The sequence below is a fragment of the Ensifer sp. MJa1 genome, assembly GCF_037026475.1.
Lineage (GTDB): Bacteria > Pseudomonadota > Alphaproteobacteria > Rhizobiales > Rhizobiaceae > Ensifer.
In genome coordinates this window covers 56,297-110,398 of sequence record NZ_JAKUMO010000001.1, presented here as the reverse complement: position 1 = coordinate 110,398, position 54,102 = coordinate 56,297, and the positions used below count along the sequence as shown (strand labels likewise).

Genomic DNA, 54,102 nt, shown 5'->3' with positions numbered 1-54,102 from the left:
TCGCACAACCTGTGCTCGGTCGGGAAAACAAAGAGAGCGATTTTGCATAACCTCGTCCTTTACAGCGACCAGCTTTTCCCTGAATGCGCGGCGATCGACCGGAGGCTCGCCGATATTCTTGAGGCACGCGGGACCGGCAAGAGGCTCGCCTATGTTGCTTCCGGCCCGGAACCGGACCGCAGCTTCTTCCTCGCCGCCCGCTCCTACTACGGCCGATACGGCCTCGACCTCACCCTCTTCTTCGATCTCGACGAACCGCAGCCCCCGCAAGCCATCGCCGCACTCTTCGCGTCAGACGCCATCCACCTCTCCGGCGGTCATACCGGCGGCTTTCTCGAACGGCTGAAACGCAGCCGCATGCTCCGCCCGCTGCGCGACTGGGCGCTTGCCGGCGGCATGCTGATCGGCGTCAGCGCCGGCGCCATTCTCATGGGGCCGACGATTGCAACCGACGCCCCCTTCATCGGCCTCAAACCCGAAGAGATCACGGATGGCGATGCGCTCGATCTCACGCCCTTCGAGTTCTTCCCGCATCTCAGCGATGACGAAAGCTACCTCCTCACACTTCTCAACTACAGCACGCATGCGGCACGGCCGATCGTCGCCTGCAACGACAGCGACGGTGTCGTGGTGAGCGGCAGAAGGATTGAGTGCTTTGGCAACCCGCTGTGGATCTTCAACGGCGCCGTGTGGACACCGAACGAGATCATACTCGACGGCTTTTCGATAGCGTGGGTTCGGTGAAAACTCCGGCATGCGTGTACCCCCATGTACAAGGCTCGAGATGCCACCGATGCTGGCAACAACTGGAGAGTGAGATTCGCGATGCAAAAAACCCTTTCGGCCTTGTGGAAGCTCTTTGCCGCGTTCCTGTGCGTTGCGACGCCCACCGGTATTGTCCTGATGCTGTCGGCTGAAGACGGGGTCGACTTCCTGGATGTCATCGGCGCGATCCTGTCGGTCCCAGGCGCCATCGGCGTCGTGTGCTACGCTTTCGACAAGACCATGCTACCGGCGGGTTTCTGGCCGCCATTCACCAAAATCCTCGGCCTGTGGACGGCTCTCTGCGTCGTCATTGCAGTCTGGGAGGCAATTGCAATCGCCTTGAACGCGGGGCACTGGAGCGAGTTGATCGCCCTCCTCTTCTTTGTGCCGCTCACTCTCGCCATCACCTACTTCGTGTGGATCGGGGTTCGGCGCTACACGGAGCGCCTGACGGCAAGGCCGGCGACGCCTGCCTGATCGGACGCGTCGCGCCGCTTGCAGCCGTGTGAAAAGGCGCACCGGTCGACACGGCTGGAAGTTACCCTTGCCCGTAGCCGGTCAAAGGAAAAACATGCGGCAATTCAAAGAGCTACGAGGGCCTTTGTGCGCCTGACACCGCGCGCGGCGCGGTCGTTTCCATGAGCATATGCTCGGAGCATCCTCTCTGCCTGGCGTGATTCTGCCAGAATGCAGGATGCTCTACGCCCTGCTCCCAAGCGGCAAACCGGCTCTGCTGGCAGAGTGGAAGCCGGGGCCGATGGGGTCCTTGCGCCATTGACCGCCCTTTGCGGCGTCAACGTCGGCCCGCCGCCCATGGCGCGCTTCCTCGCGCGTGATGCCGAGGTCGACGAGACGTTCGGCATCAAGTTCGCGAAGGTGCCGCATTTGCCAGAACCGCGAATGCGGCGAGGCGACAAGGAAGAGACCGAGTTCCCGGATCATGTCGAACACCCATGTTCTGTTTCCAACCATGACCACAGTTTGCGCCTCGACATTTCATAAAAGAAGATTAGCTTTCGCATTCAAAGCATAAGAGAAACTTTGGTAATGGGCGCCCTCAATCTCGACTATCTCAAGACCTTCGCACTGGTTGCCGAACTCGGCAGTTTCTCGGCCGCCGCCGAACGCCTGGGCCTCACCCAGCCTGCAGTAAGCCTGCAGGTGCGGGCGCTGGAAAAGCAGCTTGGCGTGCGTCTGGTCGAGCGGGTCGGCCGCACGGCGCGGCCGAGTGCCGCCGGAGTGGAATTGCTTGAACACGCCGGCCGCATCGAGGCGGCGACGAGCCTCGCGGTCGAAGCGGTCGCGCGCCATGCGAGAGGCGTGCTCGGCCGCGTGCGCATCGGTACCGGCGCCACGCCTTGCGCCTTCCTGCTGCCGCCGCTGCTCGCCGATCTCAAGCGCCGCTTTCCCGATCTCGACATCACCGTGACGACGGGCAACAGCGCCGACGTCGTGCGCGCGGTCGATGACAACCTTCTTGATATCGGCCTCGTCACGCTTCCCGTGACCGGCCGCATCTTCGATGTCGCGCCGCTTTTCGACGAACGCTTCGTCGCGATCGCCCCTCTGGGAACCGAACTGCCCGAGACGGTGACCGCAAGTACGCTGGCGAAGTATCCGATGATCTTCTACGAACCCGGCGCCAACACCCGGCGCATCACCGATGAGTGGCTGCAATCGGGCGGCACCGACGTCAAGCCGCTCATGTCGTTCGGCAGCGTCGATGCGATCAAGGAAATGGTCGCCGCCGGCCTTGGCGCGGCCCTGGTGCCTGACATTGCGCTGCGCACGGGAGACCGTGAACGGCTTGAGGTGCGGCAGGTGTCGCCACCCTTCTCCCGTCGCTCTGCCCTCGTGCTTCGCCGCGACAAGCGGCTCGATCGCGCGCTGCGCGAGACGCTCGCCGCCTTGAGGACGCTGGCGAACCTGGATGTAGATTAGAGGAGCCAACACCTGGAAGGACGCAGGTGGGCTCCCCGCAAGCGTTAGAGATGCCGCACTTCGGCCGGGGCCTCACCCCAGTTGTCGTCAAGCCCGTCGCGACAGGTCACGGGTGCAGCCATCAGCTCATCGATGTCGACATCGTCGAGGCAGGTCACGTTGATGTTGTAGTAGGTATGGTTGCTCATGTTCGGCGCGTCGATGCGCTCGAACGGCCGCACGCCGCAATGGCTGCAGAAAAAATGATGCGCGACCGCGTTGCGACCGCGATAGTCCGTCAGCGCCTCTTCGCCGGCGACCAGCCGGAAGGCTTCGGGCCTTATCGCCACGCACCAGAGTCGCATCTTCACGCAGATCGTGCAATTGCATTTTTCCGTGCCGGCGCTGATGTCGAGATCCGCCTCGATGCGCACCGCGCCGCAATGGCAGCTCCCCTTGTATGTCCTCAGCATCCCTTCCTCCCGCCCTTCGTCGCGCCGGACTATGCCAGCGGCACCACCGATTGAAAATCGGCAACGTGCAACCAGCGATCGGAAATCGGGTGGGCGCTCCCCCCTGCCGGCAGTAGTCAGGGCGCCTCAACCAATGAGGAGTGAACCCATGCCCATGTTGCAAGATAAGATCGCCATCGTCACCGGCGCCTCGTCCGGCATCGGCCGCGCGATCGCCGAACTGTTCGCCGCCGAAGGTGCGAAAATCGTTCTCAACGCCCGCAGCGAATCACCGCTCAAAGCGGTCGTCGAGGCGATCCGGGCTGAGGGTGGCGAAGCGATTGCCGTCAACGGCGATGTCACCGAGGAACAAACGCATATCCGGCTGGTGGAAACCGCTGTCAGCCGGTTCGGCGGGCTCGACATTGCCGTCAACAATGCCGGCGCTGTCCACGCCATGAAGCCGATTGCCGAAATCACCGCTGCCGAATGGCAGCAATCGCTTGCCACCAACCTCACCTCCGCCTTCCTTGGCGCGCGCCACCAGATCCCGGCCATGCTTGCCCGCGGCGTCGGGTCGCTGGTCTTCACCTCCACCTTCGTCGGCACCAGCGTCGGCATTCCCGGCATGGCTGCCTATGGCGCCCCCAAGGCTGGACTGATGGGGCTGGTCAAGGGCATTACCGCCGACTACGGCGCCATGGGCATCCGCGCCAACGCGCTCCTTCCGGGCGGCGTCGACACGCCGGCAGCCGGCAGCAAGGAAAACAAGGAATGGGCCGCAGGCCTGCACGCGATGAAGCGCATCGCCCAGCCGGAAGAAATCGCCCAGGCCGCCCTCTTCCTGTCGGGCCCGATGGCAAGCTTCGTGTCGGGTGCGGCCCTCTTTGCCGATGGCGGCAATGCCGCGGTGAAGTGACGATGGCCGAAGCGCCGGGGCCAAGGACCCCGGCGCGAACTGCAAGCGCCGCAACAGCCGTCATCTCTGGTCGTCGCCGTGCCTTCCGGCAACCGCCTCACACCGGTATCTCCGTCGTCTCCTTGCCAGTGCGGATCACGAATGCGGTGTAATAGCGCGCGACGTTGCTCTCGTCCTTGAAGAGCCGCTCGGTCAATGCATCGAGCTCGTCCATGTCCTTCAGCCGCAGCATCAAAATTGCGTCGGCCTCGCCACTGACGCTGTAAGCCTGGACCACCGCCGGCTCCTTGGCCGCCATGTCGAGAAAGCGGCGCACATATTGTTCGCCGTGGCGCTCGAGTTCGATGGTGATGATCGCCTTCATGGTTCGGCCGGCCTTGGTTGGATTGAGCACGGCAACGATCCGGTCGATGACGCCCGCCTCATGAAGCCGCCTGATGCGGCGCAGGCAGCTGGACGGCGATAGGCCGACTTCGGCGGCAAGCTCGGCATTGGTGCGCGAGGCGTCCGCCTGCAAAAGCTTCAGCAGTTTTCTGTCGATCTTGTCCACGCGCACCTCCATTGCAGCACTCTGCAATTTTATTGCACAGAAGTGGATATTTTGACCACAACTGCGAAGGGCCTCGCGCTAGTCCTTGGACAACAAACCCAAGGAGAGACCGCCATGACCGTTCTGATCATCCTCTACCGCAAGACGCTCGCCACCCTCGAAGTCTATCTCGACCTGGTGCGCATCATCGTTCCCGTCACCATCGTCACCCATGTGCTGCAGGAGCTCGGCGTGATCCGCGCGGTGGCACCCGCCTTCGAGCCAGTGATGACGTTGATCGGCCTGCCGCCCGAGCTTGCCTTTGCCTGGCTCACCGGCCTGCTGGTCGGCATCTGGGGCGCGGTCGTCGTCGTCTTCGCGCTGGTGCCGGTCTCCGAGCTTTCGACCGCCGACATGACGGTGTTTTCGGCGCTGATGCTCGTCGCCCACGCCATCCCGATCGAGCAACGCATCATCCAGAAGGCGGGTCCGAGTTTCCTCGTCACGGCCGCGATCAGGATCGGCGGTGGCCTGGTCTTTGCCGCCCTCATGCATCAGGCCTTCGCCTTCACCGGGTGGCTTGCCACGCCGCTCGCCCCCGCCTGGATCCCGGTCAACGAGGGCTCCGGCTGGCTCGCCTTCGCCTTCAGCACGCTGAAGACACTTTTGACCATGCTCGTCGTGCTGCTCGCCTTGAGCTGGACGATCGAGATCCTGAAGCTCGTCGGCATCCTTGGCTGGCTGAACCGGGGCATGGCACCGCTGTTTCGCCTGGCCGGCGTCAAGACCGAAACCGTGCCCTTTGCCGCCGTCGGCGTACTCTTGGGGATCTCTTACGGCGGCGCGCTTTTGATCCGTGAAGCACGTGAGGCCAATGTCGAGCCGCGCCAGGTCTTCCTTGCCTGCGTCTTCATGGGCTTCGGCCACAGCCTCATCGAGGACACGCTGGTCGTCGTTGCGCTCGGTGCGGATTTCACCAGCGTCTTTTTCGGCCGGCTGGTCTTTGCCATCGCTGCGACAGCCATTGTCGCCCGGGTGGTAGTCTCGGCGCCGGACGCCGTGTTCTTCCGCTCCTTCTTCCGCAAGGATGGTAGCGAACCTGCGCTGTCTGAGGCGTAATGGCAGAGGGTCGCCGCGGTTTACTCCGCGGCGACTTCGGCGAGCGCCACCGGCACCCGCCCGAAGGCGGCGCGGTAGGCGGCGGGTGTGGTTGAAAGCTGCTGGCGGAAATGGTGGCGCAGCGTCTGGGTCGAGCCGAAGCCGGAGGCTTCCGCCACCTGCTCCATGCCGAATGCTGTTTCCTCCAGCAATTGCCGGGCGCGCGACAGCCGCTCGGTCAAGAGCCAGCGCGCCGGCGTCGTGCCGGTTGCCGCCTCGAAGCGGCGCAGGAAGGTGCGCTCGCTCATGCCGGCGGCCCTGGCGAGAGCCGCGATCGAGAAATCCTCGCCCAGCCGTTCGCGCATCCGGTCGAGCAAGGGTCCGAGCCTTGCGCTCTCGTGCACGTCGGGCACCGCCCGCTCGATGAACTGCGCCTGCCCACCATCGCGATGTGGCGGCACGACGAGCCGGCGGGCGACGCGGTTGGCTGCCTCGCTGCCGAAATCGCGGCGGATCAGATGCAGGCAAAGGTCGATGCCGGCGGCACTGCCGGCCGAGGTCAGCACCTGCCCGCCATCGACGTACAGCACATCCGGCACGACCTCGATGTCAGGGTAAAGCGCCCCAAGCTTGTCGGTATAGCGCCAATGGGTCGTCGCCCGCCGCCCTGAAAGCAGCCCTGCTGCCGCCAGCACGAAGACGCCGGAGCAGATGGAAAGCACCCGTGCACCGCGCTGATGCGCCTGCCGCAGCGCCTGGCACACCGCCTCGGGCACCGGTTGGTCGGCGCCGCGCCAGCCGGGCACGATGATCGTGCCGGCTTCTCCCAAAAGCTCGATGCCGCCGTCGGCAACAATCCGCACGCCCCCGGTTGCCCTGAGCTCCCCCGGGTCCACCGAGGCAACGGCGAACCGGTACCAGCCCTCGCCCATTTCCGGGCGCGGCAGGCCGAACATCTCGACGGCGACGCCGAATTCGAAGGTGCAGAGCCCGTCATAGGCAAGCGCCACGACGAGCGGATTTGGGAGCGGTTGAGCAGCGGGAAACGACTTTGGCATGATCTTGAGCATATATGGCAATATTGCCAACTGCCAGCCCTGATCGCGGGCTGCTACACATCTCCTCGCCAACACGCCAAACCCGAGGAGAGCCCGATGAGCTACGTCACCGAAACCCCAGCCGCCTCACCCGAGATCGCCGTTGCCCATTTCGCCAGGCGCTTGAGCGTCGAGACCGATTGCGCCGATGTCGCCCATGCGCTGAAGAGCGGCGAACAGGATTTCGTGCTCCTGCACGTGGTCGGCTCGGACGCGGCCTATGCCCGCCGCCACGTCCCGGGCGCGATCCACTTGCCGCACCGCCAGATCAGCGCCGAGCGCATGGCCGAATGGGCCGAAGGTACCCTGTTCGTCGTCTACTGCGCCGGTCCGCATTGCAACGGCGCCGACCAGGCGGCGCTCAAGCTTGCCCGCCTCGGCCGGCCGGTGAAGCTCATGATCGGCGGCATCACCGGCTGGGAAGATGAAGGCTTCGCCTTCGCCACTGGTGCTGCTCCGGGCGAAGCACAGGCCTTGCTCGCCGCATAAAGACGGCGCTAGCGTGCACGCGGGGCCGGCCCCTGCCGGCCCTTTGTAACCCGCTTCTAACCGGTAACCCCTTTGCACGAGATCTCGAGATGCCCGCATCACCCCTGACGGTCCGCCCCTTCGAACGTCGCGACGTGACCGAGGTGCTGAGGCTGATGCGCGGCCTCGCAGTCTTCGAAGGTTACATAGAGAAATTTTCCGTGACCGAAACGGACCTCATAAATCATGGTCTCGGCGAGGCCCCGCGCTTCGGCGTTCTGGTCGCCGATCTCGACGGTCGCGTGGTCGGCATCGCCGTGCACTATGTCATTCCCTGGACCTATGACCTGAAGCCGACGCTCGTGCTGAAGGAACTTTTCGTTGACGAAACAGCCCGTTCGTCAGGGGCAGGCGCCGCCTTGGTCGCGGCGCTGAAGCGTCATGCCGAGAAGATCGGGGCACCGCGCATCAACTGGACGGTGCTTGCAACCAACGAAGCAGCCAAGCGTTTTTACCGCCGCGAAGGCGGCAATCATGATGCAATTTGGGAGCCCTGGACAATGCCGGTCGGATGACCGCAAAAGCTCAAGGTCACCTCACGCTACGGCACCCAATCCAGGCCTACCCCCCGCAAGCAACGCTCTACTCCCCGCGGGCAGGGTGGCTCGCACCCGCTCCTAACCCCAATTGACTACACAAATCCCTCTTAAATTTAATTGATTTCGAACTCCGCTTTTGCCAGAATGTTACCTGTAATTGCACATCGCACACATGCAATCCCCGGAAGAGTAAGTGTGTTCGCGTTTTTATTGCCGTGCAGTTGCTTTATTTATTTGGTTGCGCGCTTGAGCTTCCGTTCCCCGCGGAGACTCAATTCATTAAGCAAGAAATAGAAATGAAAAGGCCCTGACCGGTTCGGTTCAGGGCCTTTTCTTTCCTGTCTTCACGCCATGCCCGGCGCCCGCTTAGTGCCCGCCAAGCACCAGCGTCTGCACCGGCAGCATCAGCGCCTGTATGCGCAGGATGGCGGCGTGGACGAGACCGACGGCATCGACCCCGTGCAGATAGGCCCATTCCAGCGTGCTGATGCCGGGCCTGTCCAGTTGGTCGTGGTTGCTGGTATAGGCATTGGCGATGCAACTGCTGCCGGGCGGAACATCGTCGAGCACGCCGGGGTAAAGCGGCTCCATAAAGACAGTCAGGGTGCCGGGCTGGGAGATCTGCGTGACGTCGACCAACTGGTCGCTCGCCCGCACCTGGCCCGAGGCAATTACCTCCTGTACCTCGGTGACGACGAGCGGGATGATGGTGAAGGGTTTGCCGACGCAGGTCGCCTCGCCGATCATGCCCACCTTCATCACCTGCGCCTCGATCTGCCCGAAGCCGGCCACCAGCCGTGCGCGGCCCGCATCTTCCGGCACCAGAACGCCGGCCGGCCTGAGCAGCGGGTTGACAACTTCGCCGACCCTGAGCGTGAACTGCTGCACCGTGCCGGAGACACCGGCGCGAACCGTGGTCTTGTCGATGTCGATCTCGGCCTGTTTCAGGGCCGCTTCGGCGCTGGCCTTCTGCGAAGGCAGAAGCGACTGCAGCTTGGTCTCCAGCGTCTGCTTGTTGGACTGGGCAGCCGTCAGCGCCCCCTTGCGCCCTTCGAGCGCCACCTGCCGGCGTTCGATCTCGCGACGGGCAACGACATTGGGGTTGAGCCGGTTCAGCTCGACCTGCGTATCGTATTCGTCCTGCGCCTGCTGGACGGCGGCCTGCGCCTGGACGATCGCGCCGTCCGCGGCAACGAGCTCGGTGCGGGAGACGGCCATCTCGGCATCGACCTCGGCAATCTGCCGGCGGGCGACCTCGGCGGCCGCTTCCTCCTCGCTGCTGTCAAGTTTGAACAGCGGGTCGCCAGCCTTCACCTTCTCAAAGACGGTGGCATAAATCTCCGAAACCCGCCCGCCGGACTCCGGCAGGATCGCCACGGTGCGGAACGCCGCCGTGACATTCTTCGTCGACGGGTGGAAATAGAAGATCAGCGTGATCAGCGAGAGCGTCAACACGATGCAGGCGGTAATGCCCCAGCGCAGTTCGAACCAGACCGAATAGATCGTGATCTCGCGTCCAATCCGCTTTCCCTGGCCGTAACGACGGAAGAGATAGTCAGGCAGGATGGTCAGCATCGAGCAAAGGATAAACTCGAACATGGCTTATGCCTTCCCTTCCGTCGACGAATGAGCGGGTGACGCGTGGCCGGGTAATGCCCGCGGCAACGGGTGCGGCAGCGGCTCGATCTCTGCCGGCTCCGCCTCCCTCGTCTCCGCACCGCCAGGCTGATCCACCACCTTGCCGGCAATTTTCTCCAGCGATCCGGCGATCGACGAAAGCGGCGAGGAGAAATCCGGCAGGTCGATCAGCGCCAGAAGCAAGGCTGCGCCCCACAGAATGTTGTTGTGGGTAAGCAGCGACAGGAGCGCCAGAACCGCCACCAGCTCAAGCTGGATCTTGTTGGTCTTGTGCGCCATGACCTCCGGCAAGGAGTGCAGCCGCAGATAGAGCGTACCGAGCGCGAAGATCGCCACGATCAGGAAGATGGCAACGGCAGTGAGCAGCCAGTCGGACTGCCCCGGAGCAGTGATAAAGCCAGGCAGATGATGGACGGCAGCGGGATGGATAGCTTCGGACATTAAGCCTCCGCAATACGGACTGGACCATAGGAATCACACATTAGCACACCCCCAAAAAACGAAAACAAATCCTTGCACGTCAACCGCAACTTGACCTTGCGGGAACGCGCGCCTTATCAAATCAACGCGCTAGCGCCTTGAAGTGGCTGTGGTTTCGAGCAGGATCTCAACCGGAGTGCTGTTCCTGCGGTAACGGCAGCCGATGCCCACTCGCCCTATCGCGCGCGACAGGCCCGCCGCTTGCCGCCTATTGCTTTCAAAGGAGGCCGCCATGGCCCAGAACATCTATGACAAACCGGAATTCTTCGAGGGCTACAGCCAGCTCGGACGTTCCGTCCACGGCCTTGCCGGTGCTGCCGAATGGCCGGCGATTCGCGCCCTCCTGCCAAACCTTGATGGACAGCGTGTGGTTGATCTCGGTTGCGGCTTCGGCTGGTTTGCGCGCTATGCCCGCGACGCCGGTGCCGCCCATGTGCTCGGGCTCGATCTGTCGGAAAAGATGATCGCCCGCGCCAGGGCCGATACATCAGATCCGGCGATCGACTATCAGATCGCCGATCTCGACCAGTTGGAACTGCCTGCGGCAAGCTTCGACTTCGCCTATAGCTCGCTCGCCTTCCACTATGTCGAGGACTTCGCCCGGCTCGTCGGCACCATTCACCGGGCGCTCGTGCCCGGCGCCCATTTCGTCTTCACCATCGAGCACCCGATCTACATGGCCTCGCACAATCCCGGCTGGCGGATCACCGATGGCGAACGCACCTGGCCGGTTGACCACTATTCAGCCGAAGGCCCGCGCACGACGGACTGGCTCGCCAAGGGCGTGATCAAGCACCACCGCACCATCGGCACGACGCTGAACACGCTGATGGCAACAGGCTTCACGATCCGCCACGTCGAGGAATGGTGCCCGACGGAAGCGCAGATCGCCGAGGCCCCGGCGCTTGCAGAAGAAGTCGACCGCCCGATGATCCTGATCGTCAAGGTGCAGAGGTAGCTCAAGCGGCTCATGTACCAACTGGTGTTCACGCTGCCTAACAATCCATGAGTGAGCTTTTGGGGCAAGCGGGAACCCCAACCTCCGTCATCCTCGCCCTTGTGGCGGGGAAGTGAGCGACCCCACGTCCGTCGGGTCGAAAGGGCGTTTCGTTGCTGCCGTCGCTCTTGCTGATCAGAGTTTTGGATAACCGAGCTGACGGAAGCTCATGCATGCGCCGGCATGATCTACTCACCCCTTTTCCTTCAGCGTCTCCTTCTGGGTGATCAGCCGGGCGCTGTGCTGGCCGCTGAGATAAGTCCAGAACCAGCTCCAGGCGACAGCAAAGCGGCTGCGGGTGCCGATCAGGAAGTAGATGTGGGCGATGCCCCAGATCCACCAGGCAAGCGCGCCCTTGAGCTTGAAGCGGCCGAAATCGATGATGGCGGCGCGCCGGCCGATGGTGGCAAGGCTGCCCTGGTGGCGGTAGCGGAAGTCTTCGGGCGGCAGCTTACCGGCAAGCCGGGCGCGGATCACCTTGGCGACATAGGCGCCCTGCTGCTTGGCGGCGGGCGCTATGCCCGGCACCGGCTTGCCACCGTCATAGGTAACCGCAGCCGTGTCGCCGATGACAAAGACATCAGGGTGACCGGGCGCCGTCAGATCGGCGTTGACGACCGCCCGGCCGGCGCGGTCGGCGGTAATGTCGAGCCAGCTTGCGGCGGGCGACGCCTGCACGCCGGCCGCCCAGACGAGCGTGCGGCTGGCGACGAATTCATCGCCGATCATGACGCCCTCTTGCGTGCACGATGTCACCGGCGTGCCGGTGCGGACCTCGACGCCGAGGCGCTCGAGCTCCTTGACCGCATAGGCCGAGAGATCCTCGCTGAAGGCGGCAAGAATGCGTGGTCCCGCCTCCACCAGGATCACCCGCGCCTGCCGCGTGTCGATGCGGCGGAATTCGTCGGGAAGTGTCTGATGCGCCATTTCCGCGATGATGCCGGCAAGCTCCACGCCGGTCGGGCCGGCGCCGATGACGGTAAAGGTCAGGAGCGCATCGCGCGCGGCCGGATCGTCTTCCAGCTCGGCCTGCTCGAACGCGAGCAGCACCCGGCGGCGGATCGTCGTCGCATCTTCAAGTGTCTTCAGGCCGGGGGCAAACGGCTCCCATTCGTCATGGCCGAAATAGGCATGCGTGGCGCCCGTCGCCAGCACCAGCGTGTCATAGGTGATGCGGCTGCCGTCCTTCAGTGCCACGGTCTTGCCGGCCTCATCGACATCCGTCACCTCGCCAAGCAGCGTCGTCACCTCGGGCCGGTCGCGCCAGAGACTGCGGATCGGCCAGGCGATCTCAGAGGTCGCGATCAGCGTCGTTGCGACCTGGTAGAGCAAGGGCTGGAAGAGATGGTGATTGCGCCGGTCGATGAGGGTGATGCGAACCGGGGCGCCCGCCAGTTCCTTGACGAGCTGCAAGCCGCCGAAACCGCCGCCGACGACCACAACGTGATGCCTGTCCTGCATGCTTTTCTCCAGTCGGATCCCCAACTGGCCTTCCGTTTGGACATGTCACAACATTGGCGTTGTACCGGCCAAGAACAAGCGCAGGCACCTCATGCCTCCCTTGCAAAAAGTCAAGAACGGCCCGCCGGGGCGGCGGCAAGGCATGGTTTCCGTCAGCGTTCGCCGGGTGTGAGATGCCGGATACGCGCCACATGTGCCCGGATCTCTTCCGCGCTGAAGGGCGAATGGCGGCGCACATCGCTTGGCCGGTCAAAACCGAGACCCAGGCGCTTTTCCGGTCGCCACGATCGCATCGGCCGGATGGGTCGCGGTGCGAAGCCGCCGCCGCAGGTCGGGCAGACATTGTGAAGCACGGTTTCCACGCAACTGGCGCAATAGGTGCACTCATAGCTGCAGATGCGCGCATCCGCCGATTGGGGCGGCAGGTCACAGTCGCACAGTTCGCAATTGGGTCTGAGTTCAAGCATGGTCGGCTCCTGTGGGCTGCGAGAAAGCTGCGTCCTTGCTCCCACGAAAGGCCGATGGCATAAATGACAATATGCCCTCGTTTTACGCCAAAGCACCGAAACGTCCGCGAACCATCGCGATCGTGCTCTTCGACCGGACGAAACTGATCGACGTGACCGGCCCCTTGCAGGTCTTCAACGACGCCCGCTCGCTCGCGGGATCGCCGGCCTACGCCATCGCGCTCATCTCCGAGACCGGCGGCCCCGTCGTCACCGACACCGGCGTCGCGCTGGAAACACTTCCGTTCTCCCAGTGCATGTCTGCCCCGCCCGACACCCTGCTGGTTTCTGGCGGGCAAAGCGCGCTGCAGGCGGCGACATCCGGGGCGCTCCTGGACTTTCTCGCCGGCATGGCCGGACAATGCCGGCGGCTCGGCTCGATCTGCCTCGGCGCCTTCATCCTGGCCCGCGGCGGGCATCTCGATGGCCGGCGGGCAACCACCCATTGGGAAGATTGCGCGCAGTTGCGCGCGGAATTTCCGGCGATCGACGTCCGCGAGGATTCGATCTTCGAGGAGGATGGCGGCATCTGGACCTCGGCCGGCGTCACGGCCGGCATCGACATGGCGCTTGCCATGGTCGAAGAGGATCTCGGCCGCGACGAGGCGCTCAGGCTCGCCCGCTCGCTCGTGCTCTATGTCAAGCGGACCGGTGGCCAGCGCCAGTTCAGCGCCGCGCTCGATCAGCAGATCAGAAGCAGGGGCGACCGCTTCGACGCACTGGTCACGGCCATTCGCTCCAATCTTGCCGCGGACCTCTCCGTGCCTCGACTGGCGGACATGGCGCATATGAGCGAGCGAAATTTCTCCCGTCTCTTTACCGAGACGATGGGCGCAAGCCCGGCACAGTTCATCGAGGAGATGCGCGTCGATGCGGCCTGCGATGCCTTTCAGCGTGGCGACGTCTCGGTTTCCGGCGCACCTCTCCTCTTCGGTTTCGGCAATCCCGAGCGCATGCGCCGCGCCTTTCAACGGCGGAAAGGCATCTCGCCCTCTGACTATGAGGCCCGCTTTGGTCCCCGCCCGCCGATGACGACCAGCTGACGGGCGTCCGCCGCCTGGCGGAGCTGAACTCCCGGACAACTTTACTCCGGGCGATGGCGCAAGATGACCAAACACCTCGTCACCATCAACCACGCGAACCATAGGACAAGGGCACCAACTACGATACCGATCCCCCAGAAGATCGGTCCGCCCCGCATAACGACATAGGTGTACCCGCCGACAAAGGGCCGCAAGGCGACAGGCAGCGTCATGACGTCGGCCGCAGAAACCTTATAGAGTCTCCAGTGCAATACCCCGGAAACGGCAAGTGCGATTAAAAAACGAAACAATATCAATACCTCAGGCCCCGATGCACGCTATTGATGGGCACACACTGTTCAAACTTCCTTACGCCACCACTGCGGGGTGCCCTGCCGGACTGGAAGGTTCGATGAGGCAACGACAGACCTTGCGGCAGGCCCGCCTCACACCGCGTAATCGACCGGCACCGCCGTGCCGCTCTTCAGGATCTCCATCGAGATCGAGGCGGAGACGTCGAAAAGCTCGACCTTGCGCACGATCTGCTTGTAAACCACGTCGTAGTGCTCGACGCGCGGCAGCACGACCTTGACGATATAGTCGTAGTTGCCGGTCAGCCGGTGCGCCTCGACGATCTCGGGGATATCGCTGATCGCCCGGCGGAAGGTCTCGATCCACTCGTCGGAATGATGCGCGGTCTTGATCAGCGCAAAGACCGTGGTCGGCACGCCCATGCGCTCGCGGTCGAGCACGACGATGCGGCGGGCAATATAACCGGCCTCCTCCAGCCGCTGGATGCGGCGCGAGCAGGCCGAAAGCGAGAGGTTCACCCGCTCGGCCAGTTCGCCGACCGCCACGCTGCCATCCTGCTGCAGCAGCGCCAACAGCTTCCTGTCCCTATCGTCAAGCACGCCGATCCCTCCCACCCAACGTTATACTCACGCGAAACATTTGCACATTCTTCCATATTTGTACAAATCATTCGCGCCAAGCGCCGTTTTCGCCACCAACAAAGCGAACCATTCCGGGAGCCGAGGCTGCATAGTTCTTGCCATCGAACAACGGCCGCGGCGGACGCGGCAACAGCGGGCAGAAGAGGAATGGTTATGCGCAAGATCGGTCTTATCGGCGGCATGAGCTTTGAAAGCTCGGCAGTCTATTATCGCATGGTCAACGAGGCCGTTCGCGAACACCTCGGTGCGCTGCATTCGGCCGAGGTGCTGCTGCATTCCGTCGACTTCCAGTCGATCGTCGACCTGCAGAAGGCCGGCCGCTGGGAGGATGCCGCCAAGCGGCTTTCCGATGTCGCCCGCGGCCTCTAAGCCGCCGGCGCCGACTGCGTGCTGATCTGTACCAACACCATGCACCTGATAGCAGACGCCGTTCAGGCGGCCATCAACGTGCCCCTCATCAACATCATCGACGAGACCGCCGCGCGCCTCAAGGCCGCCGGCAGCCGCAAGCCGCTGCTGCTTGCCACCCGCTACACCATGGAGCACGGCTTTTATGCCGAGCGCATGAAGAGCCATGGCATCGACATCATGGTACCGGATGCCGACGGTCGCACGCTCGTCCACAACGTCATCTTCGACGAATTGTGCGCCGGCAAGGTCCTGCGCTCCTCCCGCCGGGCGCTGATCGACCTCATCGACAAGGCCGAGGCCGAAGGCGCCGACGCCGTCATCCTCGGCTGCACCGAGATCTGCCTGACCCTCGACCCGCGCGCGCTGCCGCTCAGGGGCTTCGATTCCACTGCGATCCACGCCGACGCTGCGGTCGAGTTTGCGCTGGAGGGGTGCAGCCTGGCACGGGCGGCGTAAGCCCCCGCTGTCCGTTACCCGAACCGGGCAATCCGCTGACAGTGGGGCGTTTCACGCGCATTGGACTGTCCTGACACCGGCGCTATAGTCTTGCGACCACGCGCATCACTCAGCCGATCGAGGTGTCAGGAAACAATGCCATCAACCTTCGTCGCCAAGGGTGCGCAGGCTTATGAGGCCAGCATGGGGCGCTGGAGCCGAAGGCTCGCCACGCCATTCCTCGATTTTTCGGGCGTGCCACCCCGCGGTCGCGTGCTGGACGCAGGATGCGGAACCGGCAGCCTGACGCTGGCGCTGGCCGCCCTCCCGCAACTCGAAGCGATCGAGGCGCTGGACTTCGAGCAATCCTTCGTGGAGGCCCTGCGCTCCCGCACCACCGATGCGAGGATCAGCGTTCGGCAGGGCGATGTCTGTGCCCTGCCCTACGAAGACTGGGTGTTCGACGGCGCCTATTCACTCCTGGTCCTGCATTTTGTGTCCGATGCAGACCGGGCCGTGCGCGAAATGCGACGCGTTCTGCGGCCGGGGGCGATCGGCGCGGCGGCGGTTTGGTCCCACGATGGCATGCCGAGCTGGCGCCTGTTCTGGGAAACGGTCCTCGCAGTTGAGCCGGAAGCGGCCGGCAATGGCGTGCCATCCGGCAGGCGGCCACTGACAGCGGACGGCGAGTTGCGTGAGGTTTTCGAGCGTGCCGGCTTCACGGGCGTGACCGAAACGATGCTGACGATCACCATGGATTACGCCAACTTCGACGACTTCTGGCGTCCGAAGGTCTACGGGCAAGGAACCTTCGCTGCCTTCTTTGACGCCTTGCCCCAGGCGCGGCGCGATCGCCTTTGCGACGCGTTGCGAGCGGCCTATCTGCGCGGCAGCCACGACGACGGTCCTCGTGGCTTTGCGAGCCTTGCCTGGGCGGTTCGCGGCACCAATGACGCTTGATGGGTTGCCTGCCTTGCTGACGGTGCGAACGACAGCGCAACGCCATCGGCAAGTCATTCCGTTCGCGAAAGCGGCCGCAGAAAGATGCGCTCGTAGCTGATGAATGGCGGATCGTTCGCATAACGCGCATTCGCCGCAATACCATCCGGATCCACGGCCACTTCACGGCGATAGCTGAGATAGGTCGCCTCATCCGGAAAGGTGAAGAGCGCAACGGCGATGTCGCCACCGCCATCTTCCGCCAGCCCCGGAAAGCTGGAAGCAACGCCTTCAGGCTTGTCACGCGGCAGAAAATAGCCGTGATGCACCCCGCCGTGGCGCTCGACGAGCGTCACCCAGGTTTGGGCATAGGCTTCGAACTCCGCCATGCGGTCTGGCTCGATCCGGTAGCGTATTTCGCAGGTAACGGGACCATTTCGCATTCAGCTCTTGTCTCCTTGCCACGCAGATCTCGGCCCGCGCAAGCCGATGCAATTGCCCCAGGGATCGCGGACCTGGCACATCCACAACCCCTCCTGGACCGCCATCGGCCCGCGATAGAGCAAGGCACCGAGCGCTTCGAAATGCGCAAGCGATCGATCGAGGTCCTCGACCGACCAGTAGACAACCGAACCTGCCGCACCGCTTGCCACCTTTGCGTCGGCGCGCACGATTTCGAGATCGACCGTACCGACCTTGAGATAGGCAAAATCGAATTCCTCGAGCCGCACACGCTCGCCCGAGGGGAAAGCGCGCGCGTACCAGGCAAGCCCCGCTTCCACATCCGCGACATGCACCAGAATTGCCGTCACGCCGTTGGTCATCTCACGCTCCACGTTTCCCGCTGGCAACCCTGCCATCGGCAACCTCCTTACAGGATTCGCCTGATGTTCCGGCCGAAAACCGCCCCTGGCCGGCACGGCTCAAAACAACTCGCACCTGTCTTGAAAATTGCACAATTTCCCCTCATGCGTGTACGACAAGTCAGCTCGTCATCGCCTTCCAGGAATCGACCCATGCAATTGCCGCATCGCATGCTTGCCAACGTCATGTCCCTTTGCCTTTGCGCGCCGTTGCTTGCCGCCTGCGGCCCGACCTACGACACCGATGATCCGGATTATGCCTATTTCGCCGGCCTGTTCGATGCTGCGCGAAAGGCGGAGCAGGTGGCAGACATGGAGCGCCTCAACGGCGGCGACTGGAAGACGGCCTGCATCTTCGGTGGCTATGTGCATCCGATCGAAGAAATGGAGAAGCTCGGCGCGACCGTTGCCGAAACCGACCGTCAACGCATGCAGGATGCGAAGGACAGTGGTTTCAGGCTGTTCGAAGTCGAGGAATTCGAGATGATGGTTGCCTATATCGACCAGGCCAACAGGGCGCATTTCATCCACTTCGAAGGCGGCATCGGCTCGGATGGGCAACACTACCAGAGCTGCGTCACCCGGCCGGAAACCAGGATTACCCTGGACGGCTCCGCAACCACGGGATGAGATTGGCTATCCCTCATGCCGGTTCTTCGGCGTCTGCCGTCAGAGCCCCGCTCGGCTGAGACCGGCCGCAGACACGCACCGCGTGCCAGTCGCATTCGGCAAGGCCCGCCGAAGCAAAGGGATCGACGAGCGTGCCCGAGACGATCGAGGCGAGCAGCGCCTGCATCGGCGGCATGCGCGCGACCGTTGCGACCAGCCGGTCGCGCAGCCAGGCAAGGACTGCCGAGTCCGACTGATAGAAGGGCGTGAAGATGAGCGACAGAAGCTGGAAGAGCTGGACGTGGCTGCGTCGCGCCCTTGCATAGGCGACGAGCGCCGCATCGAGATCCGCGGCCGTGTCCAGCGCATGTGCCAGCGCTGCCGCGTCGATGAGCGCCATGTTCGCCCCCTGCCCGAGCTGCGGGCTGGTCGAATGGGCGGCGTCGCCGATAAAGGCGATGCGGCCTGAAACCGGCGGACGCATCGTGCGGTGCGCGTAGCGCGCCAGCGCCAGTTGCTCCCAGTCGTCGATTTGCGCGAGCAGCGGTCCGCATTCCGGCCAATAGTCGAGGAGCACGCCCTTCCAGCGGCCAAGCCCCGCCCGGCGCACCTCGTCGGCATCGGCCGTCTTGAGGCTCCAGAAGAAGGCGACGCGATCTTTTTCGCCCGCCCTCGCCTTGCCGGCCGGCAGGATGCCGATCATCACCTTGGCCCGGTCGTAGCGCTGCACCAGGGCATTGCCGTCATGCGGCACGCCATCACTGTCGAGCGTCGCCCAGAAGGCGCCATAGGCCAGTTCGCGCGTCTTTGGCGCCACGGCAGAGCCGGCGGAGAGGGCTGACCGCGCCCCGCTGGCATCGATCACCAGGTCGTAGGCGCCCGCCTCATGCCCCTCGGCATCGTAAAGCACGGCCTTGCCACCCGCCATTGCGACAGTGGAAAGCGTAACGCCGGTGCGAATGGGCAAGCCCGCCGCGACCACGGCGTCATGGAGCGTGTTGAACAGCGCCGCCCGCTGCACCCCGAGACCGAAACGACCGCCGGCAAGCGCATCGTAGCGTACGTCAAGCACCGTGCGGCCGGATCTGGCATCGGCGCCATAGAGCCGGTCGATCCGGCTGCCGAGCGCAAGCATCGGCTGCAACAGGCCAAGGGTGCTCAGCACCGAAAGGCCGGTCGGCTGCAGCATCAGCCCGGAACCAACCGGCGAAGCCTCATCGAAGCGCTCGAGGATCTCCACCCGATGGCCCCGCGGTGACAGCATCAGCGCCACCGCCAAGCCCGCCGGACCGGCGCCTGCTATGCCTATATTGAGTGTTTTCATGGCCCCTCGACATGGCGCGCAATCGACGCACCGGCTTATCGTATGTTGGCAAACTATAGGGAAAATCAAAGTGCTAGGGCAAGCTTCAGGCACCGGGACATGGCGTCGCGTAGGAGGCGCTTACGTGGCGTGATGTAAATGTCCTAGCGGTACACGACCGCCCCTCATCCGCCTGTCAGCACCTTCTCCCCGCAAGCGGGGCGAAGGAACGTCGCGGCTCCCGCTCGCCAAAGCCTGACCCCAATCACCATGTGCTTTGATCTGAAAGGGTGCCACGGCCAGCGAGAGAGTGGCGGACCTCGTCCCCTCTCCCCGCCCGCGGCGAGAGAGTTAGTCCTCGGGTTGAACCCGAGGAGAGCGGTAAACCACGACCAGTCGAGCGTGCACCACACGACCGAGTAGCCGAACAGGTACACGGCCACCTCCGAAGAGATCCGTGGGCGGTGTTACGCCTCCGCGTCGTAAACCTCGCGCGCCGCCCGAATGGCCTGGTGGTTTTCCACCGACCAGTCGACGAAATGCTTGAGCAGGCCGAGCAGCGAACGGCCAAGCTCGGTGAGGCTGTATTCCACGCTTGGCGGCTGCGTCGGAAAGACAGTGCGGTGGAGGTAGCCATCGCGCTGGAGGTCGCGCAGCGTCTGGGTCAGCATGCGCTGGGAAATGTCCGGGATCAGGCGGCGAAGCTGCGAGAAGCGCAACGGGCCGTCGGCGAGCGACAGGATCATCAGCGAGTTCCACTTGCCGCCGATATTGTCCATGACGTCGCGCACCGGGCAATTCTCCATATCCATGGGAATGCCGCAGACCATTGCGACGCGCTTGCCCTTCACCTCACCGGTCAGCTTGTTCATCGTCGGTACCCTTTTTGTAACCTCAGCAGAAAAAACTGCCTCCTTTACAGCCCTATAGCGATTACGAGATAAGAGCAAGTCTCAAAAAGAGACCATGTGCCGACGCATCTCCCAGGCGGGCGCAGCAAGGGCGGGATGAGGAAAGGTGCAGCCGACGTCCGGCTGTCCCCCTGATCTCCATCAGAGAGGAAAAGGAAAAGACATGTCCGATACATTGCTCGTCACCGGCGCCACCGGAAAGCTCGGCCAGCTCGTGCTCGATGCGCTGCTTGCCTCCGGCGTCCAACCCGCACGGATCATTGCCACCAGCCGCGACACCGCCAAGCTCTCCAACTATACGGACAAGGGCGTTCAGGCGCGCGTCGCCGACTTCGACGTCCCGGCCTCGCTCGACACCGCCTTTGCCGGCGCCGACCGGATCCTGATCATCTCCACCGACGCGCTAGATCAGCCGGGCAAGCGCCTGAAGCAGCATCTCGCCGCCGTCGCGGCAGCCAAGAAGGCCGCGCCCAAGCACATCCTCTACACCTCGATGCCGAACCCCGAGACCTCGGTCATTCCCTTTGCGCCTGACCACCTCGGCACGGAGAACGCCATCAAGGCCACGGGCATCCCCTACACCATCCTGCGCAACGGCTGGTACATGGAGAACCTGTTCATGGCGCTGCCGCATGCACTTCAGACCGGCCAATGGTATTCCGCCTCGGGCGAAGGCCGCCTCGCCCACATCGCCCGCATCGATGCCGCCAAGGCTGCCGCAGCGGCGCTTGCCTCCGATACGAACGAAAGCCGTACCTACACGCTGACCGGCGGCGAACAGCGCTCGACCGACGAGATCGCAAGCCTGGTCGAAAAGGCAACCGGCAAGCCGCTCGAAGTGGTGCACATTTCCGACGAGGCCCTTGCCGGCGGCCTGAAGGGCGCCGGCCTTCCCGACTTCCTGATCCCGATCGTCGTCTCGTTCGACGCCAACACCCGCGGGGGCCACATCAACCTGGTGACCAACGATGTGACGGCGTTGACGGGTGCGGCACCGGTGAAGCTCGGCACCTTCCTGGAAGCGAGCAAGTCGGCCCTGCTCGGCTGATTGAAGGCGGCCGCGGGCCCGGCCGTTGCGCCGGGCTCGCGGCAGCAAATGGAGGCGACGTCGACGGCGCCACGCGCAGCTGCGCGCGCCTTGGGGATTGGTGTTCGCCACAATTTTGTTCTTGTTTTGTTCTTAATTATGCGCTATGCGTTCTTCTGGTTATACCACCGGAAAAGGGGAACATGAATGAGCGCTTATGTGACCGTGGGTGCCTTGGATTGCACCCTGTCGAATGCCTTCTACGACGCGGTGCTTGCGACAATCGGATGGAGCAAGCACGTAGAGTTTCCAGACTGGCGCGCCTATTCCGAAGGCGGAGCGGGCAAAGGTTTCGTCCTGTGGGTCTGCAAGCCTTTCGACGGCGAACCGGCCAGCGCCGGAAATGGTTCCATGGTCGGGTTCATGGTTGGATCCCATGCCGAAGTGGATGCCTTCCACGGTGCCGCCATGGCCAATGGCGGGACGGACGAAGGCGCTCCCGGCCCGCGCCCGCATTATGGGCCCGACTGGTATGCCGCCTATATGCGCGACCCCTCGGGAAACAAGATTTCGGTTGTCTGCAACGGCTAGCGTTGCGCACAGTCGAAGGTTCGAAACCGGGAAAATCGGGCATCTCTGGTCAGGCGTCGGAAAAACCTCTGCGTCCCGTCGATAAGAGCTTTGCCACCGGCTACCGCACCGCCTCTATTGGCGTGGCATCGGCCCGCAGTGCAATCTGCGAGAGAACCAGCGCGCTGACGCCGGCAATGAAGAAGCCGGCCGACAGGTTGAGCGTCGTTCCATCATAAAAGGCGCCCATGGCGACCGCAAACAGGGTGGCGGCAAGGCTTGAGCCGGAGGCGATCAACGACGCGCCGAGACCGGCCACCTGCCCAAGCGAGCGCATGGCCATGGCGTTGAGGTTGCCGAAGAGCACGCCGATGGCAAAGAAGGCGGCAAAGCCGAGGACCATCAAGAGGGTCAGCGGCGGCCGCCCGTCAAACGCGATCGATGCCAGGAGCATGGCGAGACCGGCCGCCGCCAGCCCGACAAAGCCATGGCGCGCCATCGCCTCCGCGCCGAAGCGCTGGACCAGCTTGGCATTGAGAAACGAGGCAAGGCCGATGCCGGCCGCCAGCATGGCAAAATACAAGGGGAAGGTCTGGCCGATGCCATAGGCATCGAAGAAGAGATCAGCGGCGGTGCTGAGATAGAGCAGCTGGGCGCCGAACACGAGGCCGGTCGCAACGATCAACAGCACCACGCGCCGGTTTGAAAGCACGCGCCGCCCGTTCAGAAAGAGAAGCCGCGGGCGAAAGGCAATGCGCTTGTCCAAGGGCAAGGTTTCCGGTTGCCGCAGCACCAGCCACAGCCCGAGAAGGCCCGCCACCGCGAGATAGACCGCAAAGACGCTGCGCCAGCCGCCGACGGCGATGACCCCCTGTGCCAGGCTCGGCGCCAGCATCGGCACGAGAATGAACAGCGTGAACATGAAGGACATGACGCGGGCCATCGCATCGCCCTCGAACTGGTCGCGGATCATCGCCCGCGTCGCGATCTTCGGCCCCGAGACCCCCACCCCCTGCAGGAAGCGGCCGAGGATCACCAACTCGAGCGAGCCGGCGAGCATGGCGATCACCGTTCCGATCCCGTAGACGCCAAGGCCGAGAACCAGCGCCCTCTTTCTGCCCATCGCGTCGGAGAGCGGCCCGAGCAAAAGCTCGCCAAAGGCCATGCCGAAGATGAAGAGCGAAATGACATGCTGGGTCGACAGCGGCGGTGTCACGCCGACATCGGCGCCGATCTGGCGCAGGCCCGGCAACAATGCGTCGATGCTGATGGAGGTGAGTGAGGTTAGAAGCGCGTAGAGAACGATGCGCTCACGAAAACTGATGTCAGGTCTCATGGATCAAGGGTCAGGTGGGAGATGTCTGAAAGACCGACGACGGCCCTGTTTTTGAAGAAGTCGTCCTGGCTGAGATGCGTGATGCTGCCGGGTTTCGCCGGGAAGCTCAAGAAACCCGTTGCCTCGATCGGAACCTTCATCCAGGCGGCAATCACCAGCGTCAGCGTGAAGCCGTGGGTCACGATGATCTGCGTCTTGCAGGCGCGCGCGACGATCGCCTCGACACAAGGGAAAACGCGCATGGCGACATCACGACGGGTCTCTGCGCCCTCGATGCCACAAGCATGGTCCAGCCGATCGTGGTCCGGCGCCGGGACATAGCGGGCGTCGAGCCAGGCCTGCGGCCTGCCGCCGGCAACGCCGTAGCTGATCTCGCGCAGGGCTGCGGTCTCGATCACCGGCCGCGATAGCTGGCTGGCGATGATATCAGCCGTCTGCGCGGCGCGTTTGAGATCCGAGCTGTGGATCTCCACGTCGCGCCCGCTAACCAGGACCGCCAGCCGTTCAGCCGTCGCCTGAGCATCCCGCCTGCCGCGGGCCGTCAGGCCCGTGTCGTACCAGCCGCCGACCTTGCCTTCCAGGTGATGGACGGCTTCCGCATGGGTAACGACGAAGAGGTCCTGCATGGTGTCGCTCGGGCGTGGCAGAGGCGAAACGCGCCTCAAACCTCCTGCCCGCAGGCGCGGCGGAAGCGGCGCACGGTCTCGGCCATGCCGTATTCCAGCGCATCCGCCGTCAGCCCGTGGCCGATCGACACTTCGGCGAGATCGGGAATGTGCTTTGCGAGCAGCGGCAGGTTGGCAACCGTCAGGTCGTGGCCGGCATTGACCTCGAGGCCGAGCTCAACGGCGATCGCCGCCGTGCGGCCAAGCTCTCCGGCGATCTTCTCGGCCTTTGCCGGGTCGTCAAAGCAGCCGCCATAGGGGCCGGTATAGAGCTCGATGCGATCGGCGCCGGTTTCCTTGGCGATCAGCAGCGCTTCCCTGTCCTCGTCGCCATCGGCAAAGAGCGACACGCGAAAACCCTTCTTCTTCAACCGGCCGACGACATTGCCGAGCAGATTGTGGTTCTTGCGAAAATCCCAGCCATGGTCGGAGGTCGCCTGCGCCGGATCATCGGGCACCAGCGTCACCTGCTCCGGCCGGTGCATTTCCACCAGGCCGAGGAACTCATCGTTCGGATAGCCTTCCATGTTGAATTCCGTCTCCGGAAACGCCCCGTCGATCAGGTCGCGGATCGGCTGCAGGTCGCTGAAGCGGACATGGCGCTGGTCGGGACGCGGGTGCACGGTAAGCCCGGCCGCCCCCGCCTCGAGCGCAATGCGCCCGAGCGCCGTGACGGAGGGCCAGGGCAGATCGCGGCGGTTGCGCAGCATTGCGACGGCATTCAGATTGACGGACAGTTTTGCAGGCATGTCTGAACTTTCCAGGGCGGGCCCCAAAGACGGGCAATGTGGATGCAATGTTCTAGGGCGCCGTGCGTTCATTCGAACGCACAAAGGACGCCCTAGCACTTTGATACTAGAGCATCTTTCTGCCCTCAAGTGATACCACTCGAAGGCAGGATGCTCTAGCGCAATATTGCCAAAACCAAAAACGGTTTGAGGTCGATTATGCAGCAATTCCAAGGATGTCGAGCGGGAGCGATGCGGCGATTGCGCGCGGTTCGTTTGCCCGCCTTGCCTTGACCAAATCTTGACAATCGGCCCCTCTAATATGCGAGACAACTCAAGCAGGAATGGCAGCGCAACCGCCGCGCGCCACCCGGTGATGGCCCGCCGCTACGATCTGTCACAGGGGAAAGGACGCAATCTTTACGTTTATTTCAGGAAAAACTCAAACTTGGCGTCCACTACACCTGACAACCACCATAATTGGGCTTAACTTTCCGAATCAGATCGAATGGCATGAGCCCGCGCCACGATCGCTTTCATAGAATCTCAGTTCACATGACCTTGGAGCAAACACCGATGACGACGGTCGAAAGACCCTGCGACGAGACGATACGACGGACCCTCCGTCGCGTCATCGAGAGCAAGTCTTTCGCGCGGTCCGAGCGTCTCAGAGCCTTCCTCGCCTATGTCGTCGAGAAGGAGATGGCCGGCGAAGGCCATCAGCTCAAGGGTTACTCGATCGCCATCGACGTCTTCGAGCGGCCGCAGGCCTTCAACGCCGACAGCGATCCGCTGGTGCGCGTGCATGCCGGCAAGCTGCGCAAGCTGCTCAAGGCATTCTACGAGGGCGACGGCGCCGAGGACGAATGGCGCATAGCCATTCCCAAGGGTACTTATGTTCCGGAGTACCGCCGCGTGCTTGCGGAAGAGAGCCTGCCGACGGCCGGATCGGCCCGCCAGCCGAAGCCTGCCAAGCGCCGCTTTGCCGGCCACCGGCCCGCATGGCCGCCTGCCCCCTTGTCCTCGCCGCTCTCGGTGCTGACGGTCCTGCCATTGCTGCTCTTTGCACCAATGCCGTCGCAGGAAATGACGCTGGATCTCGATGCGCAGGCAAAGCTCTTCAACGCGCGCCACGCAACCGAACGGGTGTTGCCCTCGGTCAACGTGACCATCGCCGGCACCGACACTGAGGACGCCAAGGCCTTCGCCACCGCACTTCGGCTGGCCGCGCAGCGTCACAAGACGCTGGCCCGTGCCACCGATGGCGACACCGGCCGGCCGGTCTCGCGCAATTCGGCCCTGTCGTTTACCGTGCAGGTCACCTGGTACGACGCGCCGGCACCGGGCATCCGTGTCACGCTCTCGCACGATGGCGAGAATGTGCCGCTGCGCCAGGACTTCATCACCCGGCAGCGGCTTGAGAGCGAGCCGGACCTGTTGTTTGAAAGCATGTCGCTCGCCTCGGAACTGTTTTCGCTCGACGGCGAAATCTACGAGCATGCCCGCGAAGAGCAGATCGAAAGCCCGCTGATGGGCTGCATGGCCGCGACCCAGCGCTATCGCAAGCAGCTCACCCGCGACACCTTCGAGAGCGCCTGGTCCTGCCAGCAGAAACTGTCGCCTTTGCGCGGCGACGAACCGCTCTTTATCCTCAGCGCCAACAGCCCTCTCAAGGTCATCGGCCACTGAAAAGCGGGCGCGCCACCGGTGCGCGTACCCGCAGCCACCCTGCAATATTAAAGACTAGTCATATATGCGATTCGCGTATACGGTTGCACGCATGCGTTGGGAATGGATGCCTGGTTGCTCGTCAGGCAAGCATCTTTGGTCCTCAGTAAACCGCGCGTCCCGCGCGGGATGCCCCAGCCGAGCAGCAGGCATGGTCGTTCACGGTCGACGAGTGCCTCACCGCGCGGACTTGTCTGCGCGCCTTTGAGTGTGCCCGGCGATCGCTCCTTCCGGACGTGGAATGCACTCGCCTTGGGTCGGTCTCGATTCAAGTTCAATATGCGCAAAATCAAAGTTGCAGACCGCGCCGGACGGGCGCGCAACTGTAGACGGGGACAATCGATATGCCGCGAGACCATTGGAAATACGAGGGCGTGCTGGCTACCTCGGACCGCGCCGGCTTTCTGCCCAACCTGCCGCTTCCCCACCACGATCCCTCAACCCCGCTTGCCATTGCCGACATGGCCGACGCTTTCGGCGTTACCCACCGCACCTTGCACTTCTACGAGGAAAAGGGCCTGCTGACGGCAGCCCGCATGGGGCCGATGCGGGTCTATGGCGAGGAACACATCCGTCGCATGGCCGTGATCAACGCCTGCCGCGAAATCGACATGCCGATTGCCGCCATCCTGGAACTCTTGACCAGCCTTGCCGGCACGGAAGACCAGGCGGACGCCGACCGGCTGTTTCGCGAAGCGCTCTTGGCACGGCGCCGGGAGCTTGCCGCCCAGCAGGCGAACCTGCGCCGCCAGATGCAGCGCATCACCGAACTGCTCGAGGCAAGTGACGGTGGTGATGCACTTGGCGACGAGGATGGCCATGTCCACCTGTCGCCGATCGAAAGCGAGTGCCTCACCTTCATGGCCGAAGGCTATCCCGCCTCGCGCATCGCCGGCGTGATGGAGATGGATGTGGCAGCGGCGCTCACCCTTGAAGCCGGCATCATCCGCAAGTTCGGTGCCAGCAACCGCTTCCAGGCAATCGCCAAGGCCGTGCTATCAGGCATGATCACAGCGGAGTAACAGGGCGGCCCGGCACGCGCCGGGCTGGCTCTTGCCCCCGATCCCCTGCCCGTCACGCACAAGACGCCGTGGTCTCTCCAGATCGTTGGAGCCACCGACGGCATCGGTGGTTTGCGCGCAATTCGCGCCGGACCGCCGATCATGCTATGTCTTCGTCGCCACGCCCGTGCTACGAGGCGGCAAATCAAAGTGCGACGGCGCCCTTGGTGCGCCCTCAAGGTCGCATGGCGCTCAAGCACAATACGGATGAGATACCCCGATGCTTCCCTGGATAGAGCTAGACCGCGCAACCATCCCCGGCGACGGTGACGAACTGCGCCTGAAGCAGCGCGGCCAGGAATTTTCGATCATGCTCGGCTCGACCGAACTGATGAACAGCCGGCTGAGCGGCTCTGAAGAGGCCTTGGCGACGCTCGCCTATGAGCGCATCGCCGGCGCCAGGAACATCAGCATGCTGATCGGTGGCCTCGGCATGGGCTTTACCTTGCGCGCCGCCCTTGGCGTCGTGCCCGCGGATGCCCGGGTGGTCGTCGCCGAGCTCGTGCCCGCCGTCGTCGACTGGGCGCGCGGGCCGATGGCGGACCTGCACAAGGGCACGCTCGACGATCCCCGCGTCGATATCCATGTCGGCGATGTCGGCGCGCTGATCCGCTCGAAGAAGGCGGCCTATGACGCCATCCTGCTTGACGTCGACAATGGCCCCGACGGCCTGACCCGCCCCTCCAATGACAGCCTCTACAACCATGCCGGCCTTCGTTCCGCCCAGGCGGCGCTGCGGCCCGGCGGCGTGCTCGCCGTCTGGTCATCGGCACCCGACAGCGCGTTTACGCGACGTTTGCGCGAAATCGGCTTTGCCACCGACGAGGTGAAGGTGCGCGCCAACGGCAAGCGCGGCGGTGCCCGTCACGTGCTGTGGATGGCGACAAGAAGGTAGAGCTCAGTTTTGCGGCCTGCCCTTTTTGCCGGCTCCCGGTGCCGCAACCGTCAGCCCTTTTTGAACGCTCGGCTCGAGACCGAGATCGGGTTGCCCGACGGATCCTTGGCGTTGGCAAATTGGTAGCCATCGGCCTGGTGGACGGGTCCGAACGCCAGATCTGAGGCAGCGCAGTTTGCACGGAAGGCTTCGACGTCGCTGATGTCGAAGACAAGCTTGACCAGCGACTGGCCGCGTTTCTGTCCCTTGGACGCCGGATGGATCATCAGGCTGACGCCGCCATCTGCCGGGATCAGCTCGACGATGCGGTCGCCCACGTTCCGCGATGCCCGAAAGCCGAAATGCCGCTCATAGAAGCGTATGGTCGCCTCGACGTCGTGGGCATAGAGGATGACCCTGCTGATCGGCACCTTCCGCACTCTCCCCTGGGTTCGCTTCGCCTATTGAGCCGGTTTCAGGCCAAGAACGTGCGGCCACACAGCGTGTTGCTGCAACCGTTGCGTGCCCAATGGGACGCGCGGGCGGCGGCACGTCAGCGCACGATCGTCAGCCGTTCTGCCGCCCGAGTGATGGCGGTATAGAGCCAGCGCTCGCGGGTGTCGCGGAAGGCCCAGCTTTCATCAAACAGCACCACATTGTTCCACTGCGAGCCCTGCGCCTTGTGCACCGTCAGCGCATAGCCGTAGTCGAACTCGTCGTAGCGCTTGCGCGTCTGCCAGGGGATCTCGCCCTCGACATCCTCGAAGGCCGCCTTGAGCAGCTTGATCTTGGCCGCGCCGCGATCCATGTCGTCGTCCTCAGGGCGGATCATCAGGTTGATGCCCGGCTTCACCGTCTCTTTCGACGAACTCATCACCTGCCACAGCGAACCGTTGAGCAGGCCCTTGGCCGGGTCGTTCCTGAGGCACACGAGCTTGTCGCCGGATTGCGGATACTCGCTGGTGAAGCCTTTCAGTTCACGCAGACGCTGGTTGTAGCGACGGCGGGTCTTGTTGGTGCCGACCAGCACCTGGTCGGCCTCCAGCACCAGCTCCTGGTTCACCTGCCCGCGACCGATCACATGCGTGGTGCCGTAGTCGCCATGCATGATCTCCTTGCCCTCGCGCACCTGCATGGCGAGCTGGATGATCGGATTGTCACGCGCCTGGCGATGGATGTCGGTCAGCAGGTAATCCGGCTCCTGGTTGGTAAAGTAGCCGCCACCCGAGACCGGCGGCAGCTGGCCGGGATCGCCAAGCACCAGGATCGGCGTGCCGAAGCTCATCAGGTCCTTGCCGAGCGCCTCGTCGACCATCGAGCATTCGTCGACGATGATCAGAGCCGCTTTCGCCACCGGGCTCTGGCGGTTGATCGAAAACATCGGCGCGATCGAGGTCTTGCCGGTTTCCTCGTCGGAAACCTCCTCTTCGCCGCGCGGGCGGTAGATCAGCGAGTGGATGGTCTTGGCGTTGCTCGCCCCCTTGGAGCGCAGCACCTGCGCGGCCTTGCCGGTGAAGGCGGCAAACAGTACATCGCCGTCCACATGCTCGGCAAAATAGCGAGCAAGCGTCGTCTTGCCGGTACCGGCATAGCCGAACAGCCGGAAGAGCGGCGAGCGACCCTCTTTCAGCCATTGCGAAACGGCCTTCAGGGCCTCGTCCTGTTGCGGTGCGAACTGCATGGGGCTGAGTGTCAGGATTCGGGCGGCGCACGCAAGCCCGGATTTGCGGGCACGCCGGCGCCCGTGCGGCGCGCAGTTGCGCGAGAAGGCGAAATTTCCACACCAAATCAGAGCATTGAGCCAAGGCGGCCAGCAGCAGGCCGCTGCCTGTGTTCAGCGATTTGTTCACGTTTTTTTCTCATGAAACGGCATCACAGGCACAGAAGCGGCGCAAGTTCGCCTGCGGCAGGGCCGCAAGCAGCGTCAGCATCCAGAAATCCGCTAGCCGATCGTGTGGCGCTTTCTGGCCCTGCCCCTTGAATGCGACGCCGGATTGTTGCTAACGAGCGGGACGCGACGGCGCCTCGATCTCCTCACGGCGAAGACCGTCGCTCTCTCCCGACCCGGCGTGCCGGCAATTGCCGACACCCTTTCGGGGCCATGCCCGGAGAATGCCCGTGAAGACCGACAAGCCCGAAGCCGCGCCCACTCCGGACAAGGTCGGCATGGGAAGGCTGGCACCGTGGCTGCAATGGTCTATGCTGACGGCGGTTTCCGTCGTCTTCGCCGCCATCTTCGAATTCATTGGCCTGCCCGCCGGCCTCTTGATGGGGCCGATGGTTGCGGCGGTGCTGGTCGGCATGAACGGCGGCTCGATCCGCCTGCCCCGCCAGCTTTTCTTCTGCGTGCAGTTCATCCTGGCGATGATGATTGCCGGTGCCATGACCCCCGGCATGCTTTCCACCTTCTCCGGCAACTGGCCGCTGTTTCTTGCCGTCATTCTCTCGGTCATCGCCGTCAGCACCTTCTGCGGCTGGGTGATCACACGCATGCGCATCCTGCCCGGCACCACGGCGATCTGGGGTTCGTCAGCCGGCGCTGCCTCCACCATGCTGTTGATGGCCGACGCCTATGGCGCCGATGCCCGTCTCGTTGCCTTCATGCAGTATCTGCGCGTCATCTTCGTTGCCAGCACCGCAACGGTCGTGGCGCACATGTGGGTCACCGGGGCCGAGGCCGAGCAGAGCACGCACTGGTTCGCCCCGATCGATGGCCTTCTCTTCCTGGAGACCATCGCCGTCGGGCTTTGCGCCGCCCTTGCCGGCCGCTTCCTGCGCGTGCCCGCCGGCGCCTTCCTGTTGCCCTTCCTCGTCGGCGCCATGCTCAATGTCACCGGCGTCATGACCACGGTACTGCCGCAATGGCTGCTGGCACTCTGTTTCGCGGCTCTCGGCTGGAACATCGGCCTTGGCTTCACCCGCCAGATTCTCATCCACGCGCGGCGCGCGCTGGTGCCGACGATCGTCTCGATCATCGTGCTGATCTCCTTTTCCGGGCTGCTGGCGCTGCTCCTGATCAAGGTCGTCGGCATCGATCCGCTGACCGCCTATCTTGCCACCAGCCCCGGCGGGCTCGATTCGATCGCCGTCATCGCGGCGTCGAGCAATGTCGATCTCTCCTTCGTCATGGCGCTGCAGACCGCTCGCCTGCTGATCATCACCATGATCGGCCCGTCGCTCGCCCGCTTCGTCGCCGATCGGGCCTGAGACCGGGCAACATGCCCGTTTGAACGCAAGGAGATGCCAGCAGCAAGGGAAGCCGCCGGACGCATGTCCGCGGCCAGCCGGCTGCAGCGGCCATGCCCGATTATGTGCCTGGGAGCTTTCGCCGCGCCGCTGGCGGGCTCTGCGGTTGTTCCATCACCGCCTCAACGGAATATCTGGCCAGCAGTTGATGGGCCATGGCAAGCCCGCTACGGCTGTTCGGATCAGTCTGGTTTTCCCGACACCATTGCTCGTGCTGTTGCCGAATGACGTCCAGATCAGAGGTTGTGAACAACTTCTGCATTTTCACACCACCCTTACCGTTGAAAAAGTAATATTATCACAACCCAAGGATACGAGCGCCCGTCAAAACGACGGGGTTTCGCATTTTACCAACGACGCGTTGGCCTTCTTTGCACTGAAGCAGGCTCTTGATCCGACGGGCCACCTCTCGACGCAGCCCCGGATGTTCTGGCGAAATGGGTCGTATCAGGTGGCCGCGGGCAGCACCCGGAAGCCTGCCAACGCCGTGATCACCGCCTCCTTGACCAGCCGAACCCGCCGCAGTTCCGCAGATTGCCCGTGCACGAGCAGCCAGAGATCCGATGTCAGCGGCGGCACTTGCTCGAGCAGAGGAACGAACCCGGCCGCCTCGGCGGCAAAGTCCGGCAGTACCGCAAGACCGAGACCGCTTTTCACCGCCGCCATCTGCCCGCCGAAGGAGGAAAAGCGCATTGCCGGGCGTAGGCCGGGGCACAGCGCATCGAGCCATGTCACCATGACCAGGTAGCTCAGATCCTCACTCCAGCCGATCAGCCGATGATGGTGAAGATCGGCGGCACTTTCCGGCATGCCGTGGCGAGCGACGTAATCAGGCGCGGCATAGAGACCGAAGCGCGTAGAGCCAAGCCTGCGCTGACGATAATTGCCCTGTTGCGGCCGTACCAGCCGCACGACGATATCGGCCTCTTCACCGACAAGCCTTACCGGACGCACGCTCGAGTGCATTTCGAGACGAATTTCAGGATGGTTTTCAAGGAAGCCCGCGAGCCCCGGCAGCAGAACCTGCTGCCCGAGCAGTTCCGGCACGTCGACGCGCACCGGACCGGCCAGATCGCTGTCCTTTTCCAGTGCCGCACGCTCGAACACGCGCATCTGGGCTTCGGCCCGTTCGGCCGGCGCCAGCAACTCCTCACCGGCGGGCGTCAGGTCATAGCCGTCGCGGTGCGCACGAAAGAGCTTGACCTGCAAGGCCGCCTCCAGCGCCTCGATCCGCCGGGACACGGTGGATGGGCTGACGCCGAGCCGGCCGGAAGCGGCACTGAGCGAGCGCGCGTTGGCAACAGCCAGAAAGAACTTCAGATCGTTCCAGTCCATTTTTCGCTTTCCATTTCTGGAATACCGGATTGCGGAAAGGTTTCTCGACAGCCGGGCAAAAGCAAGACAATTTTGCCCATGCCCGGCAAGACGAAGCCATGATGCCAATGGTTGATCCGGGCCATAATTGTCTTCTTTTTTCACCTTGGGAGCGCCGATCGAATGGCGTGGAAAGCGAGGGTTGTCCCGATGATCATTCAAGCCTGCATCAACGGCGCGCGGCCGTTGGACTTCCACCCGCTCCTTCCTGTGACGATCGATGTGATGGCGCGCGATTGTGCGGCCGTGGTCGCCGCCGGCGCTGCGGAGCTGCACGTGCATCCCCGCGGCCCGGACGGGAAGGAAAGTCTTACCGCCGTAGACTTTACCGTAGCCGCGATCCGGCGCGCCTGCCCCGGAACCCTGGTCGGCGTCTCGACCGGCGCCTGGATCGAGGGCGACCCGGACAGAACACGAAAGGCCATCGGCGAGTGGCGTGTGCTGCCGGACTATGCGTCCGTGAACCTTTCGGAAAGCGATGCGCCTGCCGTCATGCGATTGCTGCATGACAAAGGCGTCGGCATCGAAGCGGGACTGGCTTCCCGCGCCGATGCGCAACGGTTCGTCAGCCTCAACGACCATGACCGCGTGCTTCGCGTACTGATCGAGCTCGACCACGAACAGGGCTTCCCGCTGGCCCGCGATACTTACGACGGAATTGCCGACGTCCTGAGGCGCGCCGATGTCAGGCGCCCCATTCTCCTGCATGGTTTGGACGGCACCGTCTGGCCATTTGTCGAACTGGCGCGCGAACAGCTCTACTCGACGCGCGTCGGCCTTGAGGACGGAAAACACCTGCCCGATGGCACGATCGCGCGCGACAATGCCGCACTCGTCGCGGCGGCCGTCGAGATCTTCCGCCGCCCGACCGGCGCAGCGCCGCAATGACCCGAGTATCAACTCAGCCCTGTCCGTCAATGGCTTTCCGTTTTTAGAAAACGAGATGCCGCAAGGCATCGCTGTCTTGCCAAAAGACCAGACCAATCGCGCCCATCAGCGAGAAAGAGAAAACACGATGACGACCGAGATCCAGGCCTTTCGATTTTCCGAGTTCGGCACATCCGACGTGCTTGATTTCGAAAGCCTACCCCTTCCCGGCCCGGCCCCGGGAGAGATCCAGATCCGCCATCTCGCGATTGGCATCAACTACATCGACATCTATCACCGCAGCGGTGTCGCGCCCGTCAGCTTGCCAAGTGGCGTCGGCGTCGAAGCTGTTGGCATCGTCACTGCGCTCGGTGAGGGCGTCACGGGCTTTGCCGTCGGCGAACGCGTCGCCTATGTCGGCGGCCCGCCCGGTGCCTATGCCACGCACCGCAACCTGCCCGCAGCCCGAGCGCTGGCATTGCCGGAGGAACTGGACAGCCGGGAAGTCGCGGCCCTCGTCTTCAAGGGGCTGACCGTCGAGTATCTGATCCACCGCTGCTTTCAGCTAAAGCGCGGCGACACCGTGCTCTTCCACGCGGCCGCCGGCGGCGTCGGTTCGATCGCCTGCCAATGGCTCGCCGCCATCGGCGCAACGGTCATCGGCACGGTCAGCTCCCCCGCCAAGGCCGAGATCGCCAGGTCAAACGGCTGCCATCACACCATCGTTTACACGGAAAAGGCCTTCCAGGCTGAGGTCGCCGAGATCACCGGCGGCAGGGGTGTCGATGTCGTCTATGATTCCGTCGGCGCCGAAACCTTCGAAAGGTCGCTCGACTGCCTGCGCCCGCGCGGCACGCTCGTCTCCTTCGGCGCCGCCTCCGGACCGGTGCCGCCGCTGGACGTCTCCTCGCTCGCGGCGAAGGGCTCGCTCTATGTGACCCGACCCTCGATCGCGCACTACACCGCAGATCGCAAGGAGTACGAAACGGCGGCGCAAAATTTGTTCACGGCGATTTCGGCGCGTGTAGTGCGCGCTTCCGGCATCACCACCTACCCGCTTTCCGAAGCCCGCAGGGCACACCAGGATCTCGAGGCCCGCCGCACGACCGGCTCCGTCGTTCTGCTGCCCTGAAGGAATGAGCCCGAGCAAGCGATTGTCTCTGCGCCGAACCGCCGCGAACTGTTGCGGGTCGGCGCTTCCGCGCGTCCTGCACCGCTCGAAAAGGGGCTAGCGAGTACCTGCAAGTTCTCCTGGAATAAATCCGGCAGTCGCCGTGTCTTACGGTTGGACCTGCAGCAAGCGGCTCTCGCGGGACCAGGGCGAGGAGGCATTCGCCCGGCTCCCGCATTCAAAACCATCTTGAGGCCAAAGCATCTTGAGCCCAAACCATCTTGAGGAAGGACAACAGCCATGAGAACGTTTCCATTGACGATCGCCATGCTCCTTGCCGCCAGCGCAACGGCCTTTGCCGCTCCGCCGGTCAAGGAAGTCGAGTCGGCCAAGGGCAAGGTGCTCGCCGCAGAAAACGGCATGACGCTCTACACCTACAAGGACGACCATGGTGGCACGTCCTCGTGCTATGACAATTGCGCCAAGAACTGGCCGCCGTTCTTTGCGGAAGCCAGCGCCAAGGCCGACGGCGCCTACACCCTCGTCGATCGCAAGGATGGCAAGAAGCAATGGGCCAAGGACGGCATGCCGCTCTATTTCTTCATCAAGGACAAGAAGATGGGAGATATCACCGGTGACGGCGTGAAGGGCGAATGGGATGTCGCAAAGCCGTAACGGCGACACAGGAGATGCGGCGGCCGAAAGCCCCGCATCCGACCGTTTCGAAGAGGATGTGCTGGCACTGGTGCCGGCGCTGAGGCGCTATGCGCGCAGCCTCGTGCGCTCGGACCCGGACGGCGAGGACCTGTTGCAGGATTGCGTGGAGAAGGTGCTCGCGCGCCGCGCGCAATGGCGCGGCGTCAACCTGCGCGCCTGGGCCTTCACCATCATGACCAATCTGGGCCGCAACCGGCACCGCTACCTCGCCATCCATCCGCAGGTGGCGCTCGATGAGGATCTGGGGCTCGTGGCGGAAAGCCGCGAAAGCGACCCGCTGGCCCGCTCGAGGCTCGAGCGCGCCCTGAACGGCCTTTCGATGGAAAACCGCTCGGTGCTGATGCTGGTGGTGATCGAAGGTTATCGCTACCAGGACGTGGCCGAGATGCTCGATGTTCCGATCGGCACCGTCATGTCGCGGCTCTCGCGGGCGCGCCACCAGCTTGCCGAGGCAATGAAGGACGACAATGTGATCAGCATGCGGAGACCGAAATGACGGATGACACCAACGCCGTCTCCGAAGAGGAACTGCACGCCTATGTCGATGGCTTCCTGAGCCCCTCCGACCTGGCGCGGATCGAGCTGTGGCTCGAAAAGAACCCCGCGCGCGCCGAAGAGGTCAGGCAATGGCAGGCCCAGGCAGTGGAGCTTCGCGCGCTCTTTTCAGGTTATGCCCGAAGCGACGCCCGTGATCGCAAGCTGCTTTCGACCAGTGGCCGCAGCGACGCGCAGCAGGCAGATACGGCCAGCGCCAGCCGGACGGCCAGGGGATTTGCCGCAAGGACTGCCGGGCGGATCGCCGCCGGCCTCATGCTGTTTGCAGCTGGCGCGCTCACCGGACTTTATGCGCCTGCCCTCCTGTCCCCCGGTCGCGAGATCCAGCGGATCGAAACGGCCGAGAGCCTGCCGCGACAGGCACACTCGGCCTTCCTCGTCTATGCGAGCGAGGTGCGCCACGCCGTCGAGGTCGACGCCAGTGAGCAAAACCATCTCGCCACCTGGCTGGGCAAGCGCCTCGACCACGCGCTGACGATCCCCGATCTTTCAACCCTCGGCTTCTCGCTGGTCGGCGGAAGGCTGCTCCCGGTCAACGGCAAGGCGGGCGCGATGTTCATGTATGAGGACGGAACCGGCCGACGGCTGACCGTGCTTCTCGGCCGCAATGACGACAACCGCGAAACCAGCTTCCGTATCGATGCGAGCGACGGAGTGGAAACATTCTACTGGATCGATGGTCCGCTCGGCTACGCCGTCACCGGCGAAGTGCCGCGCGAGCTTTTGCAGCAGGTCGCCGACGAGTGCTACCGCCAGTTCGAGAAGACAGGCGAGACGAAGAGCTGACGACGGCCGGGCTCTGGCCAGCACCGAACGCCCGCAAACCGTCACCGTTCAAGGCACGGCCTCACCCGCTTGCGCCCTGCCCGCGCAGATAGGCTAAGAACATGTCGGCCATCGCCTCCGCATAGACCTCGATTTCGCCATCGGTGCGAGGCGTTGACGAAAAGTCCTTCCCGACCGCGGTCAGCGTCGTCATCACCAGGTCACCGGCAAGGTGAAGTGTTTGCCGGTTCCGATCGTCCGCTCCTCGTCACCTCCGGTCTTGCAGGCTTGCCGCGCGGCGCGACCGAAGCGGATCGTCCCAACCCGGTCGTCCCCCGCAAGTGCGAAGCGACTGCCCGTGCTCTTGCCGCGCGCGGCGTGCATGCGGCAACCGTCCGGCTTGCGCCCTTGGTTCATGGTCTGGGCGATCACGGCTTCATCCCCATCCTCGTGCGCCTGGCGCGCCAGACGGGTGTCTCGGCCTGTCTCGAGGACGGCGAAAATTGCTGGTCTGGTGTCTACCGCCATGATGCCGCGCGGATCTATCGCCTGGCGCTCGAAACCGGCACGACCGAAAGCGTCTGCCACGCCGTCGCAGACGAAGCGGTGCCGTTCAGGCGGATCGCCGAGATCATCGGTCACCACCTCGGCCTGCCGCTCGAATCCCGCTCTCGGGAACACTTCGGCTGGTTTGCCAGCATGGCGGGCGGCACCATGGCCGCCTCGAGCGCACGCACCCGCGCTTTGCTCGGCTGGAAACCTTGTGGTCCCGACCTGCTCTCCGATCTCAACCAACCAGCCTACTACGCCACCTGAAAGGCGCGTCCAGGCCGATGAGATCTCAGAAGCTGAACCGGACCTCCGATCGCAACAGCAGCCATTGAAGGCCTTATATTCCAAACCGCTTGTATACGATGACAGGGGGCGTAATCTTGTTCCATCCGGTCCACGGGCTGGGCCCGTCTGTGGCACGCCCGATCCTGTGGTGCGGGTCAAAATGGTGGGTATGGGCAATGTTCACGCTTCTCGCTGTCGTCGCGCGGGTGGGTTTGACGCGCGCCTTCCTGATCCTTTCTTCCGTCGGCCTCGCAAGCCTTGCGCCCGGCAACTCTCCGGCTCAGGAGCGCGCGCCCGGCTACCGCACCTGGACGGGCGATTTCGATGGCATGCGGGAACGCCGCCTGATCCGCATTCTCGTCCCCTTCAGCAAGACGATCTATTTCATCGACCGCGGCGAGCAGTTGGGGGCGGCCGTGGAGACCGGCAATGCCCTCGCAGACGAGCTCAACAAGGGCCAGAAGAAGGAGATCGACAAGATCAAGGTCGTCTATGTGCCAACCAGCCGGGATCAGTTGCTCCCGGCCCTGGCGGAGGGGCGCGGCGATATCGTCGCCGCCAATCTGACGATCACGCCCGCGCGCAAGGAGGTCGTCGACTTTACCGATCCTCTGGCAACCGGCGTCAAGGAAATACTGGTGACCGGTCCTTCGGCCCAGCCCATCGCAAAGCTTGACGACCTTGGCGGCAAGACGGTGTTCGCGCGGCAGAGCAGCAGCTACTTCGAACACCTCGGCGCGCTGAATGCCCGCCTGAAGGCATCCGGAAAGACCGGTATCGATCTTCGGCCGATCGACGAGAATCTCGAAGACGAGGACCTCATGGAAATGGTCAATGCCGGCCTTATTCCCTGGTGCGTCGTCGATGATCACAAGGCACGCATATGGGCGCGCGTTTTCGATCGCATCGTCCTCAATGAGGACGTCACGATTGCCGAGGAAGGCGAGATCGCCTGGGCGATCCGCAAGGGCAGCCCGAAGCTCGCGGCAACCCTGAATGCCTTCGTCAAGACCCACAAGGTCGGAACCACCTTCGGCAACATTCTGAAGAAGCGCTACTACCAGAACGAAAAGATGGTGCGCGCTGCCTACGAACGCTCCGAGCTTGAAAAGTACCGCACGCTGCGCGGCTTCTTCGAGACGCATGCCGCAACCTACGACTTCAATATGCTGTTGCTTGCCGCGCAGGGCTATCAGGAGTCACAACTCGACCAGAGCAAGCGCAGCCCGCGCGGCGCCGTCGGCATCATGCAATTGCTGCCGACAACGGCGGCCGACAAATCGATCGCCATCCGCGACGTGGATAAGAACGCCGATCGCAACATCGAAGCTGGCGCCAAATACATGCGCTATCTGATCAACACTTATCTCGACGAGCCGGGCCTCGATCCGCTCAACCGGACACTGCTCGCATTTGCCGCCTACAATGCCGGCCCCGGAAACCTGCGCAAGATCCGCCGCACCACCATTGAGATGGGGCTCGATCCCAACATCTGGTTCGGTAACGTCGAAAACGGGGCAGCAAGAGTGATCGGCCGCGAGACCGTGCAGTATGTCGGCAACATCTACAAATACTATGTCGCCTACGCGCTCTTCAGCGATCTCGAAGCGCGCCGGGCTGAAAGCGCCGCGCAGCCAGCGCAATGATGCGGGGTGACTGCGGCGCGCAGGGTTCGGGCATGCCCTTGTCGGCCAGATGGCTCCGTTCGAGCGAAATGGCCCGTGCCCTACCTCAGCGGATCATTCTCGATCACGATCGGCTTGCCATGCGGCGTCGCCTCTGCCGCACGCTGCCAGCTCGCCGTCAGCTTTTCCAGTTCGGTGCCCGAGGCGAGTGAGAGCTCGGTGACGAGGCGCGAAAGTGCGGCCACCCAGCAATCGTAATAGTCGCTGGCATCCGCCTTGCGGCCGGGCTTGTAGAGCTCGGCCGATAGCGCTTCTGCCCATTCCGGCCAGGAGAACACGCCCTTTTCGTGCAGGCGCACCGTCATGGCAAAGGCTGCCGCCTGCCAGGGCTCGGCAAAGACCGGATCGCCCTCCGGCGATTTCGGCAACTCGGCCGAAGCAACGAGCGGTGACGTCACCTTACACGTGCTCAAGATAACTCTCCCAGGCATCGATCGAGACCGTCAGCGTCGGGTCGGCGCCCTCGCCCCAGATCTCGGCCCCGTCGAAGACGACACTGTACACCCATTGCGGATTTTCGCCGCGACCATGGGCGTTGTCGTCGGGGAAGACGAAGGAGCCTTGCACCGCCTCCACCCGGCCGAGCTTGGCGCGGGCATAGCGCGGCAGCCGCGTGTGCGTTTCCGGATTGAAGTTCTTGGTCTTCACCTGGTCACCGACGGCAAAGCGTGGCGCCGTCTCGGCGGGCCGGTCGCAGGGGCCGCCCTTGGCAAGCACGCCCGCCACCATCTCGGCCTTCAAGACCCGTTTCGGCGAAGCCCCCGGCTCCAGCATGTGGCCACCATCGAGTTCCGCTTGCGTGACGAAGCCGTGGCGCTGCAAGAGTTTCTCCAGCGCCCGCGTCCAGATCTCGTAATAGCTCGCCGATAAATAGGTTGCTGGCGGCAGGCTCTCGCGCGCATGCCGGCTCTCGTCGATCGTCCAGGCGCCGAAGGCGCCGCAGGAGAGTGTGACGCCAAGCGCCCGCTTCTCCCATTCGCCGTGAAAACAGGGCTCGTCCTTTTCCGGCGCCACCGGGCCGAGGCCATGGGCGCCGCCGAGATCGTGCGGGCCGTTCATCGGAGCGTCTCCCCGGCAAGGGCCAGGCCCGTACCGATCATGGCGTCACGCGTCACCAGTGCCGCCAGTTCCTCCTCGCTGAAATCTTCGGTCCCGGCCGGGCGCTCGGGGATGACCAGATAGCGCAGCTCGGCAGTCGAATCCCAGACGCGGATTCGCGTCGTCTCGGGAAGCGTCAGGCCGAACTCGGCCAGCACGCCGCGCGGATCGATGACGGCGCGCGAGCGGTAAGGCGGCGCCTTGTACCAGACCGGCGGCAGGCCGAGCACCGACCAGGGATAACAGGAGCAAAGCGTGCAGACGACGAGATTATGGGTGTCGGCGGTGTTGAACACCGCGCGCATGTGCTCTCCCTGCCGTCCCGTATAGCCGAGGCTCGCAATCGCCTCCGTCGCGTCGCGCCTCAGCCAGTCGGCGAAATCAGGATCCACCCAGGCCTTGGCAACAACGCGTGCACCGTTGCGCGGGCCGATCTTCGTCTCGTAGGTCTCGACGATCGCATCAATCGCCGCCGGGTCGATCAGCCCCTTCTCCGTCAGCACCGTCTCCAGCGCCTTCACCCGCGCTTCCATGTCGGTGAAATGGTTGTCGTGGTGATGGTCGTGATGGTCGTGATCGTGGTGATCATGAGGGTGGTGGTGGTCAGTCATATGCGTGGCTCCTCGCAGCGGCTCACCCCTTCGATGCGCTCGGCGCTGCCTCCTCACTCAGGCGATAGTGGTAACTGATGAGGGCCGGAATCGAAATCGATTTCATCGGCCACCGGCGCTCAGAATTGTCACCATGACAAATCGGACGCGTAGCGAAGACGAGGCCGCGCCTCGCCGCTTCGACGACAATTGCGCGCACCCGGCTAAACCATGGCGACACTGGATGCCGCTGCACGCAACCACCGCTATTCTGGCGGCATGAAGATACTGATTCTCGGCGCCACAGGCTTCATCGGCTCGGCCGTCTTCGATCGACTTGTAGCGGACGGCCACGCGGTGACCGGCCTTGGCCGCCATGTTGCCCGCGCCCGGCTGAAACGGCCGCAGGCGCAATGGCTTGTCGCCGACCTCGCCCGGATGCGCGCGGAAAGCGACTGGCGGTCGCTCATCGAAAGCCATGACGTCATCGTCAACTGCGCCGGCGCGCTGCAGGATGGTATGGCCGACGATGTCGCCGCCCTGCAGGAGGCGGCGATGCTGGCCCTCTACAAGGCGGCCAAGCCAAGCCCCATCCGCATCGTCCAGATCTCCGCCCCTCAAGGTGGCGCCGGCAGCGACAGCGCCTTTCTTGCCACCAAGTTCCGCGCCGACAAGGCGCTCGCGGAAAGCGGCGTTGAGCATGTCATCCTGCGTCCGGCGCTGGTGCTCGGACGCAATGCCCATGGTGGCTCCGCCCTCTTGAGGGCACTCTCGGCCCTGCCCTTCGCTATCCCTCTCGTTCACGCCGAGGCCCGCGTCGAGACCGTTACCCTCAACGATGTCGCCGAAGCCGTGAGTGCTGCCGCATCCGGTCTCCTGCCCAATGGAAGCGACCTCACGCTCGGCCACCCACAACCGCAAACGCTTGCCGAACTCGTCGCGCTGCACCGCCAATGGCTTGGCCTGCCGCCCGCCCCAATCGTGCGTCTGCCGGCGTTCTTCGCCGCGCCCGTCGGATTTGCTGCCGATATCGCCGGAAGGCTCGGCTGGCGCTCGCCGCTGCGCTCGACCGCCCTTGCCGTCATGGCCGGTGGCGTCTCGGCGACAAATGCGGCTCGCGCGCCTGGACCCTTCTCGTCCGCCCACCAGGGCCTTTCGGCCAATCCATCCGGCGTGCAGGATCTCTGGTTCGCGCGGCTCTACGTCCTGAAGCCGGTATTGATCACCGGTCTTTCGCTCTTCTGGTTGCTGTCGGGGATCATTCCGTTCTTTTCGTTCGAGGAGGCAAGGCAGCATTTCCTGCGGTTCCTCGCCGACGGTCCGGCAACGGTGCTGATGCTTGCCACCTGCCTTGCCGATATCGCGCTCGGCATCGCCGTGCTCGTCCGCCCCTTCGCGCGGCGCGCATTGCTCGGCATGCTCGGCCTGACCGCCGCCTATCTCGCCTCCGCCACGGCCATCGAACCCGAACTGTGGGGCGACCCGCTCGGACCGCTCGTCAAGGTCCTGCCGTCGCTGCTTGCCACGCTCGCGACCCTCGCCATTCTGGATGAACGCTGATGCCTCAGGAAGAACTGCTGCGCCTTGCCCATGTGATCGGCGCCGCCGTGCTCTTCGGCACAGGTGCTGGCATCGCCTTCTTCATGGTGATGGCCAGGCGGACGCGCGATGCGCGGCTGATCGCCCATGTTGCCGGGACGGTGGTCATCGCCGATACGCTCTTCACCGCCACTGCCGTGGTGATCCAGCCGATCACCGGCTATCTGCTGGCCACCGGCATCGGCTGGTCGCTGGGCGAAGGCTGGATCGCGCTGTCGCTGATCCTCTACGTGGTCACCGGCCTCTTCTGGCTGCCGGTCGTCTGGATCCAGCTGCGGCTTCGCGACCTCGCCCGGCTTGCAACCGCAAACGACGCACCCCTGCCACAAGAGTTCGATCGGCTCTATGCCATCTGGTTTGCCTGCGGCTTCCCGGCCTTCCTTGCCGTCACCGGCATCTTCTGGTTGATGCTGGTGAAGCCGCAGTTCCAGCTATTTTAGCATCGGCCAGAGGCTGACGACGAGCAGCACGGCCATGGTGATGTTGAACCGTTTCAGCCGCGACGGCTCCGACAGCCATTGCCTTAGCGCCGAGCCGAAGCCGGCCCAGGTGGAAACGCTCGGCACGTTGACCAGCGCAAAGACGAGACCGACGACAAGCACGCTGAAGAGGTAGCTGTCGCTGCTGGTATAGGTGGCCATGGCTGAAACCGCCATGACCCAGGCCTTGGGGTTGACCCACTGGAAGGCGGCAGCAGCAAGGAACGTCATCGGCTTGGCGCCAGCCTTGCCCTCACCCAGCGAGCGCGACGTGCCGATCTTCCAGGCGATCCAGACGAGATAGGCGCCGCCGGCGAACTTCAGCGCCGTATAGAGCAGCGGCACGGAATGAAGCAGCGCGCCAAGGCCGAAGCCGACGGCGATCAGAAGCACGAAGAAACCGACGCCGATGCCGAGCATGTGCGGGACGGTGCGAAAGAAACCGAAGTTCACGCCCGATGCAAACAGCATCATGTTGTTCGGTCCCGGCGTGATCGATGTGGTGAATGCAAACAAAAACAATGCCAGAAGCGTATCGGCCTGCATGGCTTCCTCCCTTGCAATTAGGTCAGCATAGTTGACCTATTCGCGAGATTCAGCCGCGAAGTTGTCATGGTGACAACTTCACGCTGTGCGCTCAAGCAATAGCTTTCCAATTGCTGAGACAGTTTGCGCTGACATTGCTGTCGAAACGGACTTTGCATGCACTAGATTGGCAAGGAGCAAGCCCAGAGATTTGAGCAAGAGGCAGACGATGCACGATCCGATTCCGACGACGACACTTCGAAGTGGCCGCAAGGTCCCCGTTCTTGGCCAGGGCACCTGGCGCATGGGCGATGCGGCGGCCCGCAAGGCCGACGAAGTGAAGAGCCTGCAGATCGGCCTCGATCTCGGCATGACGCTGATCGACACGGCCGAGATGTACGGCAACGGCGCTTCCGAGCGCGTCGTCGGCGAAGCGGTGCGCGGCCGGCGCGACGAGGCCTTCATCGTCAGCAAGGTGCTGCCGTCGAACGCCAGCCGGATGGGCACAGAGGCCGCCTGCGAGCGCAGCCTGAAGCACCTCGGTGTCGACCATATCGATCTCTATCTCCTGCACTGGCGCGGCGGTTATCCGCTGGCGGAAACGGTCGTCGCTTTCGAGGCGTTGAAGAAGGCGGGCAAGATCGGCACCTGGGGCGTGTCCAACTTCGACGTCGACGACATGGAGGAACTGCTGGGCGTACCCGACGGAAAAAACGTTGCCGTCAACCAGGTGCTCTACAACCTCTCGCGCCGCGGCATCGAGTTCGACCTTTTGCCCTGGTGCCAGAGCCGCGGCATCGCCATCATGGCCTATTCGCCGCTTGACGAGGGCCGGCTGCTGCGCAACCCCGATCTCGTCCACATCGCCAAGGCGCACCAGGCAACGCCGGCCCAGACGGCGCTCGCCTTCCTGAAGACCCGCCCCGGCGTCATCTCGATCCCGAAGACCGGCTCGGCCGACCGCGCCCGCGAGAACCGCGATGCGATGGACCTGCAGTTGACCGCCGAAAACCTCGCCGACCTCGACCGCGCCTTCCCGCCGCCGAAGCGCAAACGCTCGCTGGAGATGATCTGAGGTGGCGTCTCGTCCGCCGGTGAGAAAAGCCCCTCATCCGGCCTGCCGGCCACCCTCTCCCCGCCCTGCGGGGAGAGGGTTAGTCCTCGGGTTAAACCCGAGGAGAGGGGCAGCCAAGCATAGTGCCTGGCGTGAGGGCTAACAGGCATGAAGCGTGAGAACTGGACACGCATGGCGCGCTAGGTGGCGAGCCGCGCGCGAATTTCAGGTTGTGCAGCAAATGCCTACAGTCACGCCCCCTTCGCGACCACGCCTCATCGCGCTAGCCGCAGACATCAGCCAGAGGCGCCCTTGATCTCCACCACGACCTTGCCCTTGGCGCGACCCGTTTCCAGATAGTCAAAGGCCGCGGCGACATCCTTGAAGGGAAACACCCGGTCGATGATGGGCCTGATCGTCCCGGCATCGATGAGACCGGCGAGCTCGGCAAGCTCGGCACCATCAGGATGCATGAAGAGATAGCGGTAGGAGACGCCATGTTTGCGGGCGACGGCGCGGATTTTGTACGACGCAAACCAGAAAAGCGTGCTGAGCAACAGGCCGCGGCCGAGATCCTTTCGCGCCGTTTCCGGCTCGGGCATGCCGGCGATCGAAACCACCTTGCCGCCGCGCTTGACGACGGCGAACGTCTTTAGAAGCGTTTCGCCGCCCAGCAGATCGAAGGCGGCGTCCATGTTGCGCAGATGCTCTTCGAACCGCGCCTTCGTATAGTCGATCACCACGTCGGCACCGAGGCCCTCGACCAGCGCGCGGCCCCGCGGAGACGCCGTCGTCGTCACCTCCGCGCCCAGCCACTTCGCCAGCTGGATGGCGAAGGTGCCGACACCGCCCGCACCGCCGGGGATGAAGACCCGGCTGCCCCGGCCAAGATGAAGCTCGTCACGCAGCGCCTGCAAGGCGGTAAGGCCGGCAAGCGGCACGCCGGCTGCGGTGTTGAAATCGATCGATGCCGGCATCTTCGCCTGGAATTTTTCGGGCACGACGGCAAATTCGGCGAGAGCCCCCATGGCGCCCTTCGGCATGCGGGCAAAGACCCGGTCCCCCGGCTTGAACGAGGTGACGCCTTCGCCGAGCGCCTCGACCACGCCCGAGAGCTCATTGCCCATGACCGCCGGCAGCGGATAGCGCTGGACGACCTTGAGCATGCCTTCGCGCGTCTTGTAGTCGACCGGATTGAGGCCGGCCGCATGCACGCGCACAAGCACCTCACCGCGCGCCGGCCGCGGACGCGGCACCTCACGCAGCTCGGCAGCGTCAGGCCCACCGTATCGCGTCAACACAAAAGCCAGCATCGTCGTCGCGCTCATCCGGCACCTGATATCTTGCACAATTCCTTGCGGAATTAGTCGGCGAGAAATGGTGACGAAGTCAACGGGGCGTCGCGTCCCCCGGTGATGGCCTGCCCCTCATCCGGCCTGCCAGCCACCTTCTCCCCGCTCGCGGGGAGAAGGAAACGCGTGGCGGCCGCCCGGCACCAATGCACATGGCATTGGTCGAAATCTTGGTTTTCGGAGTGTGGGAAGGTGAGCCACATTCGGCGCCAGTCCCCTCTCCCCGCCTGCGGGGAGAGGGCCAGTCCTCGGGTTAAACCCGAGGAGAGGGGCTGTCCGCCTCTAAAACACCAGGGCATCGCACCTGAAGCGCACGGAGCCCGCCGTCGTGACGGCAAGCGCCGGCACAAAGCGAAAGGGGCGGCCTTGTGAGCCGCACCTCCTTAATAATCACATGCCCTGGGGCCCGCGGTTCATCGCCGCGATGCCGGTGCGGCAGACTTCGATGAGGCCGAGCGGCTTCATGATGGCGATGAACTGCTCGATCTTCGACGGCTTGCCGGTGATCTCGAAGACGAAGTGATCGATGTTGGCGTCGATGACCGAGGCGCGGAAGGCGTCGGCAAGGCGGAGCGCCTCGACCCGGTGGTCGCCCGAGCCGTGCACCTTGACGAGCGCGAGTTCGCGCTCGACCGGGCGGTCGTGACCGAGGGAGCCGGCGCGCACCGTCAGGTCGACGACGCGGTGAACAGGCACCAGCCGCTCCAGCTGGTTCTTGATCTGGTCGAGCACGTGCGGCGTGCCGCGCGTCACGATGGTGATGCGCGACAGGTGCGCCTCGTGTTCGGTTTCGGAAACCGTGAGGCTTTCGATGTTGTAGCCGCGGCCCGAGAACAGGCCGATGACGCGGGCAAGGACGCCCGGCTCGTTGTCGACGAGGACCGATAGCGTGTGGGTCTCGGCGAGCTCGGTCTCCTTGGCGATGAAGTAGGCGGAGCCGGTCGGTTGAAGGTGTGCGTTCATGTCGATTGGTTCCTCTACCTGTCTCAGACCAGCTGACGGCCCTTGGCGTCGATCGCGTTGGCGACCGCTTCGTCCGTGGCTTCGTCGGGCAACAGCATCTCGTTATGGGCCTTGCCCGAGGGGATCATCGGGAAGCAGTTGGCAAGGTTGGCAACGCGGCAGTCGAAGATAACAGGCGCCGGCGTGTCGATCATCTGGCGGATCGCAGCGTCGAGTTCACCAGGCTTGTCGCAGCGAATGCCGACGCCGCCATAGGCTTCGGCCAGCTTGACGAAGTCAGGCATGGCTTCCGTGTAGGAATGCGACAGGCGGTTACCGTGGAGCAGCTGCTGCCACTGGCGCACCATGCCCATGTACTGGTTGTTGAGGATGAAGATCTTGACCGGCAGGCCGTACTGGACCGCGCAGGACATTTCCTGGATGCACATCTGGATCGAGGCGTCGCCGGCGATATCGATGACCAGGCTGTTGGGATGGGCAACCTGCGCGCCGATCGCGGCGGGGAAGCCGTAGCCCATGGTGCCGAGGCCGCCCGAGGTCATCCAGCGGTTCGGCTGTTCGAAGCCGAAGAACTGGGCTGCCCACATCTGGTGCTGGCCGACTTCCGTCGTGATGTAGGTGTCGCGGTCCTTGCTGAGCTCATAGAGCCGCTGGATCGCGTATTGCGGCATGATGACGTCATCGTTCGGCGTATAGGCGAGCGAGTTGCGGGCGCGCCACTTAGTGATCGTCTCCCACCAGTCGGAGAGACGCGCCTTGTCGGCGGTCTTGGAAGCGGCCCGCCACAGGCGGACCATGTCTTCCAGAACCGTGCCGACATCGCCGAGGATCGGCACGTCGACGCGAACGTTCTTGTTGATCGACGACGGGTCGATGTCGATGTGGATCTTCTTGGAATTCGGCGAAAACGCGTTGAGGCGGCCGGTGATGCGGTCGTCGAAGCGGGCGCCGATGCAGACCATGACGTCGCAGTCATGCATCGCCATGTTGGCCTCATAGGTGCCGTGCATGCCGAGCATGCCGAGCCAGGCCTTGCCGGATGCCGGATAGGCGCCGAGACCCATCAAGGTCGAGGTGATCGGGAAGCCGGTGAGCTCGACCAGCTCGCGCAGCAGATGCGAGGCTTCCGGACCGGAATTGATGACGCCGCCGCCGGAATAGATGATCGGCTGGCGCGCGTTGCGCATCAGCTCGACCGCTTCCTCGATCTTCTTCAGGTCGCCCTGCTTCTTCGGCTGGTAGCTCTTCTGGGTCGGGACGGCGGACGGCGGCGTATAGGTGCCGGTCGCGAACTGGATGTCCTTCGGAATATCGACGACAACCGGACCCGGGCGGCCGGACTGGGCGACGCGAAAGGCCTCATGGATGATGCGGGCGAGATCGTTGACGTCCTTGACCAGCCAGTTGTGCTTGGTGCACGGGCGGGTGATGCCGACGGTGTCGCATTCCTGGAAGGCGTCCGAGCCGATCAGCGAGGTCGGAACCTGGCCGGAGATGCAGACGAGCGGGATCGAATCCATCAGCGCGTCCTGCAGCGGGGTGACCGCATTGGTGGCGCCGGGGCCTGACGTGACCAGCATGACGCCGACCTTGCCGGTGGAGCGGGCATACCCTTCGGCCATGTGGCCGGCGCCCTGCTCGTGGCGAACGAGGATATGCTGGATGTCGTCCTGCTGGTGGATTTCGTCATAGATCGGAAGCACGGCGCCGCCCGGATAGCCGAAGATATGCTCGACGCCGTTGTCTCTCAGAGCCTGGAGAACGATCTCCGCGCCTGTCATCTGGTTTTCTGTACCGCTCATTGACTTGCTTCCGTCCCTTTTCCCAGTTGGGTGCTTAGCTTGTTTGAAGGCATAAAAAAAGGCCCCGTCAGGAGCCTCGTTCAGCGCATGGGTGGCTACCGCCGGATGGTTACACCATCCTGCCCATGCGCCGCCCCACCACAAGAATAACCGCAAAATTTTTCATGGGCCGAGTTGATAACCACAAATGCCCAAGGCGTCAACGGCTTTTAGTTACACGATCGGGCTTCCGCGCGGAACAATGTTGCGCGGGATCGAAACGCGTGCCCCCGGCAACAGTCGTCAAAGCCATGCGGCCCAAGGTCTGGCGACAACGGCGCGCCGCCGCGCGTCTGCCGAAGCGCCAGGGCAGTCTGAGCCTGGCTTGACGGCGACGTCGCTTGGGGCTACCTCCACTGCGGGCTTCAGATCCCCGCCGCTCGCAGACGTCTTCGTCCCGGTGAAATCTGACATCTGACGATATCCTTCGCCCCGAGCGCATTTCGTGTGGCAGGCAATGCGAGCCCCTCCTCTTCCTGATCGAAATGCGATGACTAGGAGCGCGAGATGTCTGAAGACACCGCCAGAGAGAATGCATTCCTGACTGCGCCGCTCGGCGCGATCTTCGCCAGGACGGCGCTGCCGATCATCTTCGTGATGAGCATGAGCGGGCTGCTGACCGTCGTCGACGCCATCATGCTCGGCCTTTATGTCGGCACCGACGCCGTCGGCGCCGTGACCACGGTCTTCCCAATCTTCATCCTCACCGTGGCGCTGTCGACGCTTGTCGCCGGCGGCATGGCGAGCCTGCTTGCCCGCCATCTTGGCGCCCGCCGTTTTGCCGAGGCACGCAGCATCTTTGCCGGCGCGCATCTCCTGGCGCTGGCGATTGCAGCCGGACTGATCCTGCTCTTTGCCGCCTTCGGCGAGCAACTGGTGCTGACGCTTGCCAACGGCCCGGGCCCGCTTGCGCGGATGGCCAAAGGCTATATCGCCATCCTCATCGTCTGCTCGCCCGTCCAGCTCCTGCTGGCGATCCATTCGGATGCGCTGCGCTGCGAGGGGCGCACCGGCCTGATGGCGGGCCTCAGCCTCATGGTGTCGCTTGCAAACATCGCGCTCAACTATGTGCTGATCGCGCCCTTCGGCATGGGCGTCGCCGGCTCCGCGGCCGCAACCGTGCTCGCACAGGCGCTGGCGCTCGCCCTCATCGTTCTTTTCCGCCTTGCAGGCCGCACCGAGCTTCGCCTTGCGGCAATCTTCCGGCACAATCCGCTCGCCGGTTGGAAGGGCATGGTTGCGCTCGGAAGTCCCCAGAGCCTCGGCTTCCTCGGCATGGCGCTCGTCTCCGTCACGGTCATGGCGGCGCTGCAAAAGACGGCGACGGCAAGCTACGACACCACGGTGGCTGCCTATGGCATCATCACCCGCATCATGACCTTCGCGCTTCTCCCGCTGCTGGGGCTGAGCCAAGCAATGCATGCGATCGTCGGAAACAACATCGGCGCGGGCCTCAAGGATCGGGCAGACCGGGCCCTGCGCTTCGCGCTCTTGCTGGCCCTTGCCTATTGCCTCGCCGTCGAGGTGGTGCTTGCCGGCCTTGCCCGGCCGATCGCCGCGGTCTTCGTCGGCGATGAGCCTGTCATCGCCGACGTCGCACGCATCATGCCCGTGATGGTCGCAATGTACCTCGTCTCCGGCCCGCTGATCGTGCTTGGCAGCTATTTCCAGGCGATCGGCGATGCCGGGCGGGCGGCAATCCTAGGGCTTTCCAAGCCCTACCTCTTCACCATGCCGCTCATCGCGCTCTATGCGTCGCGCTTCGGCGAACGCGGCATCTGGTTCGCGACGCCGACGGCGGAGGCGCTGCTGCTCGTCGTCGCGATGCTGGTGCTGTGGCAGGCATCGCGGCAACGGGCCGTTGCAGGCCGGGCATCGTAATGGAAACACGATCGACCCCTGATGGGGTCGATCGGCTTGCGCGGCCGAAATGGCTAGGCCGTAGCGGCGAGCGCCGGATAATCGACGTAGCCCTTCCGGGTGCCGCCGAAATAGGTCATGCGGTCGGCCTCGTTCATCGGCGCATCGGTCTTCAGCCGATCGATGAAATCCGGATTGGCCAGCACCATCTGCCCGTAGGCTTCGAGGTCGGCGAGCCCGGACGAAAGATCGGAGCCGATTTCGTCACGTCCGCGACCGGGCCTGTTGAGGATCAACGGCTGTGTCCAAAGCTTGCGGATCGAAGCGAGCAGCGCCTCGTCGCCCGTATGCATGATGTGCAGATAGGCAAGACCGAGCCTGTCGAGCTCGGCCACCAGATAGCGGTAAAGGTCGGGCCCCTCCGCACCCTCATCGATGCCCCACATCGCAAGGCCCGGGGAGAGGCGAATGGCGGTGCGGTCGGCGCCAATTTCGTCGGCAATGGCTGTCGCCACCTCGATCGCAAACCGCGCCCGGTTCTCGATCGGCCCACCATAGTCGTCGGTCCGGCTGTTGGCGCTCGGTGCCAGGAACTGATGGACCAGATAGGCGTTGGCGCCGTGGATCTCGATGCCGTCGGCATCGGCCTCGATGGCGCGACGGGCCGCATGGCGGAAGTCGGCGACGGTCTGGCGTATTTCCTCCGTCGTCAGCGCCCGCGGCGTCGGAATGTCCAGCATGCCCTTGGCCGTGAACATGCCACCTCCGGGCGCGATCGCCGACGGCGCAACGCCCTGGCGATGATGCGGCGTGTTGTCCGGATGAGACATGCGCCCGGCATGCATCAGCTGGATAAAGATGCGGCCGCCCTTCTCATGCACGGCAGAGGTGATCGTCTTCCAGCCGGCGACATGCGCATCGGTGTAGATGCCGGGCGTGGTGAGATAACCCTGGCCGTCGTCGGAAGGCTGCGTGCCTTCGGTCACGATCAGGCCGACGCTCGCGCGCTGGGCGTAGTATTCGGCGGCAAGCGGACCCGGCGTGCCATCGAATTCAGCGCGGCTGCGGGTCATGGGCGCCATGGCCAGCCGGTTGGCAAGCGTGTAGCGGCCGACGCGGACGGGATTGAACAGCAGGCTCATCAGGATCTCCTTTGGGCATTCCAAACGTTCAAACCCTTGTCCACTATTCCGCCATTGGGATAAATTGGGTCATTCGGAAATTACCGTTCCATCTATGGAGCAATGCGATGACCCATCTGAACGACATGGCGCTGTTCGTCGAAGTGGCGAAAGCCAGAAGCTTCCGCAAAGCCGCAGATGTCGTCGGCATGCCAAACTCCACCCTGTCGCGTCGCATCAGCGCGCTGGAAAAGGCAATCGGGCTGAGATTGCTTCACCGTACGACACGCAAGATCGAGCTCACCGAAGCGGGGGCGCTCTATTTCGAGCGCAGCAAGCGCATCGTCGACGAAGCGCGGTTGGCCCACGAGCAGCTCGGCGCCATGCTGGACCAGCCGAGCGGCCTGTTGCGCGTCTCCATGCCGGTCGACTTCGCGACCATCTACCTGACGCCGCTGATCGCCGAATTCGCCCGGCTTTATCCCGGCATCACCTTCGATTTCGACCTGACGCCGCGGCGCGTCGATCTGGTGACGGAGCCCTTCGACGTGGTGATCCGCGCCGGCGAACTGCAGGATTCGCGCCTGATCGCCCGCCTGCTTGGCCGTCATTCGCGCTATCTTTATGCGTCCCCCGCCTATCTCAAGGCCTTCGGAGAGCCACGCGATCCGGCGGAACTCGCCAAACGGGATTGCATCTGCATGCCGCGCGCAAGCGACTGGACGCTGCATGGGGAGAGCGGCAGCAAGATCGAGATTGCCGTCGGCGGCCGCTTCACGGTCAACAATGTCGGGATGATGTGTGCGCTCGCGGTGAACGGCCAGGGGATTGCCATGCTGGCCGAGCGCATCGTTTCAGGCGACGTCGCCGAGGGCAGGCTGATACGGGTGCTGCCGCAATGGCAGGGCACGTCCGTTGCAATCCACGCCATCACCGAAACACGGCTGCTGCCGGCCAAGACCCAGCGTTTCATCGAGTTCCTGCAGGAGCATATGGGCAGGACCTAGCCCCCGCCCGCCTCCCCAGCGCTTGGCGAGATTATCTTCCGGGCACCATGAGAACACGCTAAAGTATCCGTGACAGGCGGAGAACGGGATGGTGAACGAGCGCGTCGAGCGACGACTTGCGGTCATCATGGCGACCGATGTCGTCGGCTTTTCCCGCATGGCGGAAGCCGACGAGATCCGCACGCTCGGCACGATGAAACGGCTGCAGGCTTCCATTTTGTCGCCTGAAATCACCGGTCGCGGCGGGCGTGTCGTCAAGCTCATGGGCGACGGGTCGCTGGTGGCCTTCAACTCGGCGGTCGAAGCGGTGGATTGTGCCATCGCGCTGCAGCAGGCGCTGGCGTCCGACCAGCACCAACAGCCGCCCGATGACCGCTTTCTGCTGCGCATCGGCATCAACCTCGCCGATGTCGTCGTCGAGGGCGACGACCTGCTCGGCGACGGCGTCAATGTCGCCGCGCGCCTGCAGGCTTCGGCCGCGCCTGGCGGCATCTGCATCGCCGATGCGGTCCACCGGCAACTTGGCGCCAAGAACATCAAGACCTTTCTCGACGGCGGCGAAATCAACCTGAAGAACATCCTGCGCCCCGTCCATGTCTGGCACTGGGCCGAGGCCCCGGCGATCGGCCCCTCTGCGTCGCAGATCGCAGCGCGCACGTCGATTGCGGTGCTCCCGTTCGAAAATCTCAACGGCGCGCCCGATCAGGACTTTTTCAGCGACGGCATCACCGAGGACATCATCGGCGGGCTCGCCCGCTTTCGCTCGCTCGCCGTCACCGCTGCAAGCTCCTCCTTCAGCTTTCGCGGCAAGACCACGGACATCAGCGAGATCGGCCGCAAGCTCGGGGTCACCTATCTCGTCGAGGGCAACGTGCGCCGCGCCGGTGCGCGCATCCGCATTTCCGCCCGATTGATCGAGGCCGCGAGTGGCGCCCATCTCTGGTCGGATCACTACGACCGCGACCTGACCGACATTTTCGCCGTGCAGGACGAGGTGACCCGGACGATCGTCTCCCTGCTCGTCGGTCAGATCGAGAGCGCCGACCTGCGCCAGGCGCTGCGCAAGCCGGCAACGAGCCTTGCGGCCTACGA

At 63.9% G+C, this 54,102-nt stretch carries 59 protein-coding genes and 1 pseudogene (1 of these 60 running past the window's edge); 31 read left to right on the top strand and 29 right to left on the bottom strand.

Annotation, left to right across the window (positions count from 1 at the left end; translation table 11 throughout):
* Positions 1–42: 42 nt before the first annotated feature.
* Both MKZ91_RS00560 and MKZ91_RS00555 read left to right on the top strand, forming a co-directional pair.
* Entirely contained in the window at positions 43–744 is a 702-nt protein-coding gene (locus MKZ91_RS00560; protein WP_336166927.1) for a Type 1 glutamine amidotransferase-like domain-containing protein, read from the top strand.
* A gap of 81 nt (positions 745–825) precedes the next feature.
* On the top strand, positions 826–1,242 hold the full coding sequence (locus MKZ91_RS00555) for a hypothetical protein (protein ID WP_336166926.1): 417 nt from the start codon (positions 826–828) through the stop codon (positions 1,240–1,242).
* Positions 1,243–1,464: 222 nt separating this feature from the next.
* On the opposite strand, the gene MKZ91_RS00550 is transcribed toward MKZ91_RS00555, so the two are convergent.
* Entirely contained in the window at positions 1,465–1,707 is a 243-nt protein-coding gene (locus MKZ91_RS00550; protein WP_336166925.1) for a hypothetical protein, read from the bottom strand.
* 105 nt (positions 1,708–1,812) lie between these two features.
* On the opposite strand from MKZ91_RS00550, the gene MKZ91_RS00545 reads away from it, so the two are divergent.
* Positions 1,813–2,706, top strand: a complete 894-nt coding sequence (locus MKZ91_RS00545; protein ID WP_336166924.1) for a LysR family transcriptional regulator — start codon at positions 1,813–1,815, stop codon at positions 2,704–2,706.
* A 44-nt stretch (positions 2,707–2,750) separates the two neighbouring features.
* Here the strand turns inward: MKZ91_RS00545 and MKZ91_RS00540 are convergent, their stop codons facing one another.
* Positions 2,751–3,158: a GFA family protein gene (locus tag MKZ91_RS00540; protein ID WP_336166922.1), complete on the bottom strand. Its 408-nt coding sequence runs from the start codon at positions 3,156–3,158 to the stop codon at positions 2,751–2,753.
* A 148-nt stretch (positions 3,159–3,306) separates the two neighbouring features.
* On the opposite strand from MKZ91_RS00540, the gene MKZ91_RS00535 reads away from it, so the two are divergent.
* Entirely contained in the window at positions 3,307–4,056 is a 750-nt protein-coding gene (locus tag MKZ91_RS00535; protein ID WP_336166920.1) for an SDR family oxidoreductase, read from the top strand.
* Positions 4,057–4,153: 97 nt separating this feature from the next.
* On the opposite strand, the gene MKZ91_RS00530 is transcribed toward MKZ91_RS00535, so the two are convergent.
* On the bottom strand, positions 4,154–4,606 hold the full coding sequence (locus MKZ91_RS00530; protein ID WP_336166917.1) for an Lrp/AsnC family transcriptional regulator: 453 nt from the start codon (positions 4,604–4,606) through the stop codon (positions 4,154–4,156).
* A 114-nt stretch (positions 4,607–4,720) separates the two neighbouring features.
* Here MKZ91_RS00530 and MKZ91_RS00525 point away from each other — a divergent pair, with 114 nt between their 5' ends.
* Positions 4,721–5,704, top strand: a complete 984-nt coding sequence (locus tag MKZ91_RS00525) for a nucleoside recognition domain-containing protein (protein WP_336166915.1) — start codon at positions 4,721–4,723, stop codon at positions 5,702–5,704.
* A 20-nt stretch (positions 5,705–5,724) separates the two neighbouring features.
* Here MKZ91_RS00525 and ftrA read toward each other — a convergent pair whose 3' ends face one another.
* Positions 5,725–6,741 carry a transcriptional regulator FtrA gene (gene ftrA, locus MKZ91_RS00520; protein WP_442892164.1) on the bottom strand — a complete coding sequence of 339 codons (1,017 nt, stop codon included), beginning with the start codon at positions 6,739–6,741 and terminating at the stop codon, positions 5,725–5,727.
* A 96-nt stretch (positions 6,742–6,837) separates the two neighbouring features.
* Between ftrA and MKZ91_RS00515 the strand changes: the two genes are divergently transcribed.
* On the top strand, positions 6,838–7,269 hold the full coding sequence (locus MKZ91_RS00515) for a rhodanese-like domain-containing protein (protein ID WP_336166913.1): 432 nt from the start codon (positions 6,838–6,840) through the stop codon (positions 7,267–7,269).
* A gap of 89 nt (positions 7,270–7,358) precedes the next feature.
* Positions 7,359–7,823 carry a GNAT family N-acetyltransferase gene (locus MKZ91_RS00510; RefSeq protein WP_336166911.1) on the top strand — a complete coding sequence of 155 codons (465 nt, stop codon included), beginning with the start codon at positions 7,359–7,361 and terminating at the stop codon, positions 7,821–7,823.
* Positions 7,824–8,213: 390 nt separating this feature from the next.
* On the opposite strand, the gene MKZ91_RS00505 is transcribed toward MKZ91_RS00510, so the two are convergent.
* Positions 8,214–9,446 (bottom strand): HlyD family secretion protein, encoded by a 1,233-nt coding sequence (locus tag MKZ91_RS00505; RefSeq protein WP_336166909.1) that lies wholly within the window; start codon positions 9,444–9,446, stop codon positions 8,214–8,216.
* 3 nt (positions 9,447–9,449) lie between these two features.
* Positions 9,450–9,926, bottom strand: coding sequence for a hypothetical protein (locus tag MKZ91_RS00500; RefSeq protein WP_336166907.1), 477 nt, complete (start codon positions 9,924–9,926; stop codon positions 9,450–9,452).
* 271 nt (positions 9,927–10,197) lie between these two features.
* Here MKZ91_RS00500 and MKZ91_RS00495 point away from each other — a divergent pair, with 271 nt between their 5' ends.
* Positions 10,198–10,923 (top strand): class I SAM-dependent methyltransferase, encoded by a 726-nt coding sequence (locus tag MKZ91_RS00495; protein ID WP_336166905.1) that lies wholly within the window; start codon positions 10,198–10,200, stop codon positions 10,921–10,923.
* 231 nt (positions 10,924–11,154) lie between these two features.
* Here the strand turns inward: MKZ91_RS00495 and MKZ91_RS00490 are convergent, their stop codons facing one another.
* Together MKZ91_RS00490 and MKZ91_RS00485 are read right to left on the bottom strand one after the other, a co-directional pair.
* A complete protein-coding gene (locus MKZ91_RS00490; RefSeq protein ID WP_336166903.1) occupies positions 11,155–12,423 on the bottom strand; it encodes an NAD(P)/FAD-dependent oxidoreductase in 1,269 nt (422 codons plus the stop codon).
* 152 nt (positions 12,424–12,575) lie between these two features.
* Positions 12,576–12,890, bottom strand: coding sequence for a DUF1272 domain-containing protein (locus MKZ91_RS00485; RefSeq protein ID WP_336166901.1), 315 nt, complete (start codon positions 12,888–12,890; stop codon positions 12,576–12,578).
* 71 nt (positions 12,891–12,961) lie between these two features.
* On the opposite strand from MKZ91_RS00485, the gene MKZ91_RS00480 reads away from it, so the two are divergent.
* A complete protein-coding gene (locus MKZ91_RS00480; RefSeq protein ID WP_336166899.1) occupies positions 12,962–13,972 on the top strand; it encodes a GlxA family transcriptional regulator in 1,011 nt (336 codons plus the stop codon).
* Between the two features lie 425 nt (positions 13,973–14,397).
* Here the strand turns inward: MKZ91_RS00480 and MKZ91_RS00475 are convergent, their stop codons facing one another.
* Positions 14,398–14,862, bottom strand: coding sequence for an Lrp/AsnC family transcriptional regulator (locus MKZ91_RS00475; RefSeq protein WP_336166897.1), 465 nt, complete (start codon positions 14,860–14,862; stop codon positions 14,398–14,400).
* Positions 14,863–15,051: 189 nt separating this feature from the next.
* Here MKZ91_RS00475 and MKZ91_RS00470 point away from each other — a divergent pair.
* Together MKZ91_RS00470 and MKZ91_RS00465 are read left to right on the top strand one after the other, a co-directional pair.
* Positions 15,052–15,771, top strand: a pseudogene (locus MKZ91_RS00470) (aspartate/glutamate racemase family protein).
* Between the two features lie 135 nt (positions 15,772–15,906).
* Positions 15,907–16,710 (top strand): class I SAM-dependent methyltransferase, encoded by an 804-nt coding sequence (locus MKZ91_RS00465; protein WP_336166895.1) that lies wholly within the window; start codon positions 15,907–15,909, stop codon positions 16,708–16,710.
* A gap of 53 nt (positions 16,711–16,763) precedes the next feature.
* Here MKZ91_RS00465 and MKZ91_RS00460 read toward each other — a convergent pair whose 3' ends face one another.
* Both MKZ91_RS00460 and MKZ91_RS00455 read right to left on the bottom strand, forming a co-directional pair.
* A complete protein-coding gene (locus MKZ91_RS00460; protein WP_336166893.1) occupies positions 16,764–17,132 on the bottom strand; it encodes an NIPSNAP family protein in 369 nt (122 codons plus the stop codon).
* On the bottom strand, positions 17,133–17,549 hold the full coding sequence (locus MKZ91_RS00455; RefSeq protein WP_336166891.1) for a glyoxalase/bleomycin resistance/dioxygenase family protein: 417 nt from the start codon (positions 17,547–17,549) through the stop codon (positions 17,133–17,135). It abuts the gene before it with no gap.
* A gap of 156 nt (positions 17,550–17,705) precedes the next feature.
* Between MKZ91_RS00455 and MKZ91_RS00450 the strand changes: the two genes are divergently transcribed.
* Positions 17,706–18,182, top strand: coding sequence for a hypothetical protein (locus MKZ91_RS00450; RefSeq protein ID WP_336166890.1), 477 nt, complete (start codon positions 17,706–17,708; stop codon positions 18,180–18,182).
* A gap of 13 nt (positions 18,183–18,195) precedes the next feature.
* Here MKZ91_RS00450 and MKZ91_RS00445 read toward each other — a convergent pair whose 3' ends face one another.
* The gene (locus MKZ91_RS00445) at positions 18,196–19,485 is read right to left on the bottom strand and encodes an FAD-dependent oxidoreductase (protein ID WP_336166889.1); all 1,290 of its coding nucleotides are present in this window, start codon (positions 19,483–19,485) and stop codon (positions 18,196–18,198) included.
* Positions 19,486–19,931: 446 nt separating this feature from the next.
* Positions 19,932–20,336 carry a winged helix-turn-helix transcriptional regulator gene (locus tag MKZ91_RS00440; protein ID WP_336166888.1) on the bottom strand — a complete coding sequence of 135 codons (405 nt, stop codon included), beginning with the start codon at positions 20,334–20,336 and terminating at the stop codon, positions 19,932–19,934.
* Between the two features lie 202 nt (positions 20,337–20,538).
* Between MKZ91_RS00440 and MKZ91_RS00435 the strand changes: the two genes are divergently transcribed.
* Both MKZ91_RS00435 and MKZ91_RS00430 read left to right on the top strand, forming a co-directional pair.
* Positions 20,539–21,423 (top strand): SDR family oxidoreductase, encoded by an 885-nt coding sequence (locus MKZ91_RS00435; protein ID WP_336166886.1) that lies wholly within the window; start codon positions 20,539–20,541, stop codon positions 21,421–21,423.
* A 186-nt stretch (positions 21,424–21,609) separates the two neighbouring features.
* The gene (locus MKZ91_RS00430; RefSeq protein ID WP_336166884.1) at positions 21,610–21,993 is read left to right on the top strand and encodes a VOC family protein; all 384 of its coding nucleotides are present in this window, start codon (positions 21,610–21,612) and stop codon (positions 21,991–21,993) included.
* Positions 21,994–22,093: 100 nt separating this feature from the next.
* Here MKZ91_RS00430 and MKZ91_RS00425 read toward each other — a convergent pair whose 3' ends face one another.
* The 3 genes from MKZ91_RS00425 to MKZ91_RS00415 are packed head-to-tail and all read right to left on the bottom strand — an operon-like array spanning position 22,094 to position 24,722.
* Positions 22,094–23,308 carry a multidrug effflux MFS transporter gene (locus MKZ91_RS00425; protein ID WP_336166883.1) on the bottom strand — a complete coding sequence of 405 codons (1,215 nt, stop codon included), beginning with the start codon at positions 23,306–23,308 and terminating at the stop codon, positions 22,094–22,096.
* Positions 23,305–23,934 (bottom strand): histidine phosphatase family protein, encoded by a 630-nt coding sequence (locus tag MKZ91_RS00420; protein ID WP_336166881.1) that lies wholly within the window; start codon positions 23,932–23,934, stop codon positions 23,305–23,307. Before MKZ91_RS00420 ends, MKZ91_RS00425 begins: the two co-directional genes overlap by 4 nt.
* A 35-nt stretch (positions 23,935–23,969) precedes the next feature.
* The gene (locus tag MKZ91_RS00415; protein WP_336166880.1) at positions 23,970–24,722 is read right to left on the bottom strand and encodes a pyridoxine 5'-phosphate synthase; all 753 of its coding nucleotides are present in this window, start codon (positions 24,720–24,722) and stop codon (positions 23,970–23,972) included.
* Between the two features lie 555 nt (positions 24,723–25,277).
* On the opposite strand from MKZ91_RS00415, the gene MKZ91_RS00410 reads away from it, so the two are divergent.
* From MKZ91_RS00410 to MKZ91_RS00400, 3 genes are all read left to right on the top strand, one after another.
* Positions 25,278–26,390, top strand: a complete 1,113-nt coding sequence (locus MKZ91_RS00410) for a hypothetical protein (RefSeq protein WP_336166879.1) — start codon at positions 25,278–25,280, stop codon at positions 26,388–26,390.
* Positions 26,391–26,773: 383 nt separating this feature from the next.
* Complete coding sequence (locus MKZ91_RS00405; RefSeq protein WP_336166877.1) at positions 26,774–27,451, top strand: MerR family transcriptional regulator; 678 nt, start codon at positions 26,774–26,776, stop codon at positions 27,449–27,451.
* Between the two features lie 259 nt (positions 27,452–27,710).
* On the top strand, positions 27,711–28,385 hold the full coding sequence (locus MKZ91_RS00400) for a hypothetical protein (protein WP_336166875.1): 675 nt from the start codon (positions 27,711–27,713) through the stop codon (positions 28,383–28,385).
* Between the two features lie 50 nt (positions 28,386–28,435).
* On the opposite strand, the gene MKZ91_RS00395 is transcribed toward MKZ91_RS00400, so the two are convergent.
* Positions 28,436–28,795, bottom strand: coding sequence for a VOC family protein (locus MKZ91_RS00395; RefSeq protein ID WP_336166873.1), 360 nt, complete (start codon positions 28,793–28,795; stop codon positions 28,436–28,438).
* A 122-nt stretch (positions 28,796–28,917) separates the two neighbouring features.
* Complete coding sequence (locus MKZ91_RS00390) at positions 28,918–30,045, bottom strand: ATP-dependent DNA helicase (RefSeq protein ID WP_336166870.1); 1,128 nt, start codon at positions 30,043–30,045, stop codon at positions 28,918–28,920.
* A gap of 431 nt (positions 30,046–30,476) precedes the next feature.
* Here MKZ91_RS00390 and MKZ91_RS00385 point away from each other — a divergent pair, with 431 nt between their 5' ends.
* Entirely contained in the window at positions 30,477–31,571 is a 1,095-nt protein-coding gene (locus MKZ91_RS00385; RefSeq protein WP_336166868.1) for an AbrB family transcriptional regulator, read from the top strand.
* Between the two features lie 486 nt (positions 31,572–32,057).
* Here MKZ91_RS00385 and MKZ91_RS00380 read toward each other — a convergent pair whose 3' ends face one another.
* Together MKZ91_RS00380 and MKZ91_RS00375 are read right to left on the bottom strand one after the other, a co-directional pair.
* On the bottom strand, positions 32,058–32,945 hold the full coding sequence (locus MKZ91_RS00380; protein WP_336166866.1) for a LysR family transcriptional regulator: 888 nt from the start codon (positions 32,943–32,945) through the stop codon (positions 32,058–32,060).
* Positions 32,927–33,070, bottom strand: coding sequence for a hypothetical protein (locus MKZ91_RS00375; protein ID WP_336166865.1), 144 nt, complete (start codon positions 33,068–33,070; stop codon positions 32,927–32,929). The genes MKZ91_RS00380 and MKZ91_RS00375 overlap by 19 nt, the downstream gene beginning before the upstream one ends.
* A 64-nt stretch (positions 33,071–33,134) precedes the next feature.
* On the opposite strand from MKZ91_RS00375, the gene MKZ91_RS00370 reads away from it, so the two are divergent.
* From MKZ91_RS00370 to MKZ91_RS00350, 5 genes are all read left to right on the top strand, one after another.
* On the top strand, positions 33,135–33,872 hold the full coding sequence (locus MKZ91_RS00370; RefSeq protein ID WP_336166863.1) for a 3-keto-5-aminohexanoate cleavage protein: 738 nt from the start codon (positions 33,135–33,137) through the stop codon (positions 33,870–33,872).
* 127 nt (positions 33,873–33,999) lie between these two features.
* Positions 34,000–34,983, top strand: coding sequence for a quinone oxidoreductase family protein (locus tag MKZ91_RS00365; RefSeq protein ID WP_336166861.1), 984 nt, complete (start codon positions 34,000–34,002; stop codon positions 34,981–34,983).
* A 279-nt stretch (positions 34,984–35,262) separates the two neighbouring features.
* Complete coding sequence (locus MKZ91_RS00360; protein WP_336166859.1) at positions 35,263–35,637, top strand: COG4315 family predicted lipoprotein; 375 nt, start codon at positions 35,263–35,265, stop codon at positions 35,635–35,637.
* Positions 35,621–36,175, top strand: coding sequence for an RNA polymerase sigma factor (locus MKZ91_RS00355; RefSeq protein WP_336166857.1), 555 nt, complete (start codon positions 35,621–35,623; stop codon positions 36,173–36,175). The genes MKZ91_RS00360 and MKZ91_RS00355 overlap by 17 nt, the downstream gene beginning before the upstream one ends.
* Positions 36,172–37,020, top strand: a complete 849-nt coding sequence (locus MKZ91_RS00350; RefSeq protein ID WP_336166855.1) for an anti-sigma factor family protein — start codon at positions 36,172–36,174, stop codon at positions 37,018–37,020. Before MKZ91_RS00355 ends, MKZ91_RS00350 begins: the two co-directional genes overlap by 4 nt.
* A gap of 61 nt (positions 37,021–37,081) precedes the next feature.
* On the opposite strand, the gene MKZ91_RS00345 is transcribed toward MKZ91_RS00350, so the two are convergent.
* Positions 37,082–37,216 (bottom strand): hypothetical protein, encoded by a 135-nt coding sequence (locus MKZ91_RS00345; RefSeq protein WP_336166853.1) that lies wholly within the window; start codon positions 37,214–37,216, stop codon positions 37,082–37,084.
* A 20-nt stretch (positions 37,217–37,236) separates the two neighbouring features.
* Here MKZ91_RS00345 and MKZ91_RS00340 point away from each other — a divergent pair, with 20 nt between their 5' ends.
* Both MKZ91_RS00340 and MKZ91_RS00335 read left to right on the top strand, forming a co-directional pair.
* Complete coding sequence (locus MKZ91_RS00340) at positions 37,237–37,815, top strand: hypothetical protein (RefSeq protein ID WP_336166851.1); 579 nt, start codon at positions 37,237–37,239, stop codon at positions 37,813–37,815.
* Positions 37,816–38,012: 197 nt separating this feature from the next.
* Positions 38,013–39,482, top strand: a complete 1,470-nt coding sequence (locus tag MKZ91_RS00335; RefSeq protein WP_336166849.1) for a lytic transglycosylase F — start codon at positions 38,013–38,015, stop codon at positions 39,480–39,482.
* A gap of 80 nt (positions 39,483–39,562) precedes the next feature.
* Here the strand turns inward: MKZ91_RS00335 and MKZ91_RS00330 are convergent, their stop codons facing one another.
* Genes MKZ91_RS00330 through nthA form a run of 3 tightly spaced genes read right to left on the bottom strand, consistent with a single transcriptional unit; the run spans position 39,563 to position 41,230 of the window.
* On the bottom strand, positions 39,563–39,952 hold the full coding sequence (locus MKZ91_RS00330) for a nitrile hydratase accessory protein (RefSeq protein WP_336166848.1): 390 nt from the start codon (positions 39,950–39,952) through the stop codon (positions 39,563–39,565).
* A complete protein-coding gene (nthB, locus tag MKZ91_RS00325) occupies positions 39,921–40,580 on the bottom strand; it encodes a nitrile hydratase subunit beta (RefSeq protein WP_336166846.1) in 660 nt (219 codons plus the stop codon). The genes MKZ91_RS00330 and nthB overlap by 32 nt, the downstream gene beginning before the upstream one ends.
* Positions 40,577–41,230, bottom strand: a complete 654-nt coding sequence (gene nthA, locus MKZ91_RS00320) for a nitrile hydratase subunit alpha (protein WP_336166844.1) — start codon at positions 41,228–41,230, stop codon at positions 40,577–40,579. Before nthA ends, nthB begins: the two co-directional genes overlap by 4 nt.
* 258 nt (positions 41,231–41,488) lie before the next feature.
* On the opposite strand from nthA, the gene MKZ91_RS00315 reads away from it, so the two are divergent.
* Both MKZ91_RS00315 and MKZ91_RS00310 read left to right on the top strand, forming a co-directional pair.
* On the top strand, positions 41,489–42,769 hold the full coding sequence (locus MKZ91_RS00315) for an SDR family oxidoreductase (RefSeq protein ID WP_336167738.1): 1,281 nt from the start codon (positions 41,489–41,491) through the stop codon (positions 42,767–42,769).
* The gene (locus MKZ91_RS00310; RefSeq protein ID WP_336166843.1) at positions 42,769–43,248 is read left to right on the top strand and encodes a DUF2269 family protein; all 480 of its coding nucleotides are present in this window, start codon (positions 42,769–42,771) and stop codon (positions 43,246–43,248) included. Before MKZ91_RS00315 ends, MKZ91_RS00310 begins: the two co-directional genes overlap by 1 nt.
* On the opposite strand, the gene MKZ91_RS00305 is transcribed toward MKZ91_RS00310, so the two are convergent.
* Positions 43,240–43,833, bottom strand: a complete 594-nt coding sequence (locus MKZ91_RS00305) for a LysE family translocator (protein ID WP_336166841.1) — start codon at positions 43,831–43,833, stop codon at positions 43,240–43,242. The two genes, MKZ91_RS00310 and MKZ91_RS00305, sit on opposite strands and share 9 nt — an antisense overlap.
* A 208-nt stretch (positions 43,834–44,041) precedes the next feature.
* Here MKZ91_RS00305 and MKZ91_RS00300 point away from each other — a divergent pair, with 208 nt between their 5' ends.
* On the top strand, positions 44,042–44,887 hold the full coding sequence (locus tag MKZ91_RS00300; protein ID WP_336166839.1) for an aldo/keto reductase: 846 nt from the start codon (positions 44,042–44,044) through the stop codon (positions 44,885–44,887).
* A gap of 275 nt (positions 44,888–45,162) precedes the next feature.
* On the opposite strand, the gene MKZ91_RS00295 is transcribed toward MKZ91_RS00300, so the two are convergent.
* From MKZ91_RS00295 to MKZ91_RS00285, 3 genes are all read right to left on the bottom strand, one after another.
* A complete protein-coding gene (locus tag MKZ91_RS00295) occupies positions 45,163–46,194 on the bottom strand; it encodes an NADP-dependent oxidoreductase (RefSeq protein WP_336166837.1) in 1,032 nt (343 codons plus the stop codon).
* Between the two features lie 414 nt (positions 46,195–46,608).
* Positions 46,609–47,181: an acetolactate synthase small subunit gene (gene ilvN / locus MKZ91_RS00290; protein ID WP_336166835.1), complete on the bottom strand. Its 573-nt coding sequence runs from the start codon at positions 47,179–47,181 to the stop codon at positions 46,609–46,611.
* Between the two features lie 23 nt (positions 47,182–47,204).
* Positions 47,205–48,983, bottom strand: coding sequence for an acetolactate synthase 3 large subunit (locus tag MKZ91_RS00285; RefSeq protein ID WP_336166833.1), 1,779 nt, complete (start codon positions 48,981–48,983; stop codon positions 47,205–47,207).
* 546 nt (positions 48,984–49,529) lie between these two features.
* Between MKZ91_RS00285 and MKZ91_RS00280 the strand changes: the two genes are divergently transcribed.
* Entirely contained in the window at positions 49,530–50,903 is a 1,374-nt protein-coding gene (locus MKZ91_RS00280) for an MATE family efflux transporter (RefSeq protein ID WP_336166831.1), read from the top strand.
* Positions 50,904–50,956: 53 nt separating this feature from the next.
* Here the strand turns inward: MKZ91_RS00280 and MKZ91_RS00275 are convergent, their stop codons facing one another.
* Entirely contained in the window at positions 50,957–52,024 is a 1,068-nt protein-coding gene (locus MKZ91_RS00275; RefSeq protein WP_336166829.1) for an alkene reductase, read from the bottom strand.
* Between the two features lie 107 nt (positions 52,025–52,131).
* Between MKZ91_RS00275 and MKZ91_RS00270 the strand changes: the two genes are divergently transcribed.
* Together MKZ91_RS00270 and MKZ91_RS00265 are read left to right on the top strand one after the other, a co-directional pair.
* On the top strand, positions 52,132–53,010 hold the full coding sequence (locus tag MKZ91_RS00270) for a LysR family transcriptional regulator (RefSeq protein WP_336166827.1): 879 nt from the start codon (positions 52,132–52,134) through the stop codon (positions 53,008–53,010).
* An 88-nt stretch (positions 53,011–53,098) separates the two neighbouring features.
* On the top strand, positions 53,099–54,102 hold the 5' portion of the coding sequence (locus MKZ91_RS00265; protein ID WP_336166825.1) for an adenylate/guanylate cyclase domain-containing protein. 730 nt of this gene lie beyond the right edge of the window; only the first 1,004 of its 1,734 coding nucleotides appear in the window; its start codon is at positions 53,099–53,101; its stop codon lies beyond the right edge, outside the window.

Coding starts and splice junctions, on each gene's coding strand:
- MKZ91_RS00370 (WP_336166863.1), top strand. CDS start 33,135: ATGATCATTCAAGCCTGCATCAACGGCGCGCGGCCGTTGGACTTCCAC.
- MKZ91_RS00420 (WP_336166881.1), bottom strand. CDS start 23,934: ATGCAGGACCTCTTCGTCGTTACCCATGCGGAAGCCGTCCATCACCTG.
- MKZ91_RS00430 (WP_336166884.1), top strand. CDS start 21,610: ATGAGCGCTTATGTGACCGTGGGTGCCTTGGATTGCACCCTGTCGAAT.
- MKZ91_RS00505 (WP_336166909.1), bottom strand. CDS start 9,446: ATGTTCGAGTTTATCCTTTGCTCGATGCTGACCATCCTGCCTGACTAT.
- MKZ91_RS00355 (WP_336166857.1), top strand. CDS start 35,621: ATGTCGCAAAGCCGTAACGGCGACACAGGAGATGCGGCGGCCGAAAGC.
- MKZ91_RS00555 (WP_336166926.1), top strand. CDS start 826: ATGCAAAAAACCCTTTCGGCCTTGTGGAAGCTCTTTGCCGCGTTCCTG.
- MKZ91_RS00295 (WP_336166837.1), bottom strand. CDS start 46,194: ATGAGCGCGACGACGATGCTGGCTTTTGTGTTGACGCGATACGGTGGG.
- MKZ91_RS00275 (WP_336166829.1), bottom strand. CDS start 52,024: ATGAGCCTGCTGTTCAATCCCGTCCGCGTCGGCCGCTACACGCTTGCC.
- MKZ91_RS00405 (WP_336166877.1), top strand. CDS start 26,774: ATGCCGCGAGACCATTGGAAATACGAGGGCGTGCTGGCTACCTCGGAC.
- MKZ91_RS00485 (WP_336166901.1), bottom strand. CDS start 12,890: ATGCTTGAACTCAGACCCAATTGCGAACTGTGCGACTGTGACCTGCCG.
- MKZ91_RS00550 (WP_336166925.1), bottom strand. CDS start 1,707: ATGATCCGGGAACTCGGTCTCTTCCTTGTCGCCTCGCCGCATTCGCGG.
- MKZ91_RS00270 (WP_336166827.1), top strand. CDS start 52,132: ATGACCCATCTGAACGACATGGCGCTGTTCGTCGAAGTGGCGAAAGCC.
- MKZ91_RS00540 (WP_336166922.1), bottom strand. CDS start 3,158: ATGCTGAGGACATACAAGGGGAGCTGCCATTGCGGCGCGGTGCGCATC.
- MKZ91_RS00435 (WP_336166886.1), top strand. CDS start 20,539: ATGTCCGATACATTGCTCGTCACCGGCGCCACCGGAAAGCTCGGCCAG.
- MKZ91_RS00315 (WP_336167738.1), top strand. CDS start 41,489: ATGAAGATACTGATTCTCGGCGCCACAGGCTTCATCGGCTCGGCCGTC.
- MKZ91_RS00545 (WP_336166924.1), top strand. CDS start 1,813: ATGGGCGCCCTCAATCTCGACTATCTCAAGACCTTCGCACTGGTTGCC.
- MKZ91_RS00490 (WP_336166903.1), bottom strand. CDS start 12,423: ATGCAGGACAGGCATCACGTTGTGGTCGTCGGCGGCGGTTTCGGCGGC.
- MKZ91_RS00460 (WP_336166893.1), bottom strand. CDS start 17,132: ATGCGAAATGGTCCCGTTACCTGCGAAATACGCTACCGGATCGAGCCA.
- MKZ91_RS00375 (WP_336166865.1), bottom strand. CDS start 33,070: ATGGCCCGGATCAACCATTGGCATCATGGCTTCGTCTTGCCGGGCATG.
- MKZ91_RS00310 (WP_336166843.1), top strand. CDS start 42,769: ATGCCTCAGGAAGAACTGCTGCGCCTTGCCCATGTGATCGGCGCCGCC.
- MKZ91_RS00300 (WP_336166839.1), top strand. CDS start 44,042: ATGCACGATCCGATTCCGACGACGACACTTCGAAGTGGCCGCAAGGTC.
- MKZ91_RS00445 (WP_336166889.1), bottom strand. CDS start 19,485: ATGAAAACACTCAATATAGGCATAGCAGGCGCCGGTCCGGCGGGCTTG.
- MKZ91_RS00360 (WP_336166859.1), top strand. CDS start 35,263: ATGAGAACGTTTCCATTGACGATCGCCATGCTCCTTGCCGCCAGCGCA.
- MKZ91_RS00500 (WP_336166907.1), bottom strand. CDS start 9,926: ATGTCCGAAGCTATCCATCCCGCTGCCGTCCATCATCTGCCTGGCTTT.
- MKZ91_RS00415 (WP_336166880.1), bottom strand. CDS start 24,722: ATGCCTGCAAAACTGTCCGTCAATCTGAATGCCGTCGCAATGCTGCGC.
- MKZ91_RS00390 (WP_336166870.1), bottom strand. CDS start 30,045: ATGCAGTTCGCACCGCAACAGGACGAGGCCCTGAAGGCCGTTTCGCAA.
- MKZ91_RS00385 (WP_336166868.1), top strand. CDS start 30,477: ATGCCCGTGAAGACCGACAAGCCCGAAGCCGCGCCCACTCCGGACAAG.
- nthA (WP_336166844.1), bottom strand. CDS start 41,230: ATGACTGACCACCACCACCCTCATGATCACCACGATCACGACCATCAC.
- MKZ91_RS00410 (WP_336166879.1), top strand. CDS start 25,278: ATGACGACGGTCGAAAGACCCTGCGACGAGACGATACGACGGACCCTC.
- MKZ91_RS00480 (WP_336166899.1), top strand. CDS start 12,962: ATGCCCTCGTTTTACGCCAAAGCACCGAAACGTCCGCGAACCATCGCG.
- MKZ91_RS00535 (WP_336166920.1), top strand. CDS start 3,307: ATGCCCATGTTGCAAGATAAGATCGCCATCGTCACCGGCGCCTCGTCC.
- MKZ91_RS00365 (WP_336166861.1), top strand. CDS start 34,000: ATGACGACCGAGATCCAGGCCTTTCGATTTTCCGAGTTCGGCACATCC.
- MKZ91_RS00455 (WP_336166891.1), bottom strand. CDS start 17,549: ATGGCAGGGTTGCCAGCGGGAAACGTGGAGCGTGAGATGACCAACGGC.
- MKZ91_RS00425 (WP_336166883.1), bottom strand. CDS start 23,308: ATGAGACCTGACATCAGTTTTCGTGAGCGCATCGTTCTCTACGCGCTT.
- ftrA (WP_442892164.1), bottom strand. CDS start 6,741: ATGCCAAAGTCGTTTCCCGCTGCTCAACCGCTCCCAAATCCGCTCGTC.
- MKZ91_RS00465 (WP_336166895.1), top strand. CDS start 15,907: ATGCCATCAACCTTCGTCGCCAAGGGTGCGCAGGCTTATGAGGCCAGC.
- MKZ91_RS00525 (WP_336166915.1), top strand. CDS start 4,721: ATGACCGTTCTGATCATCCTCTACCGCAAGACGCTCGCCACCCTCGAA.
- ilvN (WP_336166835.1), bottom strand. CDS start 47,181: ATGAACGCACACCTTCAACCGACCGGCTCCGCCTACTTCATCGCCAAG.
- MKZ91_RS00350 (WP_336166855.1), top strand. CDS start 36,172: ATGACGGATGACACCAACGCCGTCTCCGAAGAGGAACTGCACGCCTAT.
- MKZ91_RS00335 (WP_336166849.1), top strand. CDS start 38,013: ATGTTCACGCTTCTCGCTGTCGTCGCGCGGGTGGGTTTGACGCGCGCC.
- MKZ91_RS00450 (WP_336166890.1), top strand. CDS start 17,706: ATGCAATTGCCGCATCGCATGCTTGCCAACGTCATGTCCCTTTGCCTT.
- MKZ91_RS00440 (WP_336166888.1), bottom strand. CDS start 20,336: ATGAACAAGCTGACCGGTGAGGTGAAGGGCAAGCGCGTCGCAATGGTC.
- MKZ91_RS00515 (WP_336166913.1), top strand. CDS start 6,838: ATGAGCTACGTCACCGAAACCCCAGCCGCCTCACCCGAGATCGCCGTT.
- nthB (WP_336166846.1), bottom strand. CDS start 40,580: ATGAACGGCCCGCACGATCTCGGCGGCGCCCATGGCCTCGGCCCGGTG.
- MKZ91_RS00305 (WP_336166841.1), bottom strand. CDS start 43,833: ATGCAGGCCGATACGCTTCTGGCATTGTTTTTGTTTGCATTCACCACA.
- MKZ91_RS00510 (WP_336166911.1), top strand. CDS start 7,359: ATGCCCGCATCACCCCTGACGGTCCGCCCCTTCGAACGTCGCGACGTG.
- MKZ91_RS00495 (WP_336166905.1), top strand. CDS start 10,198: ATGGCCCAGAACATCTATGACAAACCGGAATTCTTCGAGGGCTACAGC.
- MKZ91_RS00280 (WP_336166831.1), top strand. CDS start 49,530: ATGTCTGAAGACACCGCCAGAGAGAATGCATTCCTGACTGCGCCGCTC.
- MKZ91_RS00330 (WP_336166848.1), bottom strand. CDS start 39,952: ATGCCTGGGAGAGTTATCTTGAGCACGTGTAAGGTGACGTCACCGCTC.
- MKZ91_RS00285 (WP_336166833.1), bottom strand. CDS start 48,983: ATGAGCGGTACAGAAAACCAGATGACAGGCGCGGAGATCGTTCTCCAG.
- MKZ91_RS00400 (WP_336166875.1), top strand. CDS start 27,711: ATGCTTCCCTGGATAGAGCTAGACCGCGCAACCATCCCCGGCGACGGT.
- MKZ91_RS00380 (WP_336166866.1), bottom strand. CDS start 32,945: ATGGACTGGAACGATCTGAAGTTCTTTCTGGCTGTTGCCAACGCGCGC.